The organism is Paenibacillus sp. FSL R7-0302, from assembly GCF_038006885.1.
Taxonomy (GTDB): Bacteria; Bacillota; Bacilli; order Paenibacillales; family Paenibacillaceae; genus Paenibacillus_AQ.
The window spans coordinates 519,045-576,715 of record NZ_JBBOWB010000002.1; the positions used below are offsets into that span (position 1 = coordinate 519,045).

Genomic DNA, 57,671 nt, shown 5'->3' on the forward strand with positions numbered 1-57,671 from the left:
ATGACCTTCTTATCCTTGATCGAATACGAGAACATGTTGACCCCAATCTCCAGCACTTCATCCTTTGCCAGATTCGCAGAGTCACTCAGAATGAATGGCAGCTTATCCGCCTTAATTCCGTTAATGACAAAAGGCTTGACGTCTTTCTCATTTTCCTTGACCGCATACAGGAATTTCTCCAGGTCACCCAGCGTTTTCAGCTCGGGAAGCCCGTATTTCTCGCGTAAGTCCTTGCGGATCAGCAGGCCATAGAGCTGGCCTTGGGTGGTGCCGAGCGGAACCCCCATAATTTTGCCGCCGAACTTGTTGTACTCCCACATTTCCTCCGGAATGGACGCCTTCAGCTCGGGCCGTGCAGCCACTGCCGCATCCAGCTCCATCAAAGATTTACTCTCAATCATCTGGTTCATGGATATCCAAGGAGCATCCAGATACATATCGAACTCTTCCCCGGCAGACATCTTCACGGATACCGCATTCCCGTAATCGGACCATGGCATGAAATTGACATTCAAGGCGGCTCCGATATTATCCGCTTTCAGCTTGTCGTTAACCGCCTGCAGCACAGTATCGAACCCCGCAGGTTTATCTCCCGGGAAATAAGCCTTTAGCGTCACAATGTCTTTGGCAGCAGGAGCTGCACTGTCTGTACTGGACGGGGGATTCGCGGCATTGCCTTCATTTTTCGTGTTTCCCCCGCAGCCCGCGAGCACCAGTGACGATACCAATACCGCTGTTGTTGCCGTGCCAAACCATCTTTTTAACCTCATCTCATAACCCTCCCATATCTATGGACACAATTTGAATAACTTACCCTTTTACCGCTCCTACCGTTAGACCTTTGACAAAATATTTCTGAAGCATCGGATACAGCAGTACAATCGGGCCGATGGTCAGCACAGTTGTCGCCATCCGCACACCATAAGTTGGTGGTGTCACTGCAATCGCTGCACCGGAAGGAATCAGATTCTTGGCCGCCTCCATATTGGAGACCATCCGGCGCAGAATTAACTGCAGCGGGAATAATTTCTCATTATCGATGAACATCAGTCCCATGAACCAGTCATTCCAGAAGCTCAGCGCATAGAAGAGACCGACAGAAGCCAGAATCGGCTTAGAGATCGGAATCATAATCTGGAAGAACACTCTCATCTCATTCGCTCCGTCTATTCTGGCGGCTTCCTCCAGCTCCTCAGGAATGGTGCGGAAGAAGCTGACCAGCAGGAAGACGAGGAATGGCTGGCACAACATGGTTAGAATCAGTACCCAGATCGTATTCTGCAAATGCAGCCACTGGCTGACCACAATATAGAACGGAATGATGCCTCCCGAGAAGAGCATAGGCAAGTAGCAGAATAACAGAAAAGGCGTTTGCAGAACATTCCGTTTATTCGCCAGTGAATAGCCGAGCATGGCCGAAATGCACAGGGCGCTTAAGGCCCCGACAACCGTAATGAACACGGTGACGCCATAGCCGTTGAACAATACATCGGATTGCAGAACCGCCTTATAAGCGGCCAGCGATAATTTTTGCGGAAATAAGGTGTAGCCGTGCGCAATCAGCTCCTCCTCATCCGTAAACGAGCCGGCAATCATCAGCAGAAAAGGAAACAGACAAAATATAGTGAACAGCAAAATGAACGTATGGGCGAATGCCGTAAAGGTGCGATCCGCAGCGCTATGTTTCTGTCTCATAGTTACTCTCCTAGAATAAAGCAGATTCTTTAGATACCCTCCGGGTTACCCAGTTGGCGGCAATGACGAAGATTAGCCCCATAATGGACTGGAACAGGCCTACAGCCGAAGACATGCCGAAATCGTGCAGCTGTCTCATCGAGCGGAAGACAAAGGTATCAATAACGTCCGTAGTCGGATACAGCATGGAGTTGTCTCCAATGATCGCATAGATCATCGCAAAGTCACCATTGAAAATTTTGCCTACGGCCAGCAGCGTCATGATCATAATCGTCGGCACCAGCAGCGGCAATGTAATGCGGGTTACAATCTGCAGCTTGGATGCTCCGTCAATCCGGGCAGCCTCGTACAGATCCTCCGGTATTCCCGTAATGGAAGCCAGGAAAATGATCGAAAGATAACCGGCGCCTTGCCATACACGGATCACAGTCAGTATATACGGCCAAAGCTTCGACTCAAACATCCAGTTGACCGGTTCCATACCGATATTGTGCAGCCAGACATTAATCATGGGTTCTTCCCCGCCGAATAAGGATTGCACAATCATTCCGATCACAATCCAGGACATGAAATAAGGAAGGAAAATAAGCGACTGCGAGATCCGTTTGAAATACTTGTTGCGGATCTCATTGAACATGAGTGCAATCAGAACGGCAGCCGCTGTCGTAAACACAATAAACAGCACGTTGAGCATCAGTGTGTTCCGCAGAATAATCCAGAAGTCATCTGATGTAAAAAAGTAATCAAAATTTCTAAAACCTACCCAGTCACTCCCCGTGATCCCCTTGGCAAAATCATAGTCTTTGAAGGCAATCATAATCCCGTATATGGGCAAATAACTGAACACGAGAAAGAACAACAGCCCCGGTACAGCCATTACATACAGAAAAGGATTCTGCACGATATGCCTCCATTTTGAACGTCTACCTGCGTTAAGCTGGTAGTTCATCTTTACATCCCCCCTTTCCTCAAGACCGGTAACCGCCCCAAGAGGGTCCCGTTATCTATGCCGTCACCTTATCAAGCCCTTACGGCCAGAGCAATTCCGAGAAGCTCCAATCCTTCCCGCAAGCGCAGATTTACCGCCTTCCCAAAAACAACACTCTTCCGAAAACAAACGATTTGGCAGACGAAAATGCACGTTATGCTATAATAAACCTACTTATTACGAGCCGGGCAGTTATGATTACGGAGGTTCCAGCGCCATGAAATTCAGACAACCACTCTTCGCATCGCTGAAGCGGCACCCTACTTATATGAAGCTTATTTTTTATTTTGTCAGTGCGAACGTTCTGGTACTGGGGGTATCCTTCGTACTGCTCTATGGGCAATCCTCCAAGACCCTGCTGCACGAGATCGGAGATCATTCGGAATCCCTCTTGGTGAACGGAGCCCGGAATACGTCACGGCTGATGGAATGGGCGCTTGATTTCAGCTTCTCCTCCAGTAATGACAGTGCACTTAAGGTGTATGCGCTTTCAGATCATTACGGCGATTTCGAAACCTATGAGGTATGGAGCCAGCTGATGGACATTAAGAACGCCAACCCCTCCATTGATTCTGTCTACCTCATTAACGATTATACGAATACGGTTGTTGACTCCAGGCTTGGGTTAAATGATACCGCCGCTTTTTACGATCAGGATATACTTAAGCGCTTACGTGACCCGGATATAGTGAACCATAGCGTGCTCATTCCGCGAACCTTGTCCCTCCCTCTTACCGGGAATACACCCAAGGACGTGCTGACCATTGTCAGATTTTATGAAAAAGGCAGTTCCATCTCTGCGTTCGTCATGAATGTGGATACGGATAATCTCATGACCCTGCTTCAGAACAATTCAAACTTCGCCAGCAGATCCATCACCGTGCTGAATGACCGCGACGAGACGATCTTCAGCAGCACGGACATGAGTCCGCAGCAGATTGCAGAGCTCCGGAGCCACGGAATGAAGGGCGCCAGCGGCTGGAAGCTGTTCCAGCCCTATGGCCAGGGGGAGAAGCTGGTGGTGTATGCCGACTCCTCGATCAAGGGCATCCAGGATTGGACCTTCATTGAGATGATACCGAAGTCCGCCATCCTGGGCAAAATCACAGTCCTGCGAAATACCAGCCTGATCCTGTTCCTCGTCTTGTTCGCGGCCTCCCTGGCGGTGATTATTCTAATCTCCAAACGGGTATACTCGCCCATTCAGGAGCTGATCAGCCGGGTCATGCGGCAGCATCAGGCCGAGAAGCCGGGCCTTGGCGCAAACGCCAATGAACTGGAATACCTATCGAGTGTCTTTACCTCGCAGCATAATCAGATTCACGAGCTTACCGAGCAATGGCGGCATAATAAATTTCTGGGCCGAGAGCGATTCCTAAGGGATTTTCTGGGGGAGACTTATCACTCGGCAGAGGAGATCAGCGCTCAATTCTTGGAATGGGGGATTGATCTGCCGACAGATCAGCTATCCGTAGCGATCTTCCGGATCGACCACTTCGCAGAATTCTCGGGAGTATACCCGGAGAAGGACCGGCGTCTGCTGCGGTTCGCCATGTCCAATATCATTCAAGAGTCGCTGCAAGCGTCCAGGCACAAACTGCAAACGGTCGATATGGGAGACGACCACGTGGCTGTCATCTTATCGGCTCCCTTATCCGAGGAATTCGTGAAGGAGCTGCAAGGCTCCCAGCAATTAATCCAGCAATATTTGTCCGTGGGCACCACCATTGCCTGGGGCCGGACCTTGCCGGGCTTAACCGACATGCACGAGGTATATCTGGAGACATATGAGCTGACGCAAGAACGGTTCCGCTTCGGACACCGCTCGCTTATCGTCAAGGCATGGCTGCCGGATGCACCCGGGGAATTGTATCATTTGCCTGTGAGCCAGGAGCGGCAGATCGCCCAGGCCATTCTCAAGGGGGAGGCCCCCGTCATTCTGGAGGTCCTGCGCTCCGCGGTAGTGAGGCTGCGGGAACTTCCATATTTTGAATGCAAAATGTCCCTCATCACCTTGTTCATGAACATCCGCCGGCTCATCCAGGAGCATTCGGCTCAGCCGCTGCCCAGCTCGTGGGGGCTAACGTCCATCGAGAAGCAGATCATCCAGCAGGAGACAATAGATAACGTCACGCCTTGGATGGAGGCCTTAATTACCAAGACGCTCGAAGACATTGCAGCCGCGCGCAGCCAATCCAAGAATATCGCCCTGATCTCACAAGTGGACCAGTTCATGGAGAGTCATCTCACCGATCCGAATCTGTCTGCCACCATGCTGGCTGATCACCTGGGCTTGTCGGTCAATTATTTCCGCAGCCTATATAAAGCAGAGACCAACCAGTCCATCACCGACAAAATATCGGAGAAGCGGCTGACCTTCATCTGCCAGGAGCTCATTGCCTCCGACTCCCCGATCGAGCCCATCGTCCAGCATTTCGGCTTCTCGTCCCTGAACACCTTCTATTCCAGCTTCAAGAAGGTGTACGGCATGACACCGGCCCAGTACCGGAAGAAGTACCGGGCGGGGGAGGGCGGGGGAAAGGTGTGAGGGCAAGTGAAACCTATACATTCTTATATTTGCGCGCAAAGAAGCGATAAGGATGTGTTCCTTATCGCTTGTGTTGGTATTCCAGCAAGTTGCCGCTCTTATTCTCCCTTATAGGCCTTACGCAGCTCCGCAAGCTGGAACTTCTTCATCTGCAGAAAAGCCTTCGTCACACGCGCCAGCTGCTCCGGTGTGCCCTTCTCCATCATCTCGTTCATCTCTGCGGGAACAATCTGCCAGGAGATGCCGAAAGCATCCTTCAGCCAGCCGCATTGCTCGGCTTCAGGAACTGCGGACAGCTTGTCCCAGTAGTAGTCAATCTCTTCCTGAGAATCGCATGATACCATAAAGGAGACGGCTTCATTGAAGCTGAACTGATGATTATGCGCACTATCCATGACCGTGAACCACAGATTCTCCAGCATGAAGTCCGCGAACATCACCGTTCCTTCCTGATCCGGCGCAGAGCCCGCAGGGTAGCGGGTAAGAAGACCTTGCCGTGAATCCTTGAATACAGACAGATAGAAGGACATCGCCTCCTCCGCCCTCCCGCATTGATCCCCGACGAACAGCAGGGAAGGAATAATTGCAGGCCGCTCCTCCCCTGCCGGGTTCGTTAGAATCAGCTGCCAGGACACTCCGAACTTATCCTGAATCCAGCCGTACCGCTCACTGAATGGATACTTGCCAAGCGGCATCAAGGCGGTACCGCCTTCCGACAGCTTGTCCCACACCTCACCCAGTCTGCCTGCTGCATCCTGTTCGCGTGAAGGATCAAAATTCACAAAGAAAGATACAGCCGGATTCAGCTTGAAATACGGACCCCCGCTAATCGCCATGAATGGCTGCCCCCAGACCTCAAAAGAGACCTGATCCGCATCGCCGGACGGCGTATCCTGAAGGGTGGTCACACTCGTTACCTTGGACTCCGGGAACACAGAAGCATAAAAGCGGGCGGCTTCTGCCGCCTCCTTGTCATACCATAGATGCGGGACAATTCTCTGTCTGATGCTGGCCACAACGATTCCTCCTCAGCTTCCTGTCCGTTCCGATCCAGGGATAGGGACTTTAATTTGCTTTATTATACACTACAGGGAGACTGCTTTATTCTTTATTTTACCGCTTATTGCAAACGATGGCGAAGTTTATTGTTCAGGTAGTTAAGCGGGAGACATCGTCTATTCAACCCTACAGCAATATGCGGCCGCCTGCACCGGAGCCATGCCAACAAAGAAGAAGTTAGAATATACGATTATATCGACCTCCAGGTCCCCATGCTGATGGGGATGTTCAAGAAACGGGTGAAGGGTTACCGGAAGATGGGGTATCGGGGGGCAGAGTTGTAGGATAGGAGAGAAAAAGCCAGCCCACACAATCAGGCTGGCTTTACTCTTATCTGAAAACTGTACTATTGCAGTGGACTTAATGCCTTTACTTCCTGTACTGAGAGACCCGAGGCTTGTGCAATAGTTTCAACCTCTAACCCCATCGCCAGTAATTTCCCGGCAATTTCCTCAGCTTTCTTACGCTCCCCCTCCGCTCTAGCCCCCTCAATACGCGTCTTCTCATCGCTCAGGGCTTTCATACGAGCTTGATACTCCATTCTGGCTACGGTATCTTGACTCAAGAATTCCAACGTATCCATTGCTTTCTTTAACATTGGTTCATTCATCGCCAACACCTCCCAGTTTGATTTGTCCACACCTTTTAGGAACAGCAGCCAATTGACCAGCCCGCCTTCCTCAAGCGACACCGAATGTTCATCTAGTTTCGTCAACTCAATGACATGTATCTCAATATCGTCCAACAAAGAAATTCCGGTATGATCTTCCCGTAGGTGAAAAACGCTATGGTAGCGATCATTTTTGAGGCAAGAGTAGTTCAGAATATTGATGGTTACACATTTCTTCAGTGTATTATAGTTGCTGCCCTTAGGAATCTGATGGTAATACATCTCACTCCAATAGAACAACGTCCGCTTCTCCATATGGTAAGGGTTAAACAATTGCATTTCAATATTAATGAGTTGGCCGTCTGCGGTCTTCGCTTTAATATCCATAATGGACTGCTTATCATCAGGACTGTCAGCCTCTGTGTAAGGATTCAACAGCACAATCTCAGTCAGTGCCGGCTCTCCGGCTTCCCGGAATGTACTATTTAGAAATGCCAACAATACATCCTTGTTATGTTCACTTCCAAAGATACGTTTGAAGATCAAATCAACGCGAGGGTCAAGTAAATCCTGCATCAGCATCAACTCCATTCCCCCATATTATATCATGCCAAATAATGCGAAGTAATTACCCTTTCTTTTAAATTAACAATATCCTGGCCCGTCGGGTTCTGGAAAACGCGAAGTCCAAACAGAGGGATAATCGCAAAAATGTGATCAAAGATATCCGACTGGACGGACTCATACACACCCCAGGTAGTCTCATTGCTGAACGCATAAATTTCTAAAGGGAGTCCGCTGTCTCCTGGTGCTAACTGCCTGACAATGAGCGTCATATCCTTATGAATTTTGGGATGATTGCGCAGATATTCTTGGACATATTCCCGGAACACCCCGATATTCGTTAACTGTCGCCCATTCACTTTGCTCTCCCTATTGATATGATGTTCCATATTATAGGCGTTAATTTCATCTACTCTGGTCAGGACATAATCGCTAAGATAGTGAACCTTTTGGAACTCCTCAATCATTTCTTTGGTACAGAAACATATGCTGCTTGTATCAATACAGACACTTCGTTTAATCCTTCTGCCCCCGGAGGCTTCCATCCCCCGCCAATTTTTAAAAGAGTCTGAGATCAGGGCATAGCTCGGAATCATGGTAATGGTTTTATCGAAATTCATCACCTTTACCGTATTCAGCGTAATATCAATTACATTGCCGTCGGCATTATATTTAGGCATTTCAATCCAGTCGCCTACACGAACCATATCGTTAGAAGATAATTGAATACCTGCCACGAGGCCCAATATCGAATCTTTGAAGACTAGCATCAGAACAGCGGATAACGCGCCCAGTCCACTAAGCAGAATTAGCGGATTCTGACCCATGAGGTTAGAAATCACCACAATCGCACCAATAATATACAGTATAATCTTCGCAACCTGAATGTAGCCTCTGATCGGTCTCATCTTGGACACTTCATACGTACGATAAATAGCATCGATAGCATCAAGCAGGGCATTAAACACCGTGATCGTTACAATAATCATATAAGCTAAGGCGAACTTTACAATGAAAGACTGATACAGCGGAAAAATAGGCGCGGCGTAATAAATGATAAAGGCCGGAGCGAGATGCGACAGCTTGTGAAATACTTTTTTCTCCAAAAAGATATTATCCCACGTATACCGGTTGTTATTAATAATATGGATGATGATCCTCAGTACGATTTTTTTGGCAACAAGATTAGCCACTATAGAGAGTAAGGCAATACATAAAACCATAATGATGTTCGAGAGATACACAACCATCTGCTCGCTCATTCCATATCCTGCTAGGTGCTCTTGTATAAAATTCATCATTTCCTCCTGACTGGGTGCATAGTAGCCTACAATTATAGAGGATTGTTAGGGGTTATGCAAAAATAAAAATACTTGCACCACTCGAATTAGTACTGTATAGTTCTAGTCATGACAAAGGTAAAAGTAATGAATCAAAAACGTGTGCTTGAAGTCGCGGCAGCCTTATTTTTAGAAAAGGGATTTGCTTATACCAGCATGGATGAATTAGTACGTGTAAGCAAAGTGTCCAAATCTAATGTCTATTATCACTTCGCTGATAAGGAAGAGTTGTTAGCAGGGGTCGTGGATTATTGGATTGAAACGTATGAGCGTGCAATGGATGAAATCCTTTCCCGGAACCAATTATCCGTTGAAGAGCGTGTCCAGATGTTTTTAAAGCATTTATCGCAGGGAGTTCAGTCCAGAGAGTATAAGGGGAGCTGTCCGTTTATTACCCTTTACATTCAAACTCCGGCACAAGCTACGCACATCAAAGAAAAAATAGGTCTCTTTTTCACAGGATTACAAATGAAAATCTCTCTATTACTTAAGCAAGGAGCAGAAAAAGGCGAGTTTAGAGATACGATTCATATTGATGAGGTAGCGGCACTTTTTATAACGAATCTGGAAGGAGCGCTGTTTCTTGCAGAGACATTGAAGGATGCAACGGTGATCACGCAAACAGCCAGCCACTTTTTTAACTTGCTTCGATAAGCGAAGCATTTTTTTTGCACAAAACTAGTACCACTTAGTACTAAAAAGGAGAGCGGATGATATGAGGACGATATTCATAACAGGTGGAACAGGCTTTATCGGGAGGCAACTCGTGGAGGAGCTTCTGAAAGAGGAGGTTATGATTTTTCTTTTAGTGAGGTCGAAAGGTAAAGCCACATGTGCTTTTCAGGAAAAAGGTATTTTTAACGAAGCAGCGATGCACTTTATCGAAGGTGATCTGACGAAACCAGATTTAGGTCTAAGTGATGAAGATAAAGAGAGGGTATCGAGCACGGATGTTATTATTCACGCAGGCGGACAAATGGATATTCAAGCGACAACGCAGGAGGCAACCTCTGTATTTTTAAACGGCGCCAATCATATCAGTGAATTCGCTAAACGCATCCATCAATTGAAGGGGTTGCAGCAATTTATTCATGTTGTTGGATATATGTCCCCCTTTGATGATACTAATAGCAAGGTTGCGATTGATGTGTTCCAAGAAGGGCACGACTATTTGAAAATAAAAAATCCGTATGAACGAACAAAATTTCTAGCAGATCTGTATATTCGCCAGCAGGCATCGGCAATAGGCTATCCGCTGTCTGTGATTAATCCGCCAACTGTAGTCGGCAGCAGTACAACAGGGAGTACGGAGCAGGTAGCCGGCTTAGGCTTGCTTGTGGAGAGTATGCGAAGAGGGCTGATGCCAGTTATTCCTGGAGGCAAAGGGTATAAATTACCGCTTATTTCAAACGATGCGCTAGCGAAGTTTATTGTTCAGGTTGTTAAACTGGAGCCATCGTCTATTCAAACCTACACACTTGTTCCAGACAACCAGCATGATCCGGATATATCTGAATTATTAGGCGTTATGTCAGAAAGTATGAATATGGCAGCACCTACAATCTCTGTGCCCCTTCGCTTCATGAAGGCACTTATGAACAGTGGAATCAGTAAAATCACACATATTCCATCGGATGGACTGAATTTTATTACAAATAGAACGTTTTCAAATGATTTACCGAAAAAAATCATGGGGGAAGATTGGTTTACTAAGACGAGTGTGATGAATTTTTTCCCGGCCGTAGCCGCAGATTTGGATTATCGCTTGATGTACCCAAATGACCAGCATAATCATACATTTGAACGAACCTTAATCGGAAACATTGTGATGTATCAAATACAAGGAGAGGGCAGGCCCTTTATTTTATTCCACGGTTTGCTCAGTGATGGAGCCGATTTATTTCCCTTAGGACTAGAGCTTCACGAAAAAACAGGTAAACCGGTATGGATTCCGGATCTCCCGGGTTTAGGACGTTCCCCTTTTAAGCGGGAGAAGAATCTTCTGGATCTCTATCTGAATTTAGTGAAAAAGTTATTAGAAAAAGCTACTCATGGCGCGCATTGGATTGGCCACTCCTTCGGAGCGGTTATTCTGCTGGAAGCGTTAGCACGAGAGTACCTGGATACGAAGAATACGATTACTTTACTTCAGCCGCCTGTTGCCAAAAAAAATTCTAAATCGTTCAATGCTCCTCAATTGTTGAACAAATGGGCATTAAAGTTAGCAACGGCTAATTCATTAGAACGTTATTTAATTGGTCATGGTCTGTTTGAAACCACAGAGAGCATTCCGAAACATTATATTGCCAAAGTACGCAGTAGCTTCACTTCGCCTAGAATTTTAAATACCACTCTTCAGCTCAACCGTTTTCTATTGAAAAACTATCAGAGTGATTTCACCAAAGTACCGGGGTCTAATCTTCATATTATCTGGGGCGATCAAGATCGGCGCTATTCTGCTCCAGTGCAGCTTGGTAAGGTTGATGTTGTTCCGTATGGTCATCATTTTCCTCTTAACCATCCGACGGAGACGGCTGGTTATGTGTTAGCGGAACTGTTTATAAATCGAGAACCGGAACCGGTCCGTCCATCCAGTTCAGCTGGCTATCCATCATGAACTGAACCGTCCAATGATGCTCTGCCTGATACCAGTTACTAAATTCCACAATACTCTCGTACAGATTCTCGACGGCTTCCGGCGTTCGTTCTTCCAGTACCCGATGGATGTCCGCCAACAAATTCTCCGGCTTCTTTTGGGCACCTTCCAGAACCTTTAAGAACCACTTATAAGAAGGGAACAGCATTTCGTTGTGTACCAAAATCAACCTACCTGCGAAAAAGGCATAGTGGGTCAAACAGTAGTCGATTAATAAACGATTGTTTCGTTTCAGTCCTTCGTAATAATACCATTTCCAGGTTTCGAATTGTGCATAGAACTTCTGCATGTTCTCAGCCTTTTTCTCCACCGGATATCGGGGAGCGTCTTGGACCAACTGTTTGAGCCCCTCAATATTGGAATACGTGACGAACGCATCCTGGAATGCGAACTTAGCAGGATCGCTGCCGGATTCGGCCACTTGCTTGATGTAGGAAGCGGATACAACTTTCCCGTCCACGTAACCGCCTTCATAAGAACAGGATTCCGTTTCGAAATACCCAAGATTATGGATGGAACAAGCTTTCTGGTAATCCTCTTCAGAAAGGACGATCATAATGTCGATATCAGAGGTTTCGCCCGCAAAGCCATGCGCCACGGAACCTCCGATGATGATCCCTTGTACGTCGGGTCTGGCTTTAAGCTTGTTGGTGATGGCATCAATGGCAGCTTGATGATGGGGATACATAATACATCCACTCCAATTAAATTAATATAAACATTAATTAGTAAGCCAATACGTTAATCATAAGTAAATAATATTCCACTTTTGAAATTCCCGCAATCCCCCGAATGAATCAATCATCACCCCTAATAAAGGAAGGCATCGTTAGTAACAAAAAAAGGGAGCACCCTCACATTGGATGCTCCCACATTTTTTACTTCCTCAAAGCATTGATCTCCTGCTCTGTTAATCCAGTGGCCTTTGCAATCGTCTTTATGTCCAGATTCATGGCAAGCATATTTTCAGCCACTTTCTTTATACCTGCTAGTTCTGCACTTCCCAGCATAGAAGCTTCATCATGTAAATACTTCTGTCTGGCCTCATACAACCGTCTGGCCTCTGAATCCTGACTCAAATATTGCAGAGTATCCATTGCCTTTTCCAAACCCGGCTCATTCATCTTCAGCACCTCCCATTGTGATATATCGGCACCTTTCAGGAACAACAGCCAATTAATTAGTCCGCCTTCAGAAGGAACATTATGATCATCCAGCTTCGGCAGCTCCAGGAAATGAACTTCAATATCTTCGATTAAGGATATCCCTGTCCGGTCTTCCCGCAGATGAAATATGTTATGGTACTGGTCATTCTTCAAGAACGAATAATTCAAAATGTTGATCGTCACGCATTTTTTCAACTCTAGATACTTCTCACCCTCACTGAGTTGACTCGCATAACGTTTACTCCAGTAAAAGAGTGTTCTTTTCTCTATGTCGTATTTATTAAATAACTGCATCTCTATATCAATTAGTTTACCTTCAGAAGTCTTGGCATAAACATCAAAGATGGATTGTTTGTCGAGTGGATCGTCTTTGTCCGTATAGGGATTCATTAGAATGATCTCGGTCAGCGGCGGCCCGCCAGCCTCTGTAAAAATGCGGTTAAGAAACGCCAGCAGCACATCCTTATTATTCTCGCTGCCAAATATCCGTTTGAACACAAAATCCACACGCGGGTCGAGTAATTCCATCGGCATCAGCTCCATTCTTTAATATTTATTATAACATTTTTCATTTGAAATGGGCTTAGAAGGAAAATACCTATAACGAAAAAAGACACCGATTAAGGTGTCTTTCACTGATACTCCATATGGAGCCGAGGGGAGTCGAACCCCTGTCCGAAGATAACGGCACATAAGCTTCTACGAGTGTAGTTACAGTTTTGATGTCACCCTAGAAGCCCCCCGTAACCGGGTTCCCTTCGGGTCAGCCTGATTATCTTCTTCAGCTCACCCCAGGCGGAGATGAGACAGCGTATTCCACTATTTGTTAGCCCCTAGCCCTGTCACATGGACGATGCAGAGTAGAAGCACGCACACAGTTTCTTAGGCTGCGAAAGCGTAGTTGTTTTGTTGTTTGCCGTTTAATAGGCTTTAGCGTTGATGAAGCGGACGCGTCCCCACTACTCGCTACTCATGCTCGAACTATCCCCGTCGAATCCAAGAACGGCCCCTCATTAGAAAGGGCGCTTCGGATTAACGGATCAATGACAAGCACAAATGCTGATCCGGTACACAGCGATCTGACTTAAGATGGCTGTTCAGAAGCAAAAAATCTACTTACCCAGTATAGCACATTTATCAACACTTTAACACGCAGGTTAAAGGAATTGAAGGTTGAATCTGGAACTACCTGTCGCCGGGTGCAGAAGTCAGTCTATCTGGCTACCTTCTGTTTGTCGCGCAGCACACGTTGGATATCACGCTGGGCGTCCCGCTTCGCGGCGGAATCCCGTTTATCGTATTCCTTCTTCCCCTTACCCAGACCAATCAGCAGCTTGGCGTAGCCATTACGCACATAAATCTTAAGCGGCACAATGGTGAAGCCATCCCGTTTGGACGAGCCCAGCAGCTTGTGTATCTGCTCCTTATGCATCAGCAGCTTACGTGTGCGCGTAGGGTCGGTAGGATTGGCACGGTTCCCCTGTTCAAAAGGACTGATATGCATGTTGTGGATATGAATCTCGCCATTACGGATCGTTGCAAACGCATCCCCAATGTTAGCGCGGCCATTACGCAGCGATTTGATCTCTGTTCCTGTAAGAACCAAACCCGCTTCGTAGGTGTCCTCAATAAAATAGTCATGGGAAGCTTTTTTGTTCTGGGCGAGCACTTTCCCGTCTGCTTTTTTACCCATGAGCGTCACTCCTTGAATCGAATTCCCGGCAATCCTTCACGGACACCAGGTCTATATTGTATCAAAAGCGGAGCTGCCAGCGCAAGGAAGGATCGCCCTATACTCCGGTCTTATGATGCCAATTCCTTATTAAAAGGGCACTGTACCCCTAAAGGAACAGTGCCTCATATCATTCAGCCTACGCCTTAGGTTTCTTCTTGCGCTTACGGCGCCCGCTCTTCTCGCCAGTGTCAGCACCGGCCTGGCCTGCGGAATCCCCGTTGCCTGGCGTCACGGAGGGGCTAATGAACACGCCGCCTTTCTTCTTGCGGCGGCCCTTGCCCTCCGGCGCTGCGCCGCGCCCTTCGGCCCCCAGGTCCTCGCGGCTGCGGAACCGTGTGCCCGCGTCTACGCCGCGCAGCTCACCGCCCGCCTGCTCAGACCCGCCACCGCCCGGCGCGCCGTAGCCGCCCTTGCCCGAGCCGAAGCCGAAGGCGATGCCGCGTCCCCCGGCACCGCCACCGGCCTCCGCGCCGCGGCCTCTGCCGCCCTCGCGCGGAGCGCCAGAACCGCCGGCTTCGCCCCGACGGTCCGCCTTGCCGCCGCCCGCTGCGCCTGCGGCGGCAAGACCGCGCCGCGCTGCCGCTTCCGGCCCGCGCCCGCGCTTGCGGCCGCTGCCTGCTGCGCCGGCGATGTCCCACGCCGCCGCTCCGCCCTCGCGCGGCCCGTTCCCGGCGCCAGACTCAGCGCCGCCGAAGCCACCAGCCGCTTCCCCGCCGCCCGCGGCAGAAGCGTTCTTGCTCTTACCAGCGGCACCTGCGCCGCCGTTCTTCCCCTTACCGCCAGCCCCGAAGATGGCGCCGTTCTTGCCCTTGGCAACACCACTCTTGCCTCCGGCAGCAGCGCTGCCGGGCTTGCCCTTCCCACCGCGTCCTTTGCCGCCTCCGGCCTTACCGGCGAACGGCTTGCTGAAGCCTCCTGCGCCCGGACGGCTGCCTTTGCCGCCGCGTCCGCCGTAGCTCCGGTGGTCTCCGGCTGCGCGCGGCTTCATATCGACCAGCTCGAAGTCGATGGTGTGGTCGTCCATGTTGACCTTGGCTACGCGGATCTTCACTTCATCGCCGATGCGGAAGACCTTGGAGGTACGCTCGCCGATCAGCGCCATATGAGCTTCATCGAAGTGGTAGTAATCATCCGTCAGCGCACTAAGGCGAATAAGACCTTCGACCGTATTATCCAGCTCGATGAACATCCCAAAGCTGGTCACGCTGCTGATCATGGCGTCGAATTCCTCGCCAACCTTGTCCTGCATGAACTCTGCTTTCTTCAGTTGCTCGGTATCGCGCTCAGCTTCAACAGCCACACGCTCACGCTCCGAGGACTGCTGGGCAATATCCGGCATCCTGGAGGCCAGATATTCGTGGCGCTTCTCGGTTAGCGCTCCGCCATTCTCAAGCACCTCGCGCATGACGCGGTGAATCACCAGATCGGGATAACGGCGGATCGGTGAGGTGAAGTGGGAATAGAACTCTGCGGCCAGCCCGAAGTGCCCGGTGCTCTCGGCATCGTACTTCGCCTGCTTCATGGAGCGCAGCATCATCGTACTGATGACGGTCTGCTCCTTCGTTCCCTGAATCTGCTCCAGCAGATCCTGGAGCGCGCGCGGGTGAACCGAATTCCCCCGGCCCTTCACGTGGTAGCCGAAGTTAGCCGCAAAAGCCATGAAGTTCTGCAGCTTCTCCGGGTCCGGGTCCTCATGAATCCGGTACAGGAACGGAACCTTCAGCCAGTGGAAGTGCTCCGCCACCGTCTCATTGGCCACCAGCATGAACTCTTCAATAATCTGCTCCGCCACAGAGCGTTCGCGTTTTACAATATCGATAGCCTTACCGGCATCATCTACAATAATCTTGCTCTCTTCAAAATCGAAATCCACCGCACCGCGCCGCATCCGTGCACCGCGCAGCTTCATCGCCAGCTCCTTCATCAGCCGGAAATCCCCAATCAGCGGAGCATACCGCTCCAGCAGCTCAGGATCTTCATCCTCAACAATCTTCCGTACATCAGAGTAGGTCATTCTCTCCTTCGTACGGATGACACTGGTGAAGACATCGTGGTTCACGACCTTCATCTGCTCGTCGAATTCCATTTCACAGGACATCGTCAGACGGTCAACCTGCGGATTCAAGCTGCAGATACCGTTCGACAGCCGGTGCGGAAGCATCGGAATGACACGGTCCACCAGGTACACACTGCATCCGCGGTCATAGGCTTCCTTGTCCAGTTCAGAGCCTTCACGCACATAATAGCCTACGTCAGCAATATGAACGCCCAGCTTATAATGGCCATTCTCCAGACGCTCTACGTTGACCGCATCATCCAGATCCTTGGCATCCGCGCCGTCAATGGTTACGATATTGAGTCCGCGCAGATCACGCCGCCCCTGCTCGATAATCTCTTCATCCGTGATGGAATCCGGCGCCTGCTCCGCTTCCGTCATCACCTCAGCCGGAAAAGCCTCCGGAAGCTGATGCTTACGGATTACTGACAGAATATCCACGCCCGGATCATCCTTATGGCCAAGGATCTCAATGATCTCACCCTCAGCCGCAGCACGGCCCTCCGGATAGTTCACAATGCGGACAACCACCTTTTCCCCGTCAACCGCACCCTTGAAAGACTCCCTGGGAATGAAAATATCCCGGTTAATCCGCTTATCATCAGGCAGCACGAAGCCATAGGTCTCCAGGCTCTGGAAGACCCCCACCGTCTGCGACACGCCTCTGATCAGAATCCGTTCCACTTCGCCTTCCATTCGCCCGCCGGACGGGCTCTTCGAGGTAATACGGATCAAGACGATATCGCCGTTCATAGCACCCTTCAGATCGTTCGCGTGGATATACACATCCGGGTGCTCCCGGTTATCGGGAATCAGAAAAGCAAAGCCCTTGGCATGAACCTGCAGCCGTCCGCGCAGCAGATCCATCCGCTCAGGCACACCATAACGGCTACCCCGGGTCAATATGATCCGGCCGTCCTTTTCCAGGTCAATCAGCAAGGCCTCAAAGGCCTTGAATTCAGCACTATCCTCAATTGCGAAATGGCTCACCAGTTCTTCATAAGTTAGTGGTTTATAAGCGGTCTCCCGCATGAAATCAAGTAAAATTTCCTGTGTTATCATGTTCGTCACCTTCTCTTCTCCGCTCCGCAGCATTCCTATGCCGCTGGCATATATGTATGCCTTGTCCTATTGCACAGCTAATCATTTCAAGTAAAATTTACCTTTCTATACTTCATACCCTAGTATACACGAATTTAATCCCGGGCATCCCTGTTATGATGTTCACAATATTAAATCTGCATACAAAAAAACCTCCGCCTATTCCATTTCAGAACAGAGCGAAGGTTTACTGTAGGCATACTATTCAACAACAATGGCAACAACAATTGACATGATGAAGAATCCGGCCGCCAGGCCAACTGTTACACGCTGTAGCACAAGCTCCATACCGCGTGCTTTTGTTTTACCGAAGAGATGCTCAGCACCGCCGGAGATGGCACCGGAAAGACCTGCACTTTTCCCTTTTTGCAGAAGAACGACCGCAATCAGACCTACGGCAAAAATCAGAAGCACCACTTTCAAAAAGATATCCATTCACTTCCACCTCCTACGTCCAAGCATCACTATCTATGCTAAATTAGAATTTCCGTTTCATAAACAGCATTCCTACGTCCAAGCATCACTATCTATGCTAAATTAGAATTTCCGTTTCATAAACAGCATTCTTATTTTATCATAGCCACAGAATGAAAACAACCATCCACACCGCGATCGACCCCGATCTTCCTATTAAAATCGCATATTTATCTCCTACAGGCAGCCAGGAGACACAATAAGAGCAAAAAAAGACCTGCCAAAGTGCGGCAGGTCTTCAATATAGGTTCAAAAGAAATTATCTTTTGAGGTTGTAGAAGGATTTCAGGCCGTTGTATTGAGCCAATTCGCCCAGCTCGTCTTCGATGCGAAGGAGTTGGTTGTATTTAGCCACACGGTCTGTACGGGAAGGAGCACCAGTCTTGATCTGGCCAGCGTTAGTCGCTACAGCGATGTCAGCGATGGTGCTGTCTTCGGACTCACCGGAACGGTGGGAGATAACAGCTGTGTAACCGGCACGTTTCGCCATTTCGATCGCATCGAAGGTTTCAGTCAGTGTACCAATCTGGTTAACCTTAACCAGGATGGAGTTACCAATACCCTTTTCGATACCTGTTGCCAGACGCTCAGTGTTTGTAACGAACAGGTCGTCACCCACCAATTGGACTTTGTCGCCCAATTTTTCAGTCAGCAATTTCCAGCCATCCCAGTCATCTTCGGACATACCGTCTTCGATTGTGATGATTGGATACTTCTCAACCCATGAAGCCAGCAGGTCAACATACTCAGCGGAAGTGTAAGATTTACCTTCGCCCGCAAGTGTGTACTTACCATCTTTGTAGAACTCAGTGGAAGCAACGTCCATACCGAGGAATACGTCAACGCCTGGTTTGTAACCGGCTTTTTCGATGGCTTCAATGATTGTAGTGATCGCTTCTTCATTGGAACCCAGGTTCGGTGCGAAGCCGCCTTCGTCGCCAACAGCTGTGTTCAGGCCTTTGGATTGCAGTACGGATTTCAGGTTGTGGAAGATTTCTGCACCAGTACGCAGTGCTTCCTTGAAGCTTGGAGCGCCTACAGGAAGAACCATGAACTCTTGAACGTCGATGTTGTTGTCAGCATGCTCACCACCGTTGATGATGTTCATCATTGGTACTGGAAGAGTCTTGGCGTTGAATCCGCCCAGGTATACGTACAAAGGAATATCCAGTGCTGTTGCAGCTGCACGGGCTACGGCCATGGATACTGCCAGGATTGCGTTAGCGCCCAGCTTGCCTTTGTTAGGAGTTCCGTCCAAAGTGATCATCAATTTGTCGATGCCCACTTGGTCAAGAGCGTCCATACCGATAACTTCTGGAGCAATAATTTCGTTTACGTTCTCAACAGCTTTCAGAACGCCTTTACCCATGTAACGGGATTTGTCGCCGTCACGAAGCTCTACAGCTTCATGAGCGCCAGTGGAAGCGCCGGAAGGAACGATAGCGCGGCCTTTTGCGCCGGACTCCAGATATACGTCAACCTCTACAGTAGGGTTACCACGGGAGTCAAGGACTTCGCGTGCATACACATCAGAAATAATAGTCATGTAAGTTTAATCTCCTTTTATACAATGGTTTTGGGTTTACACAAACAGGTGTCTTGCTTATTTGCGGCTGGCAATCATGGATTGTCCGGTCATTTCCGCAGGCTGCGGAAGTCCCATCAGATCCAGGATCGTCGGTGCCACATCTGCGAGAATACCAGCTTCGCGCAGAACTACATCTTCAGTGGTAACGATGAACGGTACCGGGTTGGTGGTATGGGCTGTGAACGGACGTCCGTTCTCATCGAATACCATATCCGCATTTCCGTGGTCGGCAATGATAATCGCAACGCCGCCCTTGGCAACTACAGCATCCACAACCTTGCCTACGCATTCGTCCGTTACTTCAACTGCCTTGATGGTAGGCTCCAGCATGCCGGAGTGTCCTACCATATCAGGGTTGGCAAAGTTCAGGATAATGGCATCCTGTCTGTCCGCCTCGATCTCCGCTACGCAGGCCGCCGCCACTTCGTAAGCGCTCATCTCTGGCTTCATATCATAGGTTGCCACCTTCGGCGAGTTGATCAGGATACGGGTCTCGCCCGGAAGCTCCTCATCGCGTCCGCCGCTGAAGAAGAAGGTCACATGCGGATACTTCTCGGTCTCTGCAATACGCAGCTGCTTCTTGTTCTGCTGAACCAGCACCTCACCGAGCGTATTGTCCAGATTCTTCGGGGAGTAAGCCACGAAGCCCTGAACCGTCTCACTGAAGGTAGTCAGGCATACGAAGTGCAGGCCTTGCGGGAACTTAGGTCCACGGTCGAAGCCGCGGAAATCCGAGTTCGTGAACACTTGTGACAGCTGAATGGCACGGTCAGGACGGAAGTTAAGGAAAATGACCGAATCGCCGCTCTCCACGGTCGCTACCGGGTTGTTCTGGCTGTCCACAATTACACTTGGCTCCACGAATTCATCGAACACAGAATTCTGGTAGGATGCAGTGATGGCCTGAAGGGCATCGGTATATTTAGGGCCTTCGCCATATACCATTGCACGGTAAGCCTTCTCTACACGCTCCCAGCGCTTGTCACGGTCCATCGCGAAGTAGCGTCCGGATACCGTAGCAATCGTACCTACGCCAACCTCTTCAATCTTGGCGACCAGATCCTGAATGAACTTCTGTCCACTGTCGGGTGGTACGTCACGGCCATCCATGAAGGCATGAATATAGACTTCATGCAGATCTTCTTTTTTGGCCAGATCGAGCATGGCGAACAGATGATTGATGTGGCTGTGTACGCCGCCATCGGATACCAGTGCATAGAGGTGAAGCTTTTTGCCGGTTGACTTAGCGCTTCTTACGGCAGCCACCAGCGTCTCGTTATCGAAGAATTCTCCATCACGGATCGACTTGTCGATACGGGTCAGGTCTTGATATACAATCCGGCCGGCACCAATATTAAGGTGCCCTACTTCAGAGTTACCCATTTGGCCTTCCGGCAGACCTACAGCTTCGCCGCAAGCGGTAAGCGTAGTATTCGGATATTGCTTCAGGTAACGGTCGTAGTTCGGCTTGTTGGCTTGGGCAACAGCGTTGCCTTCATCCGTGTTCCGCAGTCCGAAGCCGTCCATGATAATCAGTGCTACAGGTCTTGGAGCTGACATTCTTACTTCGCCCCCTCAACGAGTGAAACGAAGGAAGCAGGCTGCAGGCTGGCACCGCCGACTAGAGCGCCGTCGATGTCGCTTTGACTCATGTACTCCGTTACATTCTCAGGCTTCACGCTGCCGCCGTATTGGATACGTACAGCTTCAGCTGTTGCTTCATCGTACAGGCCTTTAACAAGGGTACGGATATAAGCAATAACTTCGTTGGCATCCTGGGAAGTGGAGGATTTACCTGTACCGATCGCCCAGATGGGCTCGTAAGCGATAACTACGCTTGCTGCCTGCTCTGCGCTAAGACCGGCAAATGCCGCTTCAGTCTGCACCTTGCATACGTCCTTAGTCTGGTCAGCTTCGCGCTCTTCAAGCTTTTCGCCTACACAGACAATTGGAGTAATGCCGTGACGGAATGCCGCATGCATCTTCTTGTTGACGATTTCGTCCGTCTCACCGAAATAAGCACGGCGTTCGGAGTGGCCGATAATAACGTACTCTACACCAAGATCCTTCAGCATTACGCCGCTGATCTCACCTGTATAAGCGCCGTTATCTTCGAAGTGCAGGTTCTGTGCACCAATTTTGATGGTGGTGCCTTGTACCGCTGCAACCAGTGCAGGCAGGTTCGTGAATGGCGCGCAGATTACAGTCTCTACGCCTGCCACTTCCGCCTGGCCTTTGATTTCAGCGATGAAGCCTTCGGCTTCCGGAACGGTTTTGAACATTTTCCAGTTGCCTGCAATAATAGGTGTTCTACTCATAGTGATGTATTGCCTCCCTCTTCGGTATTACTTGTCGTTCAGTGCTTCTACACCTGGAAGAGCTTTACCTTCCATGAACTCGAGCGATGCGCCGCCGCCAGTGGAGATGTGGTCCATCTGGTCTGCGAGGTGGAATTTCTCAGCAGCCGCAGCGGAATCACCGCCGCCAATAACAGTGTAGCCTTCGGTAGTAGCGCAAGCCTGAGCCACAGCCTTTGTACCTTCAGCGAAGATGTCGATTTCAAATACGCCCATCGGTCCATTCCATACAACCAGCTTGGAGTTTTTGATAATATCGGCATAGATTTCACGAGTCTTAGGACCGATGTCCAGACCTTCCCAGTCTGCAGGAATCTCTGTTGCATCTACAATCTTGGTGTTGGCATCTGCACCGAACTTGTCAGCGACTACAACGTCAACCGGAAGCACGAAGTTCTTGCCCAGCTTCTTGGCCTTCTCGATGAATCCAAGCGCTGCATCAATCTTGTCGTTGTCTACCAGGGATTTACCGATTTCGTAGCCTTGAGCCTTGGTGAACGTGTAAGAGAGGCCGCCGCCAATCAGTACATTGTCAGCCAGATTCAGCAGGTTGTCGATAACGTCAATCTTGTCTTTAACCTTGGAACCGCCGATGATGGCCGTGAAAGGACGTTCCGGGTTAGAAAGCGCCTTGCCGAGAACGGACAATTCCTTCTCCATCAGAAGACCGGATACTGCTGGCAGGAAGTGAGCGATTCCTTCTGTCGAAGCATGGGCACGGTGAGCTGCGCCGAATGCGTCATTGACGAACAGGTCAGCCAGTTCAGCGAACTGCTTAGCCAGTTCAGGATCATTCTTCTCTTCACCTTTGTAGAAACGGACATTCTCAAGCACAAGCACATCGCCATCGTTCAGTTCAGCGATTTTCGCTTTCACCGCTTCGCCAATGGCCTCATCAGCCTTGGCTACCGGTTTGCCGAGCAATTCAGACAGACGGACTGCAGCGGAAGTCAACCGCATGGAATCGACGAATTCGCCTTTAGGACGGCCCATATGGCTGGCCAGAATGACCTTTGCACCGTTCTCAATCAGGTATTTAATTGTTGGAAGGGTTTCGCGGATACGGGTATCATCAGTGATCTTGCCGTCTTCCACTGGCACATTGAAATCTACACGCACGAATACGCGTTTGCCTTTTACTTCTACATCACGGACACTTTTTTTGTTCATGATTAACATTTCCTCCACACCCAAAATTGGTTCCTTCACGAAGCCATTTCATCACGTAGCCATTGCATTTAGAAAGAGCGGAAACAGACTTTCCTTGTTTCCGCTCTATTGTACTGCTTATATGAAATCGGTCTTATTTAGCAAGCTTAGCGAATTTCTCCAAAGTACGAACCAGCTGTGCAGTGTAGGACATTTCGTTGTCATACCAAGCAACAGTTTTAACCAGCTGTTTGTCGCCAACAGTCAGTACTTTAGTCTGAGTTGCATCGAACAGGGAACCGAAAGTCATACCCTTGATGTCGGAAGATACGATTTCGTCTTCAGTGTAGCCGTAAGTTTCTGGGTCAGAAGCTTCCTTCATGGCTGCATTGATTTCTTCAACGGTTACGCTCTTATCCAGAACAGTAACCAGCTCAGTCAGGGAACCTGTAGCTACAGGCACACGTTGTGCTGCACCGTCAAGCTTGCCCTTCAGTTCTGGAATAACCAGACCGATGGCTTTAGCAGCACCGGTAGTGTTAGGGATGATGTTCTCAGCAGCAGCGCGGGCGCGTCTGAAGTCGCCTTTTGCGTGTGGAGCATCAAGCGTATTCTGGTCACCTGTGTAAGCGTGGATTGTAGTCATCAGGCCTTCGATGATACCGAACTTGTCGTTCAGAACTTTGGCCATAGGAGCCAGGCAGTTCGTTGTGCAAGATGCACCGGAGATTACTGTTTCGGAACCGTCAAGGATGTCATCGTTAACGTTGTACACAACAGTTTTCATGTCGCCTGTAGCTGGAGCGGAAATAACTACTTTTTTAGCTCCGCCTTTCAGGTGCTTCTCAGCGGCTTCTTTAGTTGTGAAGAAACCAGTACATTCCAGAACGATATCAACGCCAAGCTCTCCCCAAGGAAGCTCTTCAGGGTTGCGGTTCGCCAGAACCTTAACATCTTTACCGTTCACTTTGAAGAAGCCGTCATGCACTTCAACATCGCCTTGGAATTTACCTTGAGTTGTATCATATTTAAGCAAATGAGCAAGCATCTTAGCGTCAGTCAAGTCATTGATTGCTACCACTTCGATACCTTCTACATTTTGAATACGGCGGAATGCAAGGCGTCCAATACGTCCAAAACCGTTAATACCAACTTTTACACTCATTGAATAGTTCCTCCTAGAGTTCGTTTTATTTATTCAAGACAGGCCGTGAGGCTCGTCAAGACAACAATGTTAAGTATAATGCATAAACCCTTTGCGCGCGTCCCATTTAATGGAATCTATAGGACCTTTTGTAGCTGTGTGTCGATTTCCTTGCCGATTTCGACAGCCGCCGCCTCGTCGATGACGAGAATATCCTCTTGTCCGAACCGCAGCATCGCATGAATGGCCTTCGCCTTGCGTTTGCCTCCGGCAATACCGATAACGACTTCTGTACGGATAATGTCTTCCAGGCGCAGCCCCATGGTCAGCATAGTGTGAACCACTTCGCCGTCCTCATTGAAATAGTATCCGAAGGATTCGGCTACAGCACCCTCGCCTTGAATCTCTGAGATCGTCCCGGAGTCCAGCTTGCGGCGGTGGGTCATTTCAATGGCATCACCTATTCCATGTACAATAATACGCGATCTGCGGATAATTTGTACAATCTCTCCAATATTGGAGTCCTGTGCAAGCGACTGATAAGCGTCTCCGCTAAGCAGATCGGGCACATGCAGCAGACGGTAATTGGCGCCAATCCGTTTGGCCATGGTTGAAGCAATGGTGTTGGCCTGTATCTCCATGCTCTCTCCCAGTCCTCCGCGCGCCGGAACAACCCAGGCGTTCTTATAGGAAAGGGATAGCGGCGGGGTCAGCTGATCGGCCATTTCGGCCAGGGTTGATCCGCCTGTGACGGCAATCGTATCGTCACTTCGCAGTACACTGAGCAGTGCCTTGGAGCCTGCGCGCCCCAGTTCACGCTTGGTGAACGGCGATGTCTCACAATCGCCAGGAACCACAATTACTTTGGTGAGACCGTACGTAGTACGAATTTTCTCTTCCAGATCATCCAGGCCGAATAGGCTCTTGGCGACCGGCTCCAGCAGGTCAAGCAGTCTGCGACCGGCATCGCTAATGCGCATACCGACGCTCTCGATCTCAATGAGCCCCTGCGATTTCAGAAGATCCGTCTCGGCACGCAGCACCCGCTCGGTCATATCAAGCGATGCGGCTAGCGTCCTGCGCCCAATAATATCGGACAGCATGATCTGATGTAGAATCGTATACCGTCTCTTAAGGGTTTCCATGAGATCAGGCAGAAGCTGCTTTTGGATTTCCAATAGATTACGCATGCTTTCACTCCTGCAACTTCGTCTTTCTCTTATCCCTTGTTCGTGGTCTCAAAATGTCCCGGGTTAACTTTTTAAGTCCCACCCATATTCTACCCAAAACTGACGCCGAGTGCAAGTGTTCCGAGACTATAATTCTCAGCCCGCTTTCATCTTATACATGGGCTTGTCCGGCAGGCCGCAGGCAGGAGACGCATCTCCGGCTCTATTAATGGAGGCAGAGAAAACTATTTTTGCGCAGGATGCCTAATACGCATTGCTTTTATCCGAGAAGTATATTATAATAATTTCTGTTGCGCCCGTGGTCCAATGGATATGACGTAGGCCTCCGAAGCCTGAGATCCAAGTTCGATTCTTGGCGGGCGCGCCATTATTTTCAAGCTTGTACATAATTTAGTGACGATTATATTATATTTAACCAAAGAGCCGCTTGAGGGCTCTTTTTTTTGAAAGTAAGTTTGACTTTCTTTGACTTTTTGTTTGAATTTGTTTATCATGTGGTTAATACGGTAACAGTAAAAAATGAACACATTCGAAGCACCAATTTCAAGGAGGTTTTCCACGTGAGTTATATTCCTATGGTAGTAGAACAGAGCAACCGCGGTGAGCGCGCTTATGACATCTATTCCCGCCTGCTGAAGGACCGCATCATTTTCCTTGGAACGGAGGTTAATGACGTGGTTGCCAATTCCATCATCGCACAAATGCTCTTCCTGGCTGCCGAGGACCCGGATAAGGATATTCACCTGTATGTGAACAGCCCAGGCGGTTCCATCACAGCGGGTATGGCCATCTTCGATACAATGCAATACATTAAGCCGGATGTATCCACCATCTGTGTAGGTATGGCCGCTTCCATGGGAGCGTTTCTGCTGAACGCTGGCGCCAAGGGCAAGCGCTTCGCCCTGCCGAACAGCGAGATCATGATTCACCAGCCGCTAGGCGGTGCCCAGGGCCAGGCTTCGGATATCGAGATCCGTGCCCGCCGCATCATCAAGCTGCGTGAGAAGCTGAACCGCATCCTCTCCGAACGTACGGGCCAACCGCTGGAGAAGATCGAGAAGGATACTGACCGCGACTACTTCATGAGCGCTGCAGACGCTGCCGAATATGGTATCGTGGACAAGGTAATTGAGAAGACTCTGCCGACAGGCGTATAAGTACTTAATTTCATGAATTTACTAAGAGGCTGTTACAGACCATCTGGTCCGTAGCAGCCTCTTTGATTGTTCCTGCACCGTTCTACACCCTACCTTAAGCCCCCGTAACCCAAAGCGTCCAGCTTGCCTGCAATTACGCGGTAGCCTCTGCTGTTCGGGTGAATATGGTCCAGGAACAGCAGCCCCCGCTCATTACCGGCAAACTCATGGTAGATCGAAGCAAACCCTACGTTACTGCTGCTGTAGCCTGATGCATAGCGGTTGAACTCGCGCACCCACTCTGTTGCTTCATCCACCTGGGGATATGGGTTATAGAGCCCTACCATCCGGAGGATGTAGGGGCTGCGGGAACCCGCTTTGAGCTGTGTCAGGCTACCCATGATGTCGCTGTAGTTACGCTTGCAGTCCCTAAGCGCCTGCTTCAGCAAGCCCTGGAATTCACCGGGCCGTGGCCCGGCTGCCCGGGCTGCCTTAATCAAGTCATTGCCGCCAATGGACAGCGTAATGATCTGTGCATCCTTCACCGCCGCCCGGTAGACGTTCGAGCTCCTCAGCCGTTGCTTCAGCCCCCCGGTGGTCAGACCATTGACGCCAAGATTCGCCGGCACCACCGGCGTGCCGAGTCTCCCTTCCGCCATCCGCCGGTAGACGGGGACGAAGCCGTTCCCGGGAAGCGCCCCGAAGCCGGTTGTGAGTGAATCCCCAATGGCCGTATACTGATAAACCATACTCTTTCCCTCCCCGTTATAAGCTGCTTGCCTTCTTTAATTTATGAAAGGCCGGGTGAAGTGGTAACGGCAGGGCCGCCCGATTAGTCCATTAAAACGCAAACAACCCTTGTGCTCGTCATAGAGCACAAGGGTCAGTATTAGGCTGTATTATTTCAGCGCTGCGAACGGACTGCTTCCATCCGGCAGGAGTTCCTTGAAGCTGAAGTTGAATTCCGGGAAGCCCTCGGCATATGCGGTGTATTCGTATAACTGGAAGAAGAGCACCGCTTTGCCATCTTTTAAATAGAAATACTTCTCTGTATCCAGACCGTTGAACCCTCCCAGATACCCTCCGTTAGCTTTGATCTCGGTGGCCAGCTTGGCATTGAGCTGTTTCTTGTAATTAGGGTTGGCACCGAACAGGTCGCCCAGCAGCAGACGTTTCCCGTCTTTGAGCGAGAAGGTGAAGGCATTGCGGTAAGTCATCCCATGTGCACCGCCGGTATACCCGTATTGATTAGTGATTAGGCTGAGCACGCCATCCTGGTTGTACGTGACCACATAACCGCCTTCGAATTCATACGGCCGGTCATCCTTCGACCGCTTGGAGATTTGATCTTCAGCATCCTTCGCATAGTTCAGAACGGTCTGCTTGATCAGATCATTGATCGCCTTCTCTGCCCCTGCGTTCGCCAGACCGCTGACCTGCGGATAATTCAGCTTGATTGGCGCATCCTTATAGTCCTTCGTATAGCTCGCTGTCTTGATTGTTACGGCATTCTGCGTCCTTTTCGTCAGATTCAGCTGTCCTGCAGCAGCGTTCCAGTCCCCTTTATAGCCCATGTAATCGTTAATCAGCTGGAACGGGACGTACAGCCGGTTGTTCAGTTGTTTGCCCTCATATTCACCAATATAATAGTTGTTCACTCGGATCATAATGCCGTAATCCATAATTGCCAGCTTCAATTGCGCAGTACCTGTTCCTATAGAATAAGTCTTCTCCGCTTTATCATAAGAGAGCGGCATCCCCAGCGCATCGCGCAGGAAGGTTACCGGCACCCATACCTTTCCTTCCTGGAGCAGGCCCGCCTGGGCTGCATTTTTACCGTTTACCTTAAGCACTACAGAGGAGGATTTGGCCTTGACCTGAGCGGCTGCCGGAGCGGCCTCCGTTATGCCTGACTGAATTATTCCTGTTCCGCCCAGCAGGATTCCTGCTGCGAGCATTCCCGCACCCCATCTGCGGATGTATTTCTTAGAGTTCGAATTCATTGTTATTTCCCCTTCCACCTGGTGGTATGATTAGTCATGATGTGTGTTCTTCCGTATCACTGTTCCTATTATAGTAAAAGAACTAGCGGGGGATGTTACAATCCGCTTTACAGTTTCTTAAGGTTTGCCATGATTATCTAAAGATCCTGTTACCTTAATTTAAACAAACTGAGAGATTTCAAAAGCGCATATGTGCATATACATTCATTTATATGATTATAAAAAGCGCCTGCCCTGCTTATAACAGCAGAGCAAGCGCCTCTTGCGAAACGTTTATTTCAGTTCATACGTTACACTCAATTGGGTAGTGACCTTAACCTGCCCGGGTTCAACGGAGCTTCCGGCAGCGTTATCCATTGCGGATTTCTGCATCGCTTCTGCTTGAGCGAAGATTACCGGATGATTCCCGTCATCGCTCTGAACGACAGTGACTACCATGCCCAATCCGCGTTTCGCTGCTTTGGCAATGGCCGCAGCTTTGACATCTGCATTCTGCATAGCCTTCTCGATAGCCTGTGCTTCAAAGGCGGACGGATCTTCAATCGCAAACCGCACGTTACCGATGTTGTTCGCTCCGGCCGCAGAAGCAGCGTCCAGCAATTGTCCAACCTTTGTCAGATCGCGGTAAGAGACCTCCAGCGTGTGCTGGGCGTTATAGCCTTTTACCTTCTGGCCGTCCTTCTCGCTGTAAGTGTAGTTAGGCTGTACGTAGAACTGTGTGCTCTGAATGTCTTTGTCCGCAATACCCCAGGTGGTCTTGAACAAAGCGGTCAGCTTGGAGACCTTCGCGGCAGTGCCTTTCTGTGCTTCCTGCGCAGTTTCGGCAGTTGTCGTTACCCCGATGGAGAGATACGCAATATCCGGTTTGATCGATAGCTCGCCTTTGCCCACCACGTTCACAATATTCTTCTGCACTTCGTCGGCGTAAGCCTTTTCAGGACCCTTCAGCACTCCGCTCAACCCCATTCCTCCAATCATCAAGCTAGCTGCCAGCAGAACTGATCCAATCGATTTACCCCATTTTCTCATGCTTGCCATCCCCTTTCGATTCGTTTAAGTGTTATTACCCTCTAGACGGGACAGCATGGTAAAAGTTGCATGAGCAATGTACGATATTTATTTTTTATTTGTTCCCCGTCCCGGTCCAGAACCGGCGGATGACATTTCCGATATGAAAAAAAGCCCCTAAGGGCTTTTGGTTAGACCATGTAGCATTTATTGATTCTCGAGCTCTTCCTTGCTTACCAGACTGGTCAAAGCGGTTACAGCCTGTTCCGCGTCTGCACCGTCTGCGCTGATGTGGATCTCCGTACCGGAACTGATCGCGAGGCTCATAATGCCCATGATACTCTTGGCGTTCACTTTTTTATCGTCTTTTTCCACGAAAATCTCCGACGAAAACTTATTAGCTTCTTGCACAAACAATGCTGCCGGCCGAGCATGGAGCCCCGTCTTCAACCGAACAACTACCGGGTGCTTTGTCATGAAACGCTTACCCCCTATTTGAGATCTGCCCAAAAATTTCACATTAATTTTATAATATTATATCATTATAACGCATACCGCACTAGAAAAAAAATAATCAGCCGCCGCGGACCTTGTCCGCCAGCTCATCAATTTTGCGCAAACGGTGGTTCACACCCGATTTACTGACTGTCCCGCCCAGCATATCCCCGACTTCCTTGAGGTTAATATCCGGGTGCGCCAGTCTGATCTCGGCAACCTCCCGCAGCTTATCCGGCAAGCTTTCCAGACCCACCTCGCGCTGCAGCAGCTTGATGTTCTCAATCTGGCGTACCGCCGCACTGATCGTCTTGTTCAGATTGGCCGTTTCGCAGTTCACAATCCGGTTGACCGAGTTGCGCATATCGCGCATGATCCGCACATCCTCGAATTTGAACAGCGCCTGATGGGCACCGATCAGACTGAGGAACTCAATGATCTTCTCGCCTTCCTTGATGTATAGGATGAAGCCTTTTTTGCGTTCTATGCAGCGGGCATTCAGGTGAAATTCACCAGCCAGCTCCACGAGCGCCTTGCAGTGCTCCTCATACATGGAAGCGATTTCCAAGTGGTACGAAGAGCCCTCCGGGTTATTGACCGAACCGCCGGCCATGAAGGCCCCCCGCAGATAGGCACGCTTGCAGCAGTTCTTGCCGACAATCTCTTCATCAATCCCATCCGTGAAAATAAAGCCCTCAGAGACAATCCGCAGATCCTTCAGGATCTCCTGGACCTGGTTCGGGATTCTTACAATATAGACGTTATTCTTCTTCAAACGCATTTTTTTACGCACGAGCAGCTCGATATGGACCTGGTAATATTTCTTAAGCAAAGAATATACCCGCCTTGCAATCGCGGCGTTCTCCGTCGAAATGTCGAGAACCACCTTTTTGCTCGAAAGCTGCACCGAACCATTCATTCGGATCAGCGCTGACATTTCCGCTTTCTCGCAGCAGGGCTGGCTCTCGACCATCGTCAGCTCTTTTTTGGTAAGGGCCGCAAAAGACAAGGGGCTCACCTCTTTCATTTAACTCTTTCTGTCAATCCAATCCTTCACCAGCTGGAAAATATGGTGACTGAGCTTATCTGTATCATGCCGCAAATAGGTTTTAAATAATACCAGCTTGTCAGCAATCACCTTATACCCGTTGCCGTCCACGGCCTCACGGTCAAGCTGTACCGGACGGGCACCCTTCTCGGCGTATTTGATCTGCACCTGCTCCGGGATCTCCCCGTCATTGACGATCACATAATCGAACAGATGCAGCCCGATATGGTCATATACGGCCTGTAGATGGTCATTAACCGTGTAATTATCCGTCTCACCCGGCTGGGTCATTACATTGCATACAAAAATCTTAATGGCCTCGGAAGCTACCACGGCTTCTGCCAGCTTCGGCACCAGCAGATTCGGCAGAATGCTGGTATACAGACTGCCCGGACCGAGCAGAATAGCATCTGCGTTGCGGATGGCCTCCAGCGCCTCCGGCAGCGGCTCCACATCCACAGGCTCCAGGAACACGCGCTTAATGACGCCGCCTGCCTCCGGGATTTTGGACTCTCCGGTAATCAGCGTCCCGTCCGCCATCTCGGCATGCAGGATTACCGCTTCTCCGGCCGCAGGCAGCACCCGGCCGCGAACGGCGAACAGCCGGCTAAGCTCCCGGACTGCTGTAACGAAGTCCCCCGAGATATCGGTCAGTGCAGCAAGAATCAGATTGCCCAGGCTATGCCCGGCTAAGCCTTCTCCGCTGCTGAAGCGGTACTTCATAATCTGTGCCATCAGAGGCTCAACGTCAGCCATAGCCGTAAGTACGTTGCGGATATCCCCGGGCGGCGGCATCTGCAGCTCACTGCGCAGAATCCCGGAGCTTCCCCCGTCATCTGCGACAGTTACGATCGCCGTGATATCCAGCGGCTTCTCCTTCAGCCCCCGGAGCATCACCGAGAGCCCGGTCCCGCCACCCATCACGACGATCTTCGGACGCTGTCCTTGTTCTTCAGCCACTATTCATCCCTTCTCTCATCAATGCCGGTCGCGTTCGGAGTCCCGATGGCTGACTGCTACCGCTTCCGTCTCGCTAACCCCCAGCATTTTGCCCAGGTATTCGGCGATGGCTACCGAACGGTGTTTGCCGCCCGTACAGCCGATGCCGATAATAATCTGGGATTTGCCTTCCTTGCGGTATTGCGGAATAAGGAATTGAAGCATATCTAGCAGCTTGGTCAGGAATTCTTGCGTTTCAGGCCATTTCATTACGTAGTCGTACACCTCGTTGTCTTGGCCTGTCTTGGGCCGCAGCTGATCCACATAATGCGGGTTAGGCAGGAAGCGGACGTCGAACACCAGGTCAGCATCAATCGGAATCCCATACTTGAATCCGAACGAAGTAATGTTAACCGAGAGGGTGCTTTTCCCGAGGTGGGAGAAGCGTGACACTATTTTTTCTTTGAGCTGAACCGGCTTCATGCTGCTGGTATCCAGACACAGGGTAGCTGAATTCTTCAGCTCCTCCAGCATCTGGCGCTCCATGCGGATGCCGTCCAGCGGCATGCCCTTCGGAGCAAGCGGATGATGCCTCCGGCTCTCCTTGTAACGCTGTACAAGCACTGAATCTGTGGCGTCCAGGAAAAGGATCTCACACCCGATCGTTGACTCGTCCTTGATGTATGCCAGAGACTCCGACAGGGCGGTGAAGAATTCCCGCCCCCTGAGGTCGATGACCAGCGCCACCTTGGCGATTTTACCCTTGGACTGCTCAATCAGCTCAGCGAATTTCGGGATTAGCACAGGCGGAAGATTATCCACGCAGAAGAACCCCAGATCCTCCAGGCTCTGCACGGCAATCGTCTTGCCCGCACCCGACATGCCTGTAATGATAATCAGGGTGGCATGGGCGGGCAGGGTTTGCTCGAGGTCGGTCATTACAGCATCCCTCCCTATGATTAGTATATGAATAATTCCGGTCTTTTAAGAACGCAGCAGCAGACCTGCCGCACCAATAATACCGGCGTCATTGCCAAGCGCTGCAGGTACAATCGTAACACCGGTCTGCAGAGGGGCAGGCGCCAGCTTGGCGAACACCCGGCGGACTTCATCGAACAGAATATCGCCTGCCTTGGAGACTCCGCCGCCGACGATGAATACTTCAGGGTTCAGAACCGCTGCAACGGAGGCCATCGATTTACCCAGGTAGAAGGCCGCTCGGTTCACAATCCGCAGCGCAGCCTCATCGCCTGCCTTGGCGGCATCGAATACTTCCTTCGCAGCGATTTTTTCAACAGTGGACAAGGAGGTCCGGTCCCCGCGTGCTACAGCATCGTTCGCCATACGGATAATGCCTGTCGCTGAGGAAACGGTTTCCAAACAGCCCATGTTCCCGCAGCCGCACTGGATCGCTTCCAGATCGGGCACCACGGAGATATGTCCAAGCTCGCCGGCCAGACCGGCAAAGCCCTGATACACCTTACCATTAATAATAATACCGCCGCCGACACCCGTACCGAGCGTATAGCAGACACAATTCTCGATGCCGCGCCCTGCACCGCTCCAGGCTTCGCCCAGTGCAGCCACGTTGGCATCATTGTCTATTTTGACTGGCTTGTTCAAACGACCCTCCAGAATGGAGCGGATCGGCACATCTCTAAATCCTATGTTGGGCGCAAGGATGATGATACCTTCACGAATATTCGTAAATCCGGCCAGTCCCGCACCCACACCAGCCAGCTGGTCCCAGGAGTACGGAGAGTCCTCCACAATCTGGCGTACATACTTCTCGATATTATCGATGACAGCATCGACGCCATCCGCAGTCCCTGTCGGACCTTCGTAAGTGTGCAGCAGGCTTCCCTCGGCATTACAGATTCCAACCTTAATCGTGGTACCACCTAAATCCACGCCAACGTAGATATGTTCAGACATGTTACAAGCCACCTTTTTCTATGCTAAAATAGTTAATCCTACGTACCCACTATAATAGAAGCCTCCCCTGCGGTCAAGGAAAGGCGATACACCCGGGGCAATGGACTTCAGTTCTTATTTGTTAACAAAAAGACTTTCTCACCAGGCAGGCAAGAAAGTCCGTTCATTCTCTTCTATTGTAGGGTGCCAGATGCCTTAATGCTATTCGGACAAAATTCGCTTCTGGCCCTCCAGGGCACGGATCGGTGCAATATTCTGGGTGAATTCCAGCGTCCCCATATAACGGCCGTCTGCATCCCGTACAGCGAAATAACGGATATAGATGAATTTATCCTTGATGTTAATCCAGAAATCCTCGGCATCCTTCACTCCCGCCTTGAAATCAGCGAGCAGCTTCTCGACAACATGCACGCTTTGCGGCGGATGGCAGTTCTGTACGGTGCGGCCGATAACGGCCTTCGTCCGGGCGAAGATCCTTTCCTTGCCATGCGAGAAGTAGCGGACAACATCGTTCTCATCGATAAAGGTGAGGTCCACCGGCAGATGATTCATCAGCGTCTCGAGCTGGTGGAGCGACAGCAGTCCGGTCTCGAACCGGATGAAGCCCTGCGGGGACAGGCCTTCCCCTTCTTCCGCCGGAACATCAGCACCCTCAGGCTCCGCTGCACGTTCCGGTATCCATTCCTGGTCGGGCGCAGTCAGGCAGAAGCCGATTTCATCGCTTTCGCGGGCGATCCGGACCCACTCATCCTCAGTCAGCTTATCCAGCGCCATCGGGAGCAGAATATTCTCCTCCTTGAAGATCATCTCATTGACTTCCTTAATGATCTCCTCCAGTGCGGCTGTAATCTGCCCGCTGTCCCCGTTATAGGCGCTAAGCGCCTTCTTGGCTTCCTTGATCATATTGCGGATTCCGTCATCCACTCCCCACATTACCTTCGTAGGACCGTATATGCCGTACTTCTCCAGGTAAGGGAACAGCAGATTCTCCTTACGGCTGTAGTGCTTGTCGAGATCCAGCAGCAGACTAAGGTCCTCCAGCAGCTTGAAAATAATCTCCTCGCTGGCGTTCTTCTTGAACTTATCTGCATGCAGCTCCAGCCGGAAGTTGACCAGACGCTCGATCTCGCGGTTCTCCAGCTTGAACGTATGCACGGGATGACCGGGCTGCTCCTCGGGCTTAGAAGAACGGTGAATCTGTTCAATCGAGCCTTTGAAAATCGCCGTATGCACAGAGCAGAGGCGCTGTACTTCCTCTACCGGAATGCCTTCCTCGGTCATCAGGGAGTGCTCCATGGCGGAGATTTCCTCCACCGTAACATCGCCTACCGCCTCTTCAAATCGCGCCTTAACCTCCTCCACGCTTTTGCCCGCATGCAGCTCCTTGATGATCTCTCTCAGCATAGCCTGGCGGCGTGTCTGTTCCGGCACATCGACCTCGCGGTTATTAATCAGTTCGCTCATCGCAATCTCTCCTTCTATTCTATAATCTCGAAACCATGCTGCCAAAAGGCCCGCCGAACGGTTTCCAGCTCTATTTTCTTTAACTTCATTCCTTTAGACAGGGTCATGAACCGTCCTGCGGTCTGCAGCATTCCAGGCTTCGCAATATCACGGAATCCCAGCTCTACCATGATCTCCACCACTTCCGGGTGCCTGGTTACCAGCTCAAAGACCGATTCATCCAGCTTCAACGCTTTGCTCATCCTTTTGCACACCTCACTAATGAGAACTCTTCTCAAGCAACAGCTTAGCATAGGTCACAGAGGTGAATTGTGATTGTAATCACTAACTATAAAAAGACTATCCCCGCAAGCCTTTCAGCTTGGGAGATAGCCTAAGAATGTTGCGATTCCGCTATATTAGCAGCTAAATTACAGTGATTTGCTCCATCTATGAGAATTACGGATATCATGCGAAATCCGCATGCTGCAGAATTTAGGACCGCACATCGAACAGAAATGCGCCTGCTTCGCCCCCTCTGCCGGAAGGGTCTCGTCATGATACGCGAGCGCCCGTTCCGGGTCGAGGGAGAGATGGAACTGGTCGCGCCAGCGGAACTCGAACCGCGCCTTGGACAGCGCATCATCCCGGTCCTGCGCCCCCGGATGTCCCTTGGCGAGGTCTGCGGCATGTGCAGCGATTTTATAGGTAATGACGCCTTCGCGCACATCATTCTTGTCAGGCAGGCCTAAATGCTCCTTAGGTGTAACGTAACACAGCATCGCCGTCCCGAGCCCCCCGATTATCGCTGCCCCGATGGCCGAAGTGATGTGATCATAACCGGGTGCAATATCCGTAGTCAGCGGGCCGAGGGTATAGAAAGGGGCTTCGTGGCAGATCTCAAGCTGCTTGTCCATATTCTCCTTAATCTTGTGCAGCGGCACATGGCCCGGACCTTCGACCATGACCTGAACATCGTGCTTCCAGGCTAGTAGCGTCAGTTCTCCCAGTGTCTCCAGCTCGGCGAACTGAGCTTCATCATTGGCATCGGCGATAGAGCCGGGACGCAGGCCATCCCCCAGCGAGAAGGCCACATCATACGTCTTCATAATCTCACATATATCCTCGAAGTGTGTGTACAGGAAGTTCTCCTGCTGATGAGCCAGGCACCAGGCGGCCATAATCGATCCGCCCCGGGATACGATGCCGGTCATTCTCCGGGCAGTCAGCGGAATATAGCGCCGCAGTACCCCGGCATGAATGGTGAAGTAATCCACTCCCTGCTCCGCCTGCTCAATCAGCGTGTCACGGTAGAGCTCCCAGGTTAAATCCTCGGCTATGCCGTTCACCTTCTCCAGCGCCTGGTATAAGGGCACTGTCCCGACCGGCACAGGAGAATTGCGGATTATCCACTCCCGGGTGGTATGGATCTTAGAGCCGGTGGAGAGATCCATGATGGTATCTGCCCCCCAGCGGGTTGCCCACCGCATCTTCTCCACCTCTTCTTCAATAGAAGAAGTGACCGCAGAATTTCCGATATTCGCATTGATCTTCACGAGGAAGTTACGGCCGATAATCATCGGCTCACTCTCCGGGTGATTGATATTGGCCGGAATGATGGCGCGGCCTGCGGCCACCTCATCCCTTACGAACTCCGGCCGGATATTCTCACGGATCGCAATATACTCCATTTCCGGTGTTATGATCCCTTGCCTTGCATAATACAGCTGGGTCACATTGCCGCCTGCATAGGCCCGCCGGGGATTCCTGCACAGTCCTGGATGAGCTTCTGCGGCAGCCCCTTCTCTGCGGATTCCGTTATCCTCCGGCCGGACGGCTCTTCCGGTGTATTCCTCCGAATCGCCGCGTTCCTCAATCCAGCATGAACGGTGCGGCGGCAGTCCCCTCCGAATGTCCGTCTCCTCCGCGGCATCCGTGTACATACCGCTTGTGTCATAGACCCGCAGCGGAGCATTGTCCTCTTCCCCGGCAACGCCTTCGGTTCTGCTGAGGCTGATCTCCCGCATCGGAACCCGGATATCCGGGCGTGAGCCCTCCACATACACTTTACGGCTCGCGGGGAATCCGGAAAGATTCACCTCTTCGTTCTTGAGCATTCCTGTCATTTCAATCTCCTCCTCTTCGCTCTGTACACTCATCAGATAAGAGGTCACGCAGCAGATTGAGCTGAAGAATCTATAGATTCCTGCAAGTCAAAAAGCCGCTCCACCTGGAGCGGCTTTATTAAAGGAACAGCCAAATAAGACTGTATTCAAAAAAGGTCCGACTCCACTTTCCTACGCTGGTATGATCCAGATCAGGTTCAAGGGTCCGGAAATTCAATTTTCCCGTCTCAGCCTATTCAGGCTCCCCTAGTGGGTATCTTATCTAATTAAATGCATTCTACCAGTTTGGGTAATTGTTGTAAACCCGTTATTTGTCCAGCGATTCGCTCCAGTCGTGCACCATCGTGCCTTCCAGGAACTTCTCAGCATCCATGGCGGCCATACAGCCGGTCCCTGCTGCCGATATCGCTTGACGGTAACGCGTATCCTGCACATCGCCGCAGGCGAATACGCCTGGGATGTTGGTCTCGGTGGTACCCGGGTTCACCACGATATAGCCATTAGCATCCGTGTTGATTTGCCCGCCCAAGAAGGCTGTGTTCGGTGTGTGTCCAATCGCTACGAACACGCCGTCTGCTTCTACCAGCTCTGTCAGACCTGTCTCATTATTAAGCACCGTAAGGCCCTTCACTCCGGTCTCTCCTACCGTTACTTCAACCGGTGTGCGGTTCAAGGCCCAGGTTACCTTACTGTTGTCACGCGCCCGGTCCTGCATGATCTTCGAGGCCCGCAGCTCGGGACGGCGGTGAACCAGCGTTACGCTGGACGCAAAGCGGGTCAGGAAGCTGGCTTCCTCCATGGCGGAGTCTCCGCCGCCGACGACGACAATCTTTTTATTACGGAAAAAGAAGCCGTCACAGGTCGCACAGGTGCTGACCCCGCGTCCCACATTCTCCTGCTCGCCCGGGATGCCCAGATATCTTGCAGAGGCCCCGGTTGAAATAATAACTGATTCTGCTTCCAGTACACCCATCCCGTCCACTGTTACCTTGAACGGGCGCTGTGAGAAGTCCACCGACTCCACCCAGCCGTTCTTGAATTCAGCGCCGAAGCGTTCCGCCTGCTTGCGCATATTGTCCATCAGGTCCGGACCCAGAATCCCTTCAGGGAAGCCTGGAAAGTTCTCCACTTCTGTCGTCGTTGTCAGTTGTCCACCCGGCTGCAAGCCTTCAATGACCAGCGGGCTCAGGTTCGCACGCGCCAGATAAATCGCGGCAGTCAGCCCGGCCGGGCCTGTTCCGATTACAATCGTTTTGTACATTACATTGGCCTCCTTACAAGTAGGTGTTCTTACAACAGCAATTGCTTCAAATACGGGTAGTGGACGGCGATAAGCCGCCGGTTCCGGGCAGCATCCCCTTGGGTCCGGGAGCAGCCGCAGGCTCCTGCTCTTCGCCGGGCGAGCCGCCGGCTTCATTCAGGTTCTCCCCGATCAGCCGCTGAAGGCTGAACAATGCCGCCTCCTGCAGGCGGTCCTCCTTCAGCGGCTCCTGCTCCAGAACTCCGCGCAGTACCTCGGACATCTCCTCGTCCTCAATCCAGCGGAGAGCCTCGGTCACCTGAAGCTTCGTAGCGGAATCGCCGTAGCGCAGCGCCCAGAAGAACGAGGCGCGCAGCAGCGGATTATTCCGCACTTCTTCAGTGAATCTGCCCGTATTGCCCTTCCACTGCTTCAGCTGCTCCTGGAAGGGCAGCTGATAGTTATAGCTGACTGCAGGCATAGGCTGTCCTTCTGCCCGGGCCTGCTGGAGCTGGGACAGGAAGAACGCCGGGACAGCGGAAGCAGGGTCCAGCTTGGCTGCCTGTCTCCAGCAGCGCAGTGCCTCATCATGTCTTCCGCTATTGCTTGCCGCCGCCGCACAGTAATGATACAGCCCGGCGTCTCCGGCGACCTCCTCGTCCTTCAGCAGACGGCGGAAATGGCTGTAAGCGGCAGCGTGCCGGCCCAGGATACCCATGGTTGTAGCCATTTTGAATACATGCTCCTGATGGAACGGCACTGTTGCTTCAAGCATACCCAGCAGCGTCGCAAGCTGTTCCTTATCTCCTGCATACTGCAGGAAGATGGCCATATTGCACAGAGCGTGCAGATTGCCGGGGTCTTGCTTCAGCACCTCATTCAGACATTCCTTCGCCTTGGCGAACCGGCCCATATAGAAATGAGCCAGTGCCAGATTATTATGCGCAGCCAAAAAATCCGGGGTGCCCGCAGTGATCTCCTCCAGCAGTTCTACAGCCTGAGGGAACTTACCCTCCTCCAGCAGACTCCGCGCCCGGTCATGCTCTACGACTCCCTCACGGCTGCGGATACGCACCAGCGGAGCAGGCCGGTTCAGCTCATATTGCAGCAGCTCCATCAGTTCTTCGGATTCGGTCATGAACTCGCCGTTAGCATCCTCTTCCAAGTAAGTGACCAGCGAACGCTCCGCCTCTTCAAAGCTTTCCATATTGGCGAAGTTATTAGCCATGTAGAAATGGCATTCCGTCATAGCGGGGTCGATCTTCTCCAGAACATGGATAAGAATCTCGTTAGATGCGGTATAATTGCCCATCTCAGATAATATACCCGCCATATTGCAATGATTCACCGGATTATCCGGCTCATATTCAACAGCTTTGCGAAAATTTCTTAATGCCTTATCATATTGAAAGCGGTCCAGCGACCGAACGGCTCTTTCAAAGAAAAAATTGGCATCCAGAGTGACCGGAATGACATTACTGTGCTCCGCGACATTCTCTGAAGTTCTCTCTATCATGGAAGCAAGGCACCTCCCTTGTTTCAGCTTCCCTAGCCTTACCTGTTCGTTTCCATTTATGGTCTCGGCTGTCTTCTTCACACAGTATACCACATGTGGCAACGAGATTCTCAAGTCTCAGGGAGAGAGCTGACGGGAGGGAAAAGCTCAAGTGGAAACGGCTTTGCCGTCCTTTCAGGGACGGCACCCGTTTCAGCGAGAAATAGAAGGATAGGTTATCTTGTGCCTCATTCACAATAAAAAAGACGCGGGAGTTAAATCCCCGCGTCTCTGAACAGCTTATCTATGGAACCGCCCTCGATAATAATACGCGTGGCCTCAGCCAGCATGGGAGCTACCGAGAGCACTGCGAATCTGCTGGAATGCTCATCCGGCAGGGCAATCGAATCGGTAATGACAATCTCGTCGATATTGGGATGATCCATCCGCTCAAGCGCATCCCCGGAAAACAGTCCGTGCGTAGCACAGACGATACTGTTCCGGGCGCCCCGCTCCTTCAGGCCCTCCACCACATTGACGATAGTCGTTCCGGTATCAATAAGATCCTCTATAATGATCGGCGTCCTGCCTTCCACATCACCAATGACATGCGTAATCACCGATTCATTATGCGCCGGACGCTTCTTGATCATGATGGCGAACGGCGAATCCAGCCGGCTGGCCAGCTTCTCCGCCATAGACGCGCGTCCCGCATCCGGGGAGACCACGACCAGATCGGTAAGCCCCTTCACCTTCAGATAACCGCTGATCAGATCAAGCGCAGTCAGATGATCCACCGGAATATTGAAGAATCCCTGTATGGCTGCAGCATGCAGATCAATCGTAATGACGCGCGTTGCGCCGGCGGTGGTCAGCACATCGGCGACCATTTTGGCCGAGATCGGCTCACGTGGTGCGGACTTACGCTCCTGCCGGGCGTACCCGTAATAGGGAACGATAATGTTCACCGTTCTGGCCGATGCGCGCTTGGCGGCATCAATCATGACCAGCAGCTCTACAAACAGCTCGTTAATCGGATGAGCCAGGGATTGCACCAAAAATACGTCGCAGTTCCGGATGCTCTCTTCATAATGCACATAAATCTCGCCGCTTTTGAAACGGGTCAGCTTGATCTGGCCAAGCGGCGCACCAAGGCGCTCCGCAATATCAGCGGCAAGCTTCGGATTCGACGAACCGGAAAAAATCCGTAATTGATGATGCATAGTACCCTCCTGGGATTATAAATTTATATATTGAACGGAACGGATGTACGGCGGCGTCCTTCAAAGACGGCCAGTTCGCGGAAGCCGGTGCGCCAGAGCATGTCCCGGGCCTCTGTTAAGCCGTCTCCCAGCTTCATGGGATCATGCGCATCAGAGCCAACCGTGAGCGGAATGCCTAGCGCAAGTGCCTGGACCAGCACATGCTCTGCCGGAAACATCTCGGCGCACGGCTTGGTCAGCCCGGAAGCATTCAGCTCCATGGCGGTTCCGCTGCGGGCGATGATCTTCAGCGTATCCAGCTCAAGGGCTCTGGCCTCCGCCAGGTCCTCCGGCGTCCGGGGTCCGTAACCGAACCTTTTGATGACGTCCATATGTCCTATAATATCATATAATCCCGATAACGCCGACTTCTGTACAGCATCATAATAGCGGCGGTATACCGCCATTACATCCTGGCCTTCCCAGCCATGGGTCTGCCGGTGGTCGGTAATATCCCATTCTCCCAGGAAATGCACCGAGCCAATAAGATAATCCCACGGATAGGGTGCCAAAAGCTCGCGGATCTGTTCCTCATATCCCTCAATATAATCCGCCTCCAGCCCCACCCGCAGCTCAATCGTGCCCCGGTAGCGCTCCTTCAGTGTAAGGCATTCCTCCACATATCGCGGAAGCTCCGCAAGGGGCATAGCCATCTCGGGATAGTAGTGGTCCGGGTCGACATGGATAAGCGGCAGATGATCCGACAGCCCGAGCTGCTCAAGCCCCAGAGCGATGCCCCGCTGCACATACTCCTCCAGCTTCCCGACCGCATGACCGCAGCGTTCATGATGGGTATGATAATCGATGTGCATGCTGAAAGTTCCTCCTAATCGCGGCGAGGCCGTTCATGGCGGGCGCTCAGCTCTTCCAGAATCTCATCCAGCGGAAGCTTGCGCTCCTGCAGCAGCACCAGCAGGTGATAGATCAGATCGCTGACCTCCAGGCGCAGCTCGGCATTATCCTTGTTTTTGGCGGCAATGATCGTCTCAGAGGCTTCCTCACCGACCTTCTTCAGGATCTTGTCCACGCCCTTGTCGAACAGATAGGTCGTATACGCCCCCTCAGGACGGTTCACCTCACGCTCGGCAATCACACGCTCCAGCTCCCCAAGTACTGCAAACCGGCCGCTCTCTGCTTCAGCAGCGTTCACGGCAGCCCCGGCAGTGTCAGTTACGTTTGCAGGTGAATCGAGCGGAATCTCGCGGAAGAAGCAGCTGTTCTCCCCGGTATGGCAGGCCGGTCCCTCCGGCACTACCTTCACCAGCAGCGTATCGCTGTCACAATCGTAATGGATCGAGGTGATCGCCTGCGTATTGCCGGACGTCCCCCCCTTATGCCACAGCTCGCTGCGTGAACGGCTCCAGAACCAGGTCTGGCCGCTCGCAAGGGAGCGCTGCAGCGACTCAGGATTCATATAGGCGAACATTAATACCTCCAGAGTGCGCGCATCCTGAATGACAGCAGGCAGCAGGCCTGATTCATTCCAGCGGATGCCGGACACTGCCTCTTGCTGGCTCTGTGCAATAGTCTTTTTATCCTCGCTCATCGGATCTCTACTCCTCTTTGCTTCAGATCAGCCTTCAGATCATGAATAGCAATCTCTTTATAGTGAAAAATGGTTGCCGCAAGTCCGGCATCTGCCCGGCCTTCCGTAAATACATCATAGAAATGTTCAATTCTCCCGGCCCCGCCGGAAGCAATCACTGGAATACTCAGCAGATCACTTACTGCCGCCGTCAGCTTCAGGTCGAAGCCGTCCTTGGTCCCGTCCGCGTCCATACTTGTAAGCAGAATCTCGCCGGCCCCCAGCCGCTCAGCTTCCTTGGCCCAGTTCAAGGCCCGGATGCCAGTGGGCGTACGTCCGCCGTGCGTATACACTTCCCATTCGCCCCAAGCCTCATTATATTTGGCATCCATCGCCACTACAATGCATTGCGAGCCGAAGTGACGGGCCCCTTCCAGAATTAGCCGGGGGTTATTGACAGCTGCCGTGTTAATGCCGATCTTGTCCGCTCCGGCACGCAGAATCCGCTTCATATCCTCCGGGGTCGAGATGCCCCCGCCCACCGTGAAGGGAATGGCAATCTCACCTGCCGTCTGCCGCACCACTTCAATCATGGTCGCCCTGCCTTCCACAGAAGCGGAAATATCCAGGAATACCAGCTCATCCGCGCCCTCGCGGTCGTACAGCGCCGCAAGCTCCACCGGATCTCCGGCATCGCGCAAATTCACAAAATTCACGCCTTTTACCACACGCCCGTCCTTCACATCCAGACAGGGAATAATCCGTTTCGCCAACATTCCAAGACCCCTCCCTAGTATAGACTTACCGCAATCCGGAGGACTGGCCCAGGGCCTGCAGCGCTTCAGCCAGATCAATATTGCCGGTATACAGCGCCTTGCCCACAATCGCCCCGCCGATTCCGCTGCCGCTATGTACGTTCAGGCGCTGCAGATCATTAAGGCTGGTCACTCCGCCTGAGGCGATTACGCTGCGGCCGCTTGCCTTGGCCATAGACAGAATGCCTTCCACGTTCGGCCCCTGCATCATCCCGTCACGGGAGATATCGGTATAGATGAAGGTCTCGGCACCTTTGGCGGCCAGCTCTCTGGCCAGATCTTCCGCGCGGACCTCAGACGTATTAAGCCAGCCGTGCGTAGCCACATAGCCGTTGCGGGCATCGATGCCGATGGCAACTTTGTCGCCGTATTTGGCAAGAACTGCTTCTGTAAAAGCCTGATCATTAATGGCCGCCGTTCCGATAATCACCCGGCTGACGCCGAGGCCCAGCAGCTTCTCAACATCGGCAAGAGTACGGAGACCCCCGCCGACCTGTACAGGAACATTCGCATGCTTCGCAATGGCTCCAATGATGGCATCATTCACGGGGCAGCCTGCTTTGGCTCCGTCCAGATCCACCAGATGGATATACTGCCCGCCCTGCTCTTCCCATGACTTAGCTACCTCTACCGGACTGTCGTTATAGATCGTCTCTTGGGCATAATCACCCTGCTGCAGCCGGACACACTTGCCGTCCCGGATATCAATCGCCGGATATAGGATAAAAGAAGACATGAATACTCCCCGCTTTCATTGCAAATTAGTGATTTAGGCAGGCTAAGCCTGCTGTGCCTGGAGCCTCAGGAAATTACCCAGCAGCTTGATGCCAAGCTCCCCGCTCTTCTCCGGGTGGAACTGCATACCGTAGACATTGCCGCGGCCCACAATAGCCGTTACCGGATGTCCGTAGTCTGTAACGGCCAGCAGCTCGCTGTCCGCCGCGAGTGCATGATAGGAGTGCACGAAGTACACATGGCCCTCCGTCAGACCGGTTAGCAGCGGACTCTCCGGCTGGCGGAAGCTCAGCTTGTTCCAGCCCATGTGTGGCACCTTGTAGCCGTCCCGGGGGGCGAAGCGCACCACTGCGCCGGGCAGAAGCTCCAGCCCCTGATGCTCGCCATGCTCCTCGCTGCTGCTGAACAGCAGCTGCATCCCGAGGCAGATGCCCAGCACAGGCTGTCCCGCTTCTGCTGCGGCCCGGACTACCACATCCATTCCGCTCTCGCGGAGGTGTTCCATCGCATCGCCAAAGGCACCGACACCCGGCAGAATGACACTGTCTGCCGCCAAAATCTCGGCGGCATCCGAGGTTACAAGACTCGTATACCCCAGCCGCTCTACCGCCTTACTGACACTGTGCAGGTTGCCCATGCCATAATCGACGATTGCAACGGCCATGCTACAGCACTCCCTTCGTCGAAGGTACGCCCTTCACACGCGGATCTACGATAGTCGCTTCGTCCAGTGCCCGCCCCAATGCCTTGAATACTGCTTCTATCATATGGTGGGTGTTGGAGCCGTAATGTACGATGACATGCAGCGTAATTCTGGCTTCCAGCGCGAATTTCCAGAGGAATTCATGAACGAGCTCCGTGGAGAAGCTGCCCACCTGCTGGGAAGGATACTCCGCCCGGTATTCAAAATGCGGACGGTTGCTGATATCAATCACTACCTGAGCCAGCGCTTCGTCCATAGGGACGAAGACACTGGCGTAACGTTTGATCCCTATTTTGTCGCCCAGCGCTTCGCGCAGAGCCTGTCCCAGACAAATGCCGATGTCCTCTACCGTGTGATGGTCATCAATATCAATGTCACCCCGTGCCTGCACGTTCAGGTCAAACTGACCATGCTTCGTGAACAAGTCCAGCATATGATTCAAGAAAGGCACATCGGTCTCCAGTTCCGAAACCCCGCTGCCGTCTACGGCAAAGGTTAGCTTGATGTCCGTTTCATTGGTTGTACGGCTAAGTCCGGCCTTACGCAGCGCCAGTTCGTTGTTATTGTTCTCCATTTGTGTCTCCACCTTTCGCTTCGTTCGTAAGCCGGATTTCGATGGCGCGTGCATGGCCTTCCAGCCCCTCGCGCCGGGCAAGCTCCATAATCGCCGCCCCGTCCCGCATCAGCGCTTCCTTGCTGTAATAGATCAGACTGGACTTCTTGATGAAGTCATCCACATCTACAGGCGAGGAGAACCGCGCTGTGCCATTCGTCGGTATAATATGGTTCGGTCCGGCGAAGTAGTCGCCGACCGGCTCCGAGCTGTACGGCCCGAGGAAGATCGCTCCGGCGTTCTCAATTGCGCCGGTCAGCCCCATCGGGTCGTTCACCACAATCTCCAGATGCTCCGGCGCCAGCCGGTTCACTACGGAGATGCCCTCCTCAAGCGAGTCTACGACGATAATCGCGCCGTAGTTCTCTACCGAGGCCCGCGCGATTTGCTCGCGCGGCAAGGCCTGCAGCTGCCGCTCGACCTCGGCAGCCACCGCCTCCGCGAGACGCTGCGACGGCGTCACGAGGATCGCCGACGCCATCTCGTCGTGCTCGGCCTGCGAGAGCAGGTCGGCCGCGATGTAGGCGGCTTCGGCGGTATCGTCGGCGAGCACGACGATCTCGCTCGGTCCGGCGATGCTGTCGATGTCGACAGCGCCGTAGACCTCGCGCTTGGCCAGGGCCACGTAGATGTTCCCTGGCCCGCAGATCTTGTCGACCGGCACGATTGATTCCGTGCCGAAGGCGAGGGCGGCGATAGCCTGCGCGCCGCCTACGCGGTAGATCTCGTGTACGCCCGCTTCAGCGGCGGCCACGAGAATATAGGGATCAATACCTTCAGAGCCGCCCGTCGAAGGCGGCGTCACCATCACGATCTCCGGCACCCCGGCGATCTGTGCCGGAATCACGTTCATCAGCACCGAGGACGGGTAGGCCGCCTTGCCGCCGGGAACATAGACGCCCACGCGCTTCAGCGGGCGGATGATCTGGCCGAGGATCGTGCCGTCCGGCTGCAGATCCATCCAGGAATTGCGTTTCTGCCGCGCATGGAACGCACGGATGTTCACGGCTGCTGCGCGGATCGCCGTCACGAAGGACTCCTCTACCCGGCCGTAGGCGGCCTCAAGCTCCTCCGGCGTTACGCGCAGCTGCGCTGGCGTCAGTATAGCGCCGTCGAAGCGCTCCGTATAACGGAGCAGCGCCGCGTCGCCTTCCCGCTTGATATCGGCCACGATTTCACGTACGGCCTTGTTCTGCTCCGGCGTGCCGTATTCCACCTCACGCTGCAGTTTAAATTCCTTACTGGACTGGATCTTCACCGCCGCTTCCCCCTTGAGCTTATAGTTTTGCTTATATTATTTTACCTGCAACCCCGGTTCTGCAATAACAGCCTGCAGCCGGTCGCACAGCTGCTGAATCTCCTCATTCTTCATCCGGTAGCTTACCCGGTTCGCCACCAGGCGGCTGGTAATCTCGAAGATGCTCGTCATCTCCACCAGACCGTTATCCTTCAGCGTCTGGCCGGTTTCTACCATATCCACAATCCGGTCAGCCAGCCCGATCAGCGGTGCCAGCTCGATGGAGCCGTTCAGCTTCACCACCTCCACCTGCTGGCCTTGCTCACGGAAATACCGTGAAGCCACGTTCGGGTACTTGGTAGCTACCCGCTGCTGAATGCCCGGCTGCCAGTTCGGAAGCCCGATAATCGACATCCGGCAGCGGGCGATCCCGAGATCCAGCAGCTCGTACACATCGCGGCTCTCCTCCAGCAATACATCTTTGCCGACAATGCCGATATCCGCCACTCCATACTCTACATAAGTGGGCACATCCACCGGCTTGGCCAGAATGAACTCCATTCCGGCCTCCGGCAAGGAAATCACCAGCTTGCGCGACTCTTCTCCGTCCGGAGGAATCGGCAGTCCCGCCTGACGGAACAGCTCTGCCGCTTTATTGTAAATCCGGCCTTTCGGCATGGCTACCTTAAGAATCTGTGCCATCAATATCCGCCCCCGTTTCGTGTTTCAGCTTCTTTAACATCTGCATCTATATGACATCATGGTTCCATTTCTTAATCTTGCTCCGCTCACCCATGCTCGCTGACAAAAGACACGAACGTGTATATCTCGCCGTAGAGCTCGCCCTCTGCCTGAATAGTATCCGCATCCAGCCGCTTCACGGTCTTCAGCTCCTCCGGGCCGGTTGCCAGCCGTGTAACCACAGCATACCCTTCCGAGCGCAGCCTCGCAGCCTCGGCAAGACCCTCCTGGCGCCGCAGTGCATCGTACTGGACCAGAATCGGCAGCTCTTCCTCTTCCAGCAGCCCGGAGACTCCATCCAGAATACGGTTGGTCTTCAGGGAGAAGCCGGTGGAGGGAATCGGACGCCCGAATTGCTGCAGCAGGTTGTCATACCGGCCGCCGCTGCATACCGGGAAGCCCAGCTCGGAAGCATATCCCTCGAAGGTCATGCCTGTATAGTATGAGAAATCACCGATCATCGTCAGATCAATCAGCACATGCTCCGAGACACCGTAAGCAACCAGCACCTCCCATACCTTGCACAGATGCTCGATCGATGCGCGCGCCACCGGATGGTTGCTCAGCTCCAGCGCCTGACCGCAGATCTCTTTCCCGCCGCGCAGCCGCAGCAGTCCGTCCAGCTCCTGCTTCTGGGCAGCAGACAGCTCAAGACGCCGCAGCGTCTCGCGGAAGGCTACATAATCACGGCTGAGCAGATGGCTCTTCAGCTCCTCCTGAGCCTGGGGCAGGCCAGAGACTGCCTCCTGGAAGAGACCGTCGAGGAAGCCCACATGTCCAATTGCTATTTTAAAAGACTTTACGCCCGCCGCCTGCAGTGAAGCAATTGCCAGCGCGACTACCTCCGCGTCAGCCTCCGGCGAATCGTCACCGACAAGCTCTACACCGGTCTGAAAGAATTCTGCCTCCCGCCCGGCCTCTTCTTCAATGGCCCGGAAGACGTTGGCATGGTAGGACAATCGCAGCGGCAGCGGCTCATCCTTCAATAGAGAGGAGACCACACGGGCTACAGGTGCCGTCATTTCTGAACGCAGTACCAGCGCCTGGCCACGGTTGTTCAGCAATTTATAAAGCTTCTGATCCGATGTAGAGCTGGCTACACCGACCGTATCGTAATATTCAAGAGTAGGCGTAATCATCTGCCGGTAGCCCCAGCGGCTCATACAGTGAAGTACATCCTTCTCGATCTTGCGCAGCTTCGTTACCGCACGCGGGAGATAATCTCTTACGCCGGCAGGCTTTTCAAATCCCTTTGGTTTGGCCATCTTCATTGTTCACCTCATCGGATATGTTAAAGGGTATCATCAAATGCTTTATCATGGTAAAGTGGTAGCAAAGTAAAGTAGTGGCAATATCGTATCACGGACCATCCTTTTGCGTCAACAATTCGCTTGAATTACAGAGTTCCTTTTGCCACCTGGATACGCGGCGAATATAATAAGTTAATATGATTGTACTTTATTTCCTCCATTAAGTATTCCCGGTATCTAATTCAGAAGCAGAAAGAAGGACTGACGGCTTGAGTACATCCTATATGATTGGCGTTGATATTGGAACCACCAGCACGAAGGCTGTCCTCTTTGAGGAGAACGGAACAATTGTCGCTCAGAGCAATCAGGGCTATCCGCTGCATCAGCCCTCCCCCTCTGTCGCAGAACAGGACCCGGAGCAGATTCTGGAAGCCGTAATTCATACCATAGCATCGGTCATGCAGGAGAGCCTTGCAACACCTGAAGCCATTCTGCTGGTCTCCTTCAGCTCCGCTATGCATAGCGTCATCGCTGTAGATCCTGCGGGTAAGCCGCTCACCGCCTGTATCACCTGGGCTGATAACCGGAGCAGCCGCTATGCCCGGCGGTTGAAGGATGAATTGAATGGACATGAGCTGTATCTGCGGACAGGAACGCCTATTCACCCTATGTCTCCAATCACCAAGCTGATGTGGCTGGGCGAAGAGCAGCCCGAGCTGTTCCGGCAGACCTACAAATTCATCTCCATCAAAGAATATATCTTCTTCCGGTTGTTCGGAGAATATGTGATTGACCATTCCATCGCCTCTGCCACCGGCATGTTCAATCTGGAGAAGCTCGACTGGGACGAGGAGGCGCTCCAGATTGCCGGTGTTACTCCAGAGCGGCTATCCCGTCTGGTCCCCACCACCCATATCCTGCAGGGACTGCTTCCGGAGCTTACCGGAAAGCTCGGTCTGCTCACAGACACTCCGTTTGTAGTGGGCGCCAGTGACGGCGTTCTGTCCAACCTGGGCGTAGGGGCCATGGAGCCGGGGGTAATCGCTGCAACGATAGGCACAAGCGGTGCCATCCGTACTGTAGTTGACCATCCGCTTACCGATCCCAAAGGACGGATCTTCTGCTACGCCCTGACAGACAAGCATTGGGTGATTGGCGGCCCCGTGAATAATGGCGGGATGCTCTTCCGCTGGGTGCGTGATGAGTTCGCCGCATCTGAAGTGGAGACCGCGAAGCGCCTGGGCATTGATCCCTACGAAGTATTAACCCGGATCGCCGAGCAGGTGCCGCCCGGCAGTAACGGACTGCTCTTCCATCCGTATCTGACCGGAGAACGTGCACCGCTGTGGAATCCCGATGCCCGCGGCTCCTTCTTCGGGCTAAGCATGAATCACCGTAAGGAGCATATGATCCGTGCGGTGCTGGAAGGTGTCATCTTCAATATGTATACCGTATTGCTGGCCATGGAGGAATGTATCGGCGAGCCCGTTAGAATCCTGGCTACCGGCGGCTTCGCCCGCTCGGAGCTATGGCGGCAGATGATGGCGGATATTTTCGATCAGGAGGTAGTCGTCCCTGAGAGCTTCGAGAGCTCTTGCCTCGGCGCAGTCGTACTGGGATTATACGCCATCCGCCGGATCGATTCCTTGGATGCTGTCTTCAGCATGATTGGCTCCACTCACCGGCATGAGCCGGTTACTGCCCACGCCAAAGCCTACAAACAGCTGCTGCCCATCTTCATCTCGGTATCCCGCAGTCTGGAGGATCAATATCAGGCTATCGCCGACTTCCAGCGCGAGCAGGCGGGGGAACAGCCCGGCTAACGTGCTTTCCAGAACCGCCTGCTTACAGCAAAGCGCCGGACAGCCGCAGATGCGGCCAGCCGGCGCTTTCAATATATTATACTTAGCCTAAGTCTACAATGTCGCCTTTGGCGCTGCTGCCGGCTTCTGCGGTGCAGAGCCGAACACCATCCAGGCTGGCTTCACATAACGGAAGGCAAGCGCAACTACCAGCCAGGAGCCCAGGAGGGCCACCAGCCAGCCGCCCGCTATTGCCGCCGTATAGGCCAGCGATCCGCCGTGGAACGGCAGCTTCCGGTACATGAACAGCAGCAGCGGATGGAGCAGATAGATACCGAAGGAGCACGCCCCGGCCGAGAGCAGCAGTCTGCTCAGCACGCTTCGTCCTGCCCCGTACAGCAGGAAGGACAGCTGGAACAGTACCAGACAAGAGAGCAAGGCATGCAGGTTCGAGAAGCCTTCATACCACAGACTGTTGATCACTGTTTTCTTCGTATAGTTGTTGTACCACAATACCACGTGCCCAATCCCGGCGGCGGCCCATAAGAGCCATAGTACTACCCAACTCATACCTTTACCGGAGCGCCAGCCTTCGCGGGAGGGAACGAGCCACTTTTTCAACGAGCTGTAGTAGATGGCAATTGCCGCACCTAGCAGGAAATACGAGAAATACGTAATGGCCAGACTACCCTTGGACAGCTTCCAGTACCCGTGGTTCACCATATATTTGTTAAGCAGCACGAAGCCCCACTGTAGAGCAAGCCCGATCACCGGTGCCCATGCCGCGAGATGCCGGACTTTTTGCAGACACCAGAGTATCAACGGGAACAGCAGATAGAACTGGATAATGATGATGATATAGTAGAGATGTGTATACGCCGTACCCGTCCATAGATACTTGAAGAACTTCCCGCCCATCTCCTGAAGAGGCATCCCCCAGGTATGACCGGCCGTCATTTTCAGTCCAAAATACAGCACCGTAAACACAAGATAAGGCACAATAATATAGATCAGCCTGCGGCTGTAGAATTTGGCCAGTACCTTCCCGCCCAGCGGACGGTCAATATAATTGTAGAACAGGACGAACCCGCTTAAGAATATAAAGGAAGGCACCGCAAACTGGCTGAACTTGTTAATAAACAGAAACGGAGGGAACATGGACGTGCCCAGTGTCTCAGCCAACGTGCGTGAAGTGGCATGAATGGCGATCACCGCAAAAATAGCGATTGCCCGAAAAATATCAAGCTGTGGTATTCTTTCCTTTTGAGCCATTATGATTCCTCCTGTTTACGCAGCTCACGGAGCGGATTCCCCCCGACGAACGAACCGGCAGCAACATCTTTGTGAACCACCGATCCCGCCGCAACCGTAGCCCCATCCCCAATCGTAACCCCAGGGAGAATAGTCGTGTTAGCCCCAATCATTACATTCTCACCGATCATAACCTCACCCAGCCGGTACTCCTTGATGAGATACTCATGAGCCAGGATCGTAGTGTTATAGCCGATAACCGTGTTCTCCCCAATAGAGATCTTCTCCGGAAAAAAAACATCCACCATCGCCATAAGTCCAAACGCAGTATGCTTGCCTACCTTCATCCCGAGCACCCGGCGGTAAATCCAGTTCTTGAGCGGCAGAATCGGGCAATAGCGGGCAATCTGGATAAAAATAAAATTGCGCACACCTTTCCACGGGCTGACCGTGCGGTATATATGCCAGAGCGAATTATGCCCCTCCACGGGATAACGGGTTATCTTTCTCACGGCTGCATAGTCTCCTGCTCCACAATAGAGTACAAATCCTTCATCTCCTGGATGATGTAATCCGGTTCATAGGTGCGCAGCACAGCCTCACCCTTAAGCGACCAGGCCACCCCTGCTACACGCACACCTGCTGCCTTGGCAGACTGAATATCGACAGCACTGTCGCCAACCATCAGAGTTTTGGCCGGATCAACACCCAGATTGGCAACAGCCGTGAGCACCGGCTCCGGATGCGGCTTCGGATGAGTCACATCATTCACCGTAACAATCGTCTCCATATATTTCAGCAGATCGAACATCTCCAGTGCCTTGAGCGTGGTTGGCCGGATCTTCGTGGTCACCACCCCAAGCTTGATTCCCTGGCGCTGCAGCTCCTCCATCGTCTCATTCACATGGGGAAAAGCGCGGACCAGCTCATCGTGATGCGCATTGTTGTACGAACGGTAGGACCGTTCCAGCACCCCTATATCCTTCGGCTCCAGGCCGGAGAATGCGCCTAGCTGCTGCTGAAGTGTAGTTCCCATCAGGGGAATGATCTGTTCCCGGGTCAGAGCCGGCAGGTTATTCTCCTTCAGCGCATGCATGAACGAATTAATGATCAGCTCATTTGTATTCACAATCGTTCCGTCCAGATCAAATAACACGCATTCTATCATTGATTGTATTACTCCTTTGTTTCCTTATCTTCAGAGGGATCTTCCACCGGCTGAACAGGCTTCTGAGGCGTATTAGCGGCACTCTCTGGAACTACAGCATCCGCCGCTGCCGGTTTGGTGCTGATGATCGGGTCCAGGTAATGTGCCTTCGGCTGTCCGCTAACCCGCCGTACAATAATCAGTACAATGGCGGCAACAATAATGAGCAGCGCGAGCAGCTGAGAGATACGGATATTCCCGTAAGCCGGGTCAAGATAGCCTTGCTCGAAGCCCATCCACTTCATAGGGCTCCACAGCCCGTTAATGAAGGCTGCCACACCGCTGCTGCCGTCAAAGGCAAGACTGTCCGTACGCAGAGCTTCAATGAAGAAGCGGCCGATGGAGTACCAGATGAAGTAGGACATGAAGATTTCTCCGGCACGTACGAACTTCTGGCGGCGCAGCACCATGAGGAGCAGAATGCCCAGCAGACTCCAGAGTGATTCGTACAGGAAGGTCGGATGGTGAAAAGCATCCCCTATGTACATTTGATTAACGATAAAATCCGGCAAATGCAGCTTATCCCGCAGGAACGATTCCTCTACCACGCCGCCATAGGCTTCCTGGTTGATGAAATTACCCCAACGGCCGATCATCTGGCCGGCAAGCAGTCCAGGAGCACAGATATCCACGATGCGCCAGAACGGATAGCCTTTATAGCGGAAATAAATAATCCCGCAGATAATCGCGCCGATCAGGGCGCCATAAATCGCAATACCGCCATTCCAGACCTTGAAGATATCGAGCAGGTTATCCTTATAGTCTTCCCACTTGAAGGCTACGAAGTATAGCCGCGCGCCAATAATAGCCGATGGCAAGCCCAACAGCAACATATCCATGAAGAACTCCTGAGGAATGTTGAAGCGTTTGCCTTCTTGAATACATAGGAATAGCCCGATAAGCGCACCAAGACCCAGAATCAGGCCATACCAGTGCACCGGCAGTGATCCAATCGAGAAGACAATCGGGTCAATCGCTAGTGAATAAAACATGCTCTCACACTCCTAATCGAGATCATCCATATCTTCTGAGATGGTGGCGGTAAGTTTATTCGTAAATTGCAGCGCGGCATTGAAGCCCATTTGCTTGAGCCGGTAATTCATCGCAGCCACCTCGATAATGACAGCGAGGTTACGTCCCGGACGGACAGGGATGGTAACCAGCGGCACATCGGTATCAATAATCCGTGTCGTCTCCTCATCCAGTCCCAGACGGTCATACTGCTTGTCCTGCTGCCAGGCTTCCAGTCTGACCACCAGGGTAATCCGCTTGTGATTACGGATAGCGCCTGCCCCAAAGAGCGTCATAACATTAATAATCCCGACACCGCGGATCTCCAGCAGGTGACGGATTAATTCCGGTGCGGTACCATGAAGCTGATTATCCGAGGTCTGACGGATCTCCACCGCATCATCGGCAATCAGGCGATGACCGCGTTTAACGAGTTCCAGTGCCGTTTCACTTTTACCAATGCCGCTGGTGCCTGTAATCAGCATCCCTACCCCATATACATCACAGAGAACACCGTGAATTGTTGCTGTCGGTGCCAGTCTGCCCTCAAGGAAGCTGGTCAGTCTGCTTGAGAAAATCGTGGTCGCCATCGAGCTGCGAAGCACGGGAAGTCCCTTCTCGTTGCTGATGTCTACAAGCTCCTGGGGTACATCCAGCGCACGAGTAATGACAATACAAGGGGTATTGTCGTTACAGATTCCGCGTACCCGGCTTTTCCGTTCTTCCTCTGAGAGCATAGAGAAGAAAGCCAGCTCTGTTTTGCCCAATAGCTGCACACGTTCTTCCGGATAATATTCGAAATAACCGGCCATTTCCAGCCCGGGACGGTTCAAATCATCCACTGTGATCGGTCTCTTCAGACCTTCATGTCCGGATACTACCTCTAATTGAAAATGCTGCACCAATTCCGATACTTTTACCTTCTTAGCCATATATGTCCGTCCTTTCGTCACCCGCGGCTTATGCCGCTTCCCCGCATACCGGTTACATCTTTATCCATTCCAGCTACAGGTAATTCTCCTGCTATCTTAATGGATTATGCCAGTGAATGCAATCTTAACCCCAGCGGTTATCGTTCCATTCCACCATGATCATTACAAGAAAAAGCCGCCTAACCAGGCGGCTTTCTTCATTATAAACTATGTTCACCCTGCAGAGATCTTATCCCAGCAGAACGTTAAGTTCGGATTCTTTGTCGAAGATGTGGACTTTGTTCATGTCGATGGCCAATCTAGGCTTGCTGCCTTCACGGGTAGTGGAACGTCCATCTACACGCGCAATTACAGTGTTATTGCCAAGACCGCTCAAGTAGAGGAGCATTTCATGACCAAGGTTTTCCGTAACATCAACCATCGAAGTGAAGATTGTGTTAGGGGAAGCTTCCAGGAACACTGGCTCTTCATGAATGTCTTCTGGACGAACGCCCATGATTACATCTTTACCGATGAAGCCTTTGTTACGCAGGATTGTAGCTTTGCCGCCTGGAACTTCAACATCAAGGTTCTCTGCACGGAAACGGACAGCGCCGTTCACTTCGGAAAGAGTACCGTTGATAAAGTTCATGGTAGGGGAACCGATAAATCCGGCTACGAACAGGTTCGTAGGTTCATTGTACAGTTCTTCAGGGGAAGCTGCCTGCTGGATGATACCATCGTACATAACTACGATACGGTCACCCATCGTCATTGCTTCTGTCTGGTCATGCGTTACATAGATACAAGTAGTTTCAAGGCGTTTCACCAGCTTAGTGATTTCAGCACGCATTTGACCACGAAGCTTAGCATCCAAGTTGGAAAGAGGCTCATCCATCAAGAAGACTTGTGGATCACGGACGATTGCGCGGCCTAGAGCGACACGTTGACGTTGACCACCGGACAGTGCCTTAGGTTTGCGTTCCAGCAAGTGCTCGATATCCAGGATTTTCGCTGCTTCGCGTACTTTCTTGTCGATTTCTTCTTTCTTCACTTTGCGCAATTTTAGACCGAAAGCCATGTTCTGATATACACTCATGTGCGGGTACAAGGCGTAGGATTGGAATACCATCGCGATATCACGGTCTTTAGGAGCAACGTCATTCACTACACGGTCACCAATGTACATTTTACCTTCAGAGATTTCTTCCAGACCAGCGATCATACGCAGGGTTGTGGATTTACCGCAACCGGAAGGACCAACCAGTACGAGGAATTCCTTATCTTTAATATCAAGATTGATATCGATTACTGTTGCTTTATCGGAACCCGGGTATTTTTTGAAAATATGCTCTAAACGTACGCCTGCCATTGTATTTCCCCCTCGAGTCTAGTATTGGATTAGAAAATCAAACGCTTTCTTGTACACTTATCTTACCCCAGAGCCGGCCTCATGGCTATTTGCAAGGTTCACAAAAAACCTATTTTCTTTTCGTCACTTTATACAATAACATGGCAAGCTTCACAATAGCGGCATCCCCAAAGCTGCGGACATCGGCCCCCGTCTCCTGTTTGATCTTGTCCAGCCTGTAGAGCAGCGTGTTGCGGTGAATGTACAGCTTCTTGGCGGTTTCACTGACATTGCAGTCCATTTCAAAAAAACTCTCCAGCGTCAGCAGCATTTCCTTATCCGCCAGTACCGCCGTGTAATCACCGATCTGGCCCAGCAGCTGTCTCCGCCGGTCATCCGGAATACTGTTAACCAGCCGCTCCATGTGCAGCTCCCACGGCAGATGAATATAATCGCCTACCTGGAAGATACGGCCAAGAATAATGGTCTCCCGCAGCAAGGCGACTGCTCCTGTCAGACCTTTAACCGGGATAATGGCTGGAGAGACCGCCAGATGGAAGACGCCAACCCACTCGCTGGCAATCAGTTCATGCAGCCCCATAGAAGTCTGTGACAGCAGATCCTCAGCACTCTCTTCCTCATCCTCTTTATCATCTCCGCCTGTGAGGAGTTCCTTACGGGCTAAAATTAACCATTCCTTATCCTGCAGGGGAACCAGCAATACATCATTCTCGAAATAACTGCGCAGCAGCTTCATTAAGGAGCGATACGTCATCTGCGGATTATGAACATTCTCGCTTACCAGCATGAACGGAATCATATCTCCGAACAGCCGGCCCTTCAGTGAGATTTCATCCGGGATCTCCGCATCGTCCTTCTCCTGCTCCAGTTGGGCATTCAGCCAGCCGCTAAGCTGCCGCGCCTCCATCTCCCCTTCTTCCTTGAACCCGGTTGCCTTCAGCGCTACCG

General features: G+C 52.0%; 52 protein-coding genes, 1 tRNA gene, 1 other RNA gene and 1 riboswitch (2 of these 55 cut by a window edge). Of the genes, 6 read left to right on the top strand and 48 right to left on the bottom strand.

Annotation, left to right across the window (positions count from 1 at the left end; all coding sequences use genetic code 11):
• The 3 genes in view from MKY96_RS27870 to MKY96_RS27880 are tightly spaced (at most 40 nt apart) and all read right to left on the bottom strand, a layout consistent with a single transcriptional unit that may run on beyond the window.
• On the bottom strand, nucleotides 1-770 hold the 5' portion of the coding sequence (locus tag MKY96_RS27870) for an ABC transporter substrate-binding protein (RefSeq protein WP_340945577.1). It extends 763 nt beyond the left edge of the window; the window shows 770 of its 1,533 coding nt (coding positions 1-770); it begins with the start codon at nucleotides 768-770; the stop codon falls past the left edge of the window.
• A gap of 40 nt (nucleotides 771-810) precedes the next feature.
• Nucleotides 811-1,695 carry a carbohydrate ABC transporter permease gene (locus MKY96_RS27875; protein ID WP_340945579.1) on the bottom strand — a complete coding sequence of 295 codons (885 nt, stop codon included), beginning with the start codon at nucleotides 1,693-1,695 and terminating at the stop codon, nucleotides 811-813.
• A gap of 10 nt (nucleotides 1,696-1,705) precedes the next feature.
• Nucleotides 1,706-2,644, bottom strand: coding sequence for an ABC transporter permease (locus MKY96_RS27880; RefSeq protein WP_340945582.1), 939 nt, complete (start codon nucleotides 2,642-2,644; stop codon nucleotides 1,706-1,708).
• A gap of 256 nt (nucleotides 2,645-2,900) precedes the next feature.
• Here MKY96_RS27880 and MKY96_RS27885 point away from each other — a divergent pair, with 256 nt between their 5' ends.
• Entirely contained in the window at nucleotides 2,901-5,231 is a 2,331-nt protein-coding gene (locus MKY96_RS27885; protein WP_340945587.1) for an AraC family transcriptional regulator, read from the top strand.
• Nucleotides 5,232-5,329: 98 nt separating this feature from the next.
• Here the strand turns inward: MKY96_RS27885 and MKY96_RS27890 are convergent, their stop codons facing one another.
• The 3 genes from MKY96_RS27890 to MKY96_RS27900 form a co-directional block, all read right to left on the bottom strand.
• Entirely contained in the window at nucleotides 5,330-6,247 is a 918-nt protein-coding gene (locus MKY96_RS27890; protein WP_340945589.1) for a VOC family protein, read from the bottom strand.
• Between the two features lie 389 nt (nucleotides 6,248-6,636).
• The gene (locus MKY96_RS27895) at nucleotides 6,637-7,476 is read right to left on the bottom strand and encodes an Rpn family recombination-promoting nuclease/putative transposase (RefSeq protein ID WP_340946781.1); all 840 of its coding nucleotides are present in this window, start codon (nucleotides 7,474-7,476) and stop codon (nucleotides 6,637-6,639) included.
• Nucleotides 7,477-7,505: 29 nt separating this feature from the next.
• Nucleotides 7,506-8,762 carry a mechanosensitive ion channel family protein gene (locus tag MKY96_RS27900; protein ID WP_340945592.1) on the bottom strand — a complete coding sequence of 419 codons (1,257 nt, stop codon included), beginning with the start codon at nucleotides 8,760-8,762 and terminating at the stop codon, nucleotides 7,506-7,508.
• Between the two features lie 129 nt (nucleotides 8,763-8,891).
• Between MKY96_RS27900 and MKY96_RS27905 the strand changes: the two genes are divergently transcribed.
• Both MKY96_RS27905 and MKY96_RS27910 read left to right on the top strand, forming a co-directional pair.
• Nucleotides 8,892-9,458 carry a TetR/AcrR family transcriptional regulator gene (locus tag MKY96_RS27905; protein WP_340946783.1) on the top strand — a complete coding sequence of 189 codons (567 nt, stop codon included), beginning with the start codon at nucleotides 8,892-8,894 and terminating at the stop codon, nucleotides 9,456-9,458.
• A gap of 61 nt (nucleotides 9,459-9,519) precedes the next feature.
• Complete coding sequence (locus tag MKY96_RS27910; RefSeq protein ID WP_340945595.1) at nucleotides 9,520-11,421, top strand: alpha/beta fold hydrolase; 1,902 nt, start codon at nucleotides 9,520-9,522, stop codon at nucleotides 11,419-11,421.
• On the opposite strand, the gene MKY96_RS27915 is transcribed toward MKY96_RS27910, so the two are convergent.
• The 12 genes from MKY96_RS27915 to MKY96_RS27970 all read right to left on the bottom strand — a co-directional run bounded on the left by MKY96_RS27915 (nucleotide 11,363) and on the right by MKY96_RS27970 (nucleotide 25,420).
• Nucleotides 11,363-12,148 carry a nucleotidyltransferase domain-containing protein gene (locus MKY96_RS27915; protein WP_340945597.1) on the bottom strand — a complete coding sequence of 262 codons (786 nt, stop codon included), beginning with the start codon at nucleotides 12,146-12,148 and terminating at the stop codon, nucleotides 11,363-11,365. The genes MKY96_RS27910 and MKY96_RS27915 overlap by 59 nt on opposite strands.
• A gap of 190 nt (nucleotides 12,149-12,338) precedes the next feature.
• Nucleotides 12,339-13,154, bottom strand: coding sequence for an Rpn family recombination-promoting nuclease/putative transposase (locus MKY96_RS27920; protein WP_340945600.1), 816 nt, complete (start codon nucleotides 13,152-13,154; stop codon nucleotides 12,339-12,341).
• 117 nt (nucleotides 13,155-13,271) lie between these two features.
• Nucleotides 13,272-13,636, bottom strand: a transfer-messenger RNA (tmRNA) gene (ssrA, locus tag MKY96_RS27925).
• A gap of 203 nt (nucleotides 13,637-13,839) precedes the next feature.
• The gene (gene smpB / locus MKY96_RS27930; RefSeq protein ID WP_036690100.1) at nucleotides 13,840-14,319 is read right to left on the bottom strand and encodes an SsrA-binding protein SmpB; all 480 of its coding nucleotides are present in this window, start codon (nucleotides 14,317-14,319) and stop codon (nucleotides 13,840-13,842) included.
• 178 nt (nucleotides 14,320-14,497) lie between these two features.
• Nucleotides 14,498-17,479: a ribonuclease R gene (gene rnr, locus MKY96_RS27935; RefSeq protein WP_340945603.1), complete on the bottom strand. Its 2,982-nt coding sequence runs from the start codon at nucleotides 17,477-17,479 to the stop codon at nucleotides 14,498-14,500.
• 240 nt (nucleotides 17,480-17,719) lie between these two features.
• Nucleotides 17,720-17,953 (bottom strand): preprotein translocase subunit SecG, encoded by a 234-nt coding sequence (gene secG / locus MKY96_RS27940; protein ID WP_036690096.1) that lies wholly within the window; start codon nucleotides 17,951-17,953, stop codon nucleotides 17,720-17,722.
• A 298-nt stretch (nucleotides 17,954-18,251) separates the two neighbouring features.
• Entirely contained in the window at nucleotides 18,252-19,538 is a 1,287-nt protein-coding gene (eno, locus tag MKY96_RS27945) for a phosphopyruvate hydratase (protein ID WP_036726271.1), read from the bottom strand.
• A gap of 57 nt (nucleotides 19,539-19,595) precedes the next feature.
• Complete coding sequence (gene gpmI, locus MKY96_RS27950; RefSeq protein WP_036726269.1) at nucleotides 19,596-21,140, bottom strand: 2,3-bisphosphoglycerate-independent phosphoglycerate mutase; 1,545 nt, start codon at nucleotides 21,138-21,140, stop codon at nucleotides 19,596-19,598.
• A 2-nt stretch (nucleotides 21,141-21,142) separates the two neighbouring features.
• A complete protein-coding gene (tpiA, locus tag MKY96_RS27955) occupies nucleotides 21,143-21,898 on the bottom strand; it encodes a triose-phosphate isomerase (protein ID WP_036690091.1) in 756 nt (251 codons plus the stop codon).
• 27 nt (nucleotides 21,899-21,925) lie between these two features.
• Nucleotides 21,926-23,107, bottom strand: a complete 1,182-nt coding sequence (locus MKY96_RS27960) for a phosphoglycerate kinase (RefSeq protein ID WP_036726266.1) — start codon at nucleotides 23,105-23,107, stop codon at nucleotides 21,926-21,928.
• A gap of 133 nt (nucleotides 23,108-23,240) precedes the next feature.
• Nucleotides 23,241-24,251 carry a type I glyceraldehyde-3-phosphate dehydrogenase gene (gene gap, locus MKY96_RS27965; protein WP_036690087.1) on the bottom strand — a complete coding sequence of 337 codons (1,011 nt, stop codon included), beginning with the start codon at nucleotides 24,249-24,251 and terminating at the stop codon, nucleotides 23,241-23,243.
• Nucleotides 24,252-24,367: 116 nt separating this feature from the next.
• Nucleotides 24,368-25,420 carry a sugar-binding transcriptional regulator gene (locus tag MKY96_RS27970; protein ID WP_340945605.1) on the bottom strand — a complete coding sequence of 351 codons (1,053 nt, stop codon included), beginning with the start codon at nucleotides 25,418-25,420 and terminating at the stop codon, nucleotides 24,368-24,370.
• 292 nt (nucleotides 25,421-25,712) lie between these two features.
• Between MKY96_RS27970 and MKY96_RS27975 the strand changes: the two genes are divergently transcribed.
• Nucleotides 25,713-25,787 (top strand) — tRNA-Arg (locus MKY96_RS27975).
• Nucleotides 25,788-25,980: 193 nt separating this feature from the next.
• Nucleotides 25,981-26,577, top strand: a complete 597-nt coding sequence (gene clpP / locus MKY96_RS27980) for an ATP-dependent Clp endopeptidase proteolytic subunit ClpP (protein WP_036690083.1) — start codon at nucleotides 25,981-25,983, stop codon at nucleotides 26,575-26,577.
• A gap of 89 nt (nucleotides 26,578-26,666) precedes the next feature.
• On the opposite strand, the gene MKY96_RS27985 is transcribed toward clpP, so the two are convergent.
• The 23 genes from MKY96_RS27985 to MKY96_RS28095 all read right to left on the bottom strand — a co-directional run bounded on the left by MKY96_RS27985 (nucleotide 26,667) and on the right by MKY96_RS28095 (nucleotide 49,184).
• Nucleotides 26,667-27,305 carry a GDSL-type esterase/lipase family protein gene (locus MKY96_RS27985; protein WP_340945607.1) on the bottom strand — a complete coding sequence of 213 codons (639 nt, stop codon included), beginning with the start codon at nucleotides 27,303-27,305 and terminating at the stop codon, nucleotides 26,667-26,669.
• A 150-nt stretch (nucleotides 27,306-27,455) separates the two neighbouring features.
• The gene (locus MKY96_RS27990; protein ID WP_340945609.1) at nucleotides 27,456-28,559 is read right to left on the bottom strand and encodes a PdaC/SigV domain-containing protein; all 1,104 of its coding nucleotides are present in this window, start codon (nucleotides 28,557-28,559) and stop codon (nucleotides 27,456-27,458) included.
• A gap of 273 nt (nucleotides 28,560-28,832) precedes the next feature.
• Nucleotides 28,833-29,588 (bottom strand): SIMPL domain-containing protein, encoded by a 756-nt coding sequence (locus tag MKY96_RS27995; RefSeq protein WP_340945610.1) that lies wholly within the window; start codon nucleotides 29,586-29,588, stop codon nucleotides 28,833-28,835.
• A gap of 186 nt (nucleotides 29,589-29,774) precedes the next feature.
• A complete protein-coding gene (locus MKY96_RS28000; protein WP_036690075.1) occupies nucleotides 29,775-30,044 on the bottom strand; it encodes an HPr family phosphocarrier protein in 270 nt (89 codons plus the stop codon).
• A gap of 97 nt (nucleotides 30,045-30,141) precedes the next feature.
• Nucleotides 30,142-31,071, bottom strand: a complete 930-nt coding sequence (gene whiA / locus MKY96_RS28005; protein ID WP_036726258.1) for a DNA-binding protein WhiA — start codon at nucleotides 31,069-31,071, stop codon at nucleotides 30,142-30,144.
• Between the two features lie 18 nt (nucleotides 31,072-31,089).
• Nucleotides 31,090-32,031, bottom strand: coding sequence for a gluconeogenesis factor YvcK family protein (locus tag MKY96_RS28010; protein ID WP_200869550.1), 942 nt, complete (start codon nucleotides 32,029-32,031; stop codon nucleotides 31,090-31,092).
• Between the two features lie 57 nt (nucleotides 32,032-32,088).
• Nucleotides 32,089-32,988 carry an RNase adapter RapZ gene (gene rapZ / locus MKY96_RS28015; protein WP_036690069.1) on the bottom strand — a complete coding sequence of 300 codons (900 nt, stop codon included), beginning with the start codon at nucleotides 32,986-32,988 and terminating at the stop codon, nucleotides 32,089-32,091.
• A 45-nt stretch (nucleotides 32,989-33,033) separates the two neighbouring features.
• Nucleotides 33,034-33,984 (bottom strand): ROK family glucokinase, encoded by a 951-nt coding sequence (locus MKY96_RS28020; RefSeq protein ID WP_036690067.1) that lies wholly within the window; start codon nucleotides 33,982-33,984, stop codon nucleotides 33,034-33,036.
• A gap of 201 nt (nucleotides 33,985-34,185) precedes the next feature.
• Nucleotides 34,186-35,448, bottom strand: coding sequence for a DUF438 domain-containing protein (locus tag MKY96_RS28025; protein ID WP_340945612.1), 1,263 nt, complete (start codon nucleotides 35,446-35,448; stop codon nucleotides 34,186-34,188).
• A gap of 14 nt (nucleotides 35,449-35,462) precedes the next feature.
• Nucleotides 35,463-35,690, bottom strand: a complete 228-nt coding sequence (locus MKY96_RS28030) for a DUF1858 domain-containing protein (RefSeq protein WP_340945615.1) — start codon at nucleotides 35,688-35,690, stop codon at nucleotides 35,463-35,465.
• 168 nt (nucleotides 35,691-35,858) lie between these two features.
• The gene (gene thiC / locus MKY96_RS28035) at nucleotides 35,859-37,553 is read right to left on the bottom strand and encodes a phosphomethylpyrimidine synthase ThiC (protein WP_340945616.1); all 1,695 of its coding nucleotides are present in this window, start codon (nucleotides 37,551-37,553) and stop codon (nucleotides 35,859-35,861) included.
• A 151-nt stretch (nucleotides 37,554-37,704) separates the two neighbouring features.
• A riboswitch (TPP riboswitch) is annotated at nucleotides 37,705-37,811 on the bottom strand.
• A gap of 49 nt (nucleotides 37,812-37,860) precedes the next feature.
• A complete protein-coding gene (gene trxB, locus MKY96_RS28040; protein WP_076077056.1) occupies nucleotides 37,861-38,814 on the bottom strand; it encodes a thioredoxin-disulfide reductase in 954 nt (317 codons plus the stop codon).
• Between the two features lie 46 nt (nucleotides 38,815-38,860).
• The gene (locus tag MKY96_RS28045) at nucleotides 38,861-40,309 is read right to left on the bottom strand and encodes a tetratricopeptide repeat protein (RefSeq protein WP_340945618.1); all 1,449 of its coding nucleotides are present in this window, start codon (nucleotides 40,307-40,309) and stop codon (nucleotides 38,861-38,863) included.
• A 254-nt stretch (nucleotides 40,310-40,563) separates the two neighbouring features.
• On the bottom strand, nucleotides 40,564-41,511 hold the full coding sequence (locus MKY96_RS28050; RefSeq protein WP_036726251.1) for a ribose-phosphate diphosphokinase: 948 nt from the start codon (nucleotides 41,509-41,511) through the stop codon (nucleotides 40,564-40,566).
• A 23-nt stretch (nucleotides 41,512-41,534) separates the two neighbouring features.
• Nucleotides 41,535-42,362, bottom strand: a complete 828-nt coding sequence (gene hisJ / locus MKY96_RS28055; protein WP_340945619.1) for a histidinol-phosphatase HisJ — start codon at nucleotides 42,360-42,362, stop codon at nucleotides 41,535-41,537.
• A gap of 14 nt (nucleotides 42,363-42,376) precedes the next feature.
• Nucleotides 42,377-43,096, bottom strand: a complete 720-nt coding sequence (gene hisIE / locus MKY96_RS28060) for a bifunctional phosphoribosyl-AMP cyclohydrolase/phosphoribosyl-ATP diphosphatase HisIE (protein ID WP_340945621.1) — start codon at nucleotides 43,094-43,096, stop codon at nucleotides 42,377-42,379.
• Entirely contained in the window at nucleotides 43,093-43,851 is a 759-nt protein-coding gene (gene hisF / locus MKY96_RS28065; RefSeq protein WP_340945622.1) for an imidazole glycerol phosphate synthase subunit HisF, read from the bottom strand. The genes hisIE and hisF overlap by 4 nt, the downstream gene beginning before the upstream one ends.
• A 25-nt stretch (nucleotides 43,852-43,876) precedes the next feature.
• Nucleotides 43,877-44,626, bottom strand: coding sequence for a 1-(5-phosphoribosyl)-5-[(5-phosphoribosylamino)methylideneamino]imidazole-4-carboxamide isomerase (gene hisA, locus MKY96_RS28070; protein WP_340945623.1), 750 nt, complete (start codon nucleotides 44,624-44,626; stop codon nucleotides 43,877-43,879).
• A gap of 42 nt (nucleotides 44,627-44,668) precedes the next feature.
• Nucleotides 44,669-45,289 carry an imidazole glycerol phosphate synthase subunit HisH gene (gene hisH, locus MKY96_RS28075; RefSeq protein ID WP_340945625.1) on the bottom strand — a complete coding sequence of 207 codons (621 nt, stop codon included), beginning with the start codon at nucleotides 45,287-45,289 and terminating at the stop codon, nucleotides 44,669-44,671.
• Nucleotide 45,290: 1 nt separating this feature from the next.
• The gene (gene hisB, locus MKY96_RS28080) at nucleotides 45,291-45,902 is read right to left on the bottom strand and encodes an imidazoleglycerol-phosphate dehydratase HisB (RefSeq protein ID WP_340945628.1); all 612 of its coding nucleotides are present in this window, start codon (nucleotides 45,900-45,902) and stop codon (nucleotides 45,291-45,293) included.
• Nucleotides 45,889-47,199 carry a histidinol dehydrogenase gene (gene hisD, locus MKY96_RS28085; RefSeq protein ID WP_340945631.1) on the bottom strand — a complete coding sequence of 437 codons (1,311 nt, stop codon included), beginning with the start codon at nucleotides 47,197-47,199 and terminating at the stop codon, nucleotides 45,889-45,891. The genes hisB and hisD overlap by 14 nt, the downstream gene beginning before the upstream one ends.
• A 36-nt stretch (nucleotides 47,200-47,235) precedes the next feature.
• Nucleotides 47,236-47,880, bottom strand: a complete 645-nt coding sequence (gene hisG / locus MKY96_RS28090; RefSeq protein ID WP_036726240.1) for an ATP phosphoribosyltransferase — start codon at nucleotides 47,878-47,880, stop codon at nucleotides 47,236-47,238.
• An 86-nt stretch (nucleotides 47,881-47,966) separates the two neighbouring features.
• On the bottom strand, nucleotides 47,967-49,184 hold the full coding sequence (locus MKY96_RS28095; RefSeq protein ID WP_340945634.1) for an ATP phosphoribosyltransferase regulatory subunit: 1,218 nt from the start codon (nucleotides 49,182-49,184) through the stop codon (nucleotides 47,967-47,969).
• A 269-nt stretch (nucleotides 49,185-49,453) separates the two neighbouring features.
• Here MKY96_RS28095 and gntK point away from each other — a divergent pair, with 269 nt between their 5' ends.
• Entirely contained in the window at nucleotides 49,454-50,992 is a 1,539-nt protein-coding gene (gene gntK / locus MKY96_RS28100; protein WP_445671508.1) for a gluconokinase, read from the top strand.
• Nucleotides 50,993-51,085: 93 nt separating this feature from the next.
• Here the strand turns inward: gntK and MKY96_RS28105 are convergent, their stop codons facing one another.
• From MKY96_RS28105 to MKY96_RS28135, 7 genes are all read right to left on the bottom strand, one after another.
• Nucleotides 51,086-52,243: an acyltransferase gene (locus MKY96_RS28105; RefSeq protein ID WP_340945639.1), complete on the bottom strand. Its 1,158-nt coding sequence runs from the start codon at nucleotides 52,241-52,243 to the stop codon at nucleotides 51,086-51,088.
• A complete protein-coding gene (locus MKY96_RS28110) occupies nucleotides 52,243-52,734 on the bottom strand; it encodes an acyltransferase (RefSeq protein WP_340945642.1) in 492 nt (163 codons plus the stop codon). The genes MKY96_RS28105 and MKY96_RS28110 overlap by 1 nt, the downstream gene beginning before the upstream one ends.
• A complete protein-coding gene (ppaX, locus tag MKY96_RS28115; protein WP_340945644.1) occupies nucleotides 52,731-53,390 on the bottom strand; it encodes a pyrophosphatase PpaX in 660 nt (219 codons plus the stop codon). The genes MKY96_RS28110 and ppaX overlap by 4 nt, the downstream gene beginning before the upstream one ends.
• Before the next feature lie 8 nt (nucleotides 53,391-53,398).
• The gene (lgt, locus tag MKY96_RS28120; RefSeq protein ID WP_340945646.1) at nucleotides 53,399-54,421 is read right to left on the bottom strand and encodes a prolipoprotein diacylglyceryl transferase; all 1,023 of its coding nucleotides are present in this window, start codon (nucleotides 54,419-54,421) and stop codon (nucleotides 53,399-53,401) included.
• 12 nt (nucleotides 54,422-54,433) lie between these two features.
• Entirely contained in the window at nucleotides 54,434-55,372 is a 939-nt protein-coding gene (gene hprK / locus MKY96_RS28125) for an HPr(Ser) kinase/phosphatase (RefSeq protein WP_036726232.1), read from the bottom strand.
• 229 nt (nucleotides 55,373-55,601) lie between these two features.
• The gene (locus MKY96_RS28130) at nucleotides 55,602-56,723 is read right to left on the bottom strand and encodes an ABC transporter ATP-binding protein (RefSeq protein WP_036726231.1); all 1,122 of its coding nucleotides are present in this window, start codon (nucleotides 56,721-56,723) and stop codon (nucleotides 55,602-55,604) included.
• A 109-nt stretch (nucleotides 56,724-56,832) separates the two neighbouring features.
• Nucleotides 56,833-57,671, bottom strand: the 3' portion of a protein-coding gene (locus tag MKY96_RS28135) for a PucR family transcriptional regulator (protein ID WP_340945648.1). It continues 244 nt past the right edge of the window; the window shows 839 of its 1,083 coding nt (coding positions 245-1,083); its start codon lies beyond the right edge, outside the window; its stop codon occupies nucleotides 56,833-56,835.

Coding starts and splice junctions, on each gene's coding strand:
- MKY96_RS27875 (WP_340945579.1), bottom strand. CDS start 1,695: ATGAGACAGAAACATAGCGCTGCGGATCGCACCTTTACGGCATTCGCC.
- MKY96_RS27880 (WP_340945582.1), bottom strand. CDS start 2,644: ATGAACTACCAGCTTAACGCAGGTAGACGTTCAAAATGGAGGCATATC.
- MKY96_RS27885 (WP_340945587.1), top strand. CDS start 2,901: ATGAAATTCAGACAACCACTCTTCGCATCGCTGAAGCGGCACCCTACT.
- MKY96_RS27895 (WP_340946781.1), bottom strand. CDS start 7,476: ATGCAGGATTTACTTGACCCTCGCGTTGATTTGATCTTCAAACGTATC.
- MKY96_RS27900 (WP_340945592.1), bottom strand. CDS start 8,762: ATGAATTTTATACAAGAGCACCTAGCAGGATATGGAATGAGCGAGCAG.
- MKY96_RS27905 (WP_340946783.1), top strand. CDS start 8,892: ATGAATCAAAAACGTGTGCTTGAAGTCGCGGCAGCCTTATTTTTAGAA.
- MKY96_RS27910 (WP_340945595.1), top strand. CDS start 9,520: ATGAGGACGATATTCATAACAGGTGGAACAGGCTTTATCGGGAGGCAA.
- MKY96_RS27915 (WP_340945597.1), bottom strand. CDS start 12,148: ATGTATCCCCATCATCAAGCTGCCATTGATGCCATCACCAACAAGCTT.
- MKY96_RS27920 (WP_340945600.1), bottom strand. CDS start 13,154: ATGGAATTACTCGACCCGCGTGTGGATTTTGTGTTCAAACGGATATTT.
- smpB (WP_036690100.1), bottom strand. CDS start 14,319: ATGGGTAAAAAAGCAGACGGGAAAGTGCTCGCCCAGAACAAAAAAGCT.
- rnr (WP_340945603.1), bottom strand. CDS start 17,479: ATGATAACACAGGAAATTTTACTTGATTTCATGCGGGAGACCGCTTAT.
- secG (WP_036690096.1), bottom strand. CDS start 17,953: ATGGATATCTTTTTGAAAGTGGTGCTTCTGATTTTTGCCGTAGGTCTG.
- eno (WP_036726271.1), bottom strand. CDS start 19,538: ATGACTATTATTTCTGATGTGTATGCACGCGAAGTCCTTGACTCCCGT.
- gpmI (WP_036726269.1), bottom strand. CDS start 21,140: ATGTCAGCTCCAAGACCTGTAGCACTGATTATCATGGACGGCTTCGGA.
- tpiA (WP_036690091.1), bottom strand. CDS start 21,898: ATGAGTAGAACACCTATTATTGCAGGCAACTGGAAAATGTTCAAAACC.
- MKY96_RS27960 (WP_036726266.1), bottom strand. CDS start 23,107: ATGAACAAAAAAAGTGTCCGTGATGTAGAAGTAAAAGGCAAACGCGTA.
- gap (WP_036690087.1), bottom strand. CDS start 24,251: ATGAGTGTAAAAGTTGGTATTAACGGTTTTGGACGTATTGGACGCCTT.
- MKY96_RS27970 (WP_340945605.1), bottom strand. CDS start 25,420: ATGCGTAATCTATTGGAAATCCAAAAGCAGCTTCTGCCTGATCTCATG.
- MKY96_RS27985 (WP_340945607.1), bottom strand. CDS start 27,305: ATGGTTTATCAGTATACGGCCATTGGGGATTCACTCACAACCGGCTTC.
- MKY96_RS27990 (WP_340945609.1), bottom strand. CDS start 28,559: ATGAATTCGAACTCTAAGAAATACATCCGCAGATGGGGTGCGGGAATG.
- MKY96_RS27995 (WP_340945610.1), bottom strand. CDS start 29,588: ATGAGAAAATGGGGTAAATCGATTGGATCAGTTCTGCTGGCAGCTAGC.
- MKY96_RS28000 (WP_036690075.1), bottom strand. CDS start 30,044: ATGACAAAGCACCCGGTAGTTGTTCGGTTGAAGACGGGGCTCCATGCT.
- MKY96_RS28010 (WP_200869550.1), bottom strand. CDS start 32,031: ATGGGTGGCGGGACCGGGCTCTCGGTGATGCTCCGGGGGCTGAAGGAG.
- rapZ (WP_036690069.1), bottom strand. CDS start 32,988: ATGACCGACCTCGAGCAAACCCTGCCCGCCCATGCCACCCTGATTATC.
- MKY96_RS28020 (WP_036690067.1), bottom strand. CDS start 33,984: ATGTCTGAACATATCTACGTTGGCGTGGATTTAGGTGGTACCACGATT.
- MKY96_RS28025 (WP_340945612.1), bottom strand. CDS start 35,448: ATGAGCGAACTGATTAATAACCGCGAGGTCGATGTGCCGGAACAGACA.
- MKY96_RS28030 (WP_340945615.1), bottom strand. CDS start 35,690: ATGAGCAAAGCGTTGAAGCTGGATGAATCGGTCTTTGAGCTGGTAACC.
- thiC (WP_340945616.1), bottom strand. CDS start 37,553: ATGACAGGAATGCTCAAGAACGAAGAGGTGAATCTTTCCGGATTCCCC.
- trxB (WP_076077056.1), bottom strand. CDS start 38,814: ATGTACAAAACGATTGTAATCGGAACAGGCCCGGCCGGGCTGACTGCC.
- MKY96_RS28045 (WP_340945618.1), bottom strand. CDS start 40,309: ATGATAGAGAGAACTTCAGAGAATGTCGCGGAGCACAGTAATGTCATT.
- MKY96_RS28050 (WP_036726251.1), bottom strand. CDS start 41,511: ATGCATCATCAATTACGGATTTTTTCCGGTTCGTCGAATCCGAAGCTT.
- hisJ (WP_340945619.1), bottom strand. CDS start 42,362: ATGCACATCGATTATCATACCCATCATGAACGCTGCGGTCATGCGGTC.
- hisIE (WP_340945621.1), bottom strand. CDS start 43,096: ATGAGCGAGGATAAAAAGACTATTGCACAGAGCCAGCAAGAGGCAGTG.
- hisF (WP_340945622.1), bottom strand. CDS start 43,851: ATGTTGGCGAAACGGATTATTCCCTGTCTGGATGTGAAGGACGGGCGT.
- hisA (WP_340945623.1), bottom strand. CDS start 44,626: ATGTCTTCTTTTATCCTATATCCGGCGATTGATATCCGGGACGGCAAG.
- hisH (WP_340945625.1), bottom strand. CDS start 45,289: ATGGCCGTTGCAATCGTCGATTATGGCATGGGCAACCTGCACAGTGTC.
- hisB (WP_340945628.1), bottom strand. CDS start 45,902: ATGGAGAACAATAACAACGAACTGGCGCTGCGTAAGGCCGGACTTAGC.
- hisG (WP_036726240.1), bottom strand. CDS start 47,880: ATGGCACAGATTCTTAAGGTAGCCATGCCGAAAGGCCGGATTTACAAT.
- MKY96_RS28095 (WP_340945634.1), bottom strand. CDS start 49,184: ATGGCCAAACCAAAGGGATTTGAAAAGCCTGCCGGCGTAAGAGATTAT.
- gntK (WP_445671508.1), top strand. CDS start 49,454: ATGATTGGCGTTGATATTGGAACCACCAGCACGAAGGCTGTCCTCTTT.
- MKY96_RS28105 (WP_340945639.1), bottom strand. CDS start 52,243: ATGGCTCAAAAGGAAAGAATACCACAGCTTGATATTTTTCGGGCAATC.
- ppaX (WP_340945644.1), bottom strand. CDS start 53,390: ATGATAGAATGCGTGTTATTTGATCTGGACGGAACGATTGTGAATACA.
- lgt (WP_340945646.1), bottom strand. CDS start 54,421: ATGTTTTATTCACTAGCGATTGACCCGATTGTCTTCTCGATTGGATCA.
- hprK (WP_036726232.1), bottom strand. CDS start 55,372: ATGGCTAAGAAGGTAAAAGTATCGGAATTGGTGCAGCATTTTCAATTA.
- MKY96_RS28130 (WP_036726231.1), bottom strand. CDS start 56,723: ATGGCAGGCGTACGTTTAGAGCATATTTTCAAAAAATACCCGGGTTCC.